Origin of the sequence: Natronorubrum marinum (assembly GCF_052040125.1) — an archaeon.
Classification (GTDB): Archaea; Halobacteriota; Halobacteria; order Halobacteriales; family Natrialbaceae; genus Natronorubrum.
On sequence record NZ_JBPPFV010000002.1, the window covers coordinates 1171729 to 1225439 of the forward strand.

Genomic DNA, 53711 nt, shown 5'->3' on the forward strand with positions numbered 1-53711 from the left:
GGCTTGCCCGACGAAATCGACGACTTCACGCCGGACCGGCCGGTCGACGGGATCGGCAGCGTCGTCGCGAACAACCAATAGCCGCGCTGTCAGACGGCTCTTCGACGGGAAAACCCTCCTTCCTCGCCCCTCCTCGGCCGCGCTAGGACTCCCAGTTCTCGAGACAGTCGTCGCTACAAAAGTGTAGGTACTGCGCCTCGCCGTTCTCGAGGGTCGTGACGACGCGTTGCTCTGAAGACGATGCCACGGGGTCGCCACACGCGCGACAGTCCGGTGCGTCCTCGTCCGTCGAATCAGCCATTAGGTGTTCGAAGGGACAAGAGCCACTTGAACGAACCTATTGCGGCGGATTCGGCCATCGGCCTGTAACTCCCGGAAGAGGGCCAGTGACGGGGAACGAACGACCGCGAGGACGGCTCGGCGCGGCCGATCAGGTGTGCTCCGGATCGCCCGTGAAATCCTCGACCAGTACTCGAGTCGCGCTTCCGAGAGCAGTAGCCTTATCGCCGATTCGATCGTATCTTGGTACGTTATGGCACAGCAAGAAGTCCAACAGGAGTTGTCCGTCGACCAGTACACACTCGGACTCGTGGGCCCTGACCAAGAGTGGGCGGGGACCGTCGCGGACGGCGGGACGATCCGGACGTACACGCCGCCGGGCTGTTGGGGACCGATGATCACCCCCGAGTTCCGCGGCGGCCACGAGGTCACCCGACCGATTCGCGTCGAGGGGGCGTCCGTCGGCGACGCGGTCGCGCTCCGCATTCGGGACGTCGAGGTGACGAGCATGGCGACAAGTACGGGGTCGATGGCCGAACGGGAAGACGCCTTCGGCGACGATCCGTTCGTCGACCACCGCTGTCCCGAATGTGGCACCGAGTGGCCCGAAACGATCGTCGAAGGCACCGGAGAGGAGTCGATCAAGTGCGCCGAGTGCGGCGCGAACGCCTCCTCCTTCGGCTTCGAGTACGGTTACACCGTCGCGTTCGACGACGACCGAACCGTGGGAATCACGCTCGACGAGGACGGTTCCCACGAACTCGCGGAGAATGCCGAGGAGGTGATGGACATTCCCGAGAACTCCCGCCAGCATCCCATCCTGCTGTACGAACCCGGCGAGATGCCCGGCACGCTCGGGCGGCTTCGACCGTTCATCGGCAACGTCGGCACCACGCCGCCGGTCACGATGCCCGACTCGCACAACGCGGGCGACTTCGGCCAGTTCCTCATCGGGGCCGAACACGACTACGGCGTCGAGACCGAAGCCGACCTCGAGGATCGAACCGACGGCCACATGGACATCCCGCAGGTTCGGCCGGGCGCAACCCTGATCTGTCCCGTCAAGGTCGACGGCGCCGGCGTCTACGTCGGCGACCTCCACGCCAACCAGGGCGACGGCGAACTCTCGTTGCACACGACCGACGTCAGCGGGACGGTCACGATGGACGTCGAAGTTATCGAGGGACTCGAAATCGACGGTCCCCTCCTTCTGCCACCCGAAGCAGACCTTCCGTTCATCAGCAAACCCTACAGCGACGAGGAGCGCGAGGCCGGCCGCGAACTCGGCGCCCAACACGGCGTCGACGTCGAGGACGAAATGGGCCCGATTCAGGTGATCGGCTCCGGCGCGACGGTCAACGACGCCACGCAGAACGCCTTCGACCGCGCGACAAAACTGCTCGAGATGAGCGAGGGCGAAGTTCGTTCGCGGTGTACGTTCACCGGCGGCGTCCAGATCGGGCGGCTCCCCGGCGTCGTGCAACTCGACCTGCTCGCGCCGATGGGGGTACTCGAGGACCGCGGTATCGACCATCTCGTGCGCGAGCAATACGGGCTGTAAACACAGGACTGGAGAGGGCCCGTATCCCACTGCAGTGGCGCGCGCTGTCGGCCGTTCGAGCGATAGCGAGGGCGGCCGACACGACGTGTGAGGGATGAGTGAGCGACTAGCAGGAGCGCGTAGCACGGAACCGCAGGTTCCGCGGACCATGCGAACGGGTGCGAAGCATCCGTGAGCAGAAATCGGTTGGGGAGGTCGTGGCACTCACGGTTGCCACGCGAGTCGATCGTTCGTGTCAGTAGTCGTCCCTCAGTAGGGACACGATGGTTTGAGCACGTGTCGGTACAGATTACTATGAACCACCCTGAACGGCGGGCACCAGCGCCAGCGACGCGTCGTCCGAAACCGGGTCCTCGAGCGCCGCGCGTTCACCGTCGACCGAGACCCTGACGCTCGGCCGCAACTCGCCGTTGTCGTAGAGGTACTGCGCCGCCCGCGGATGGGTCTCGGCGAACTCGTCGATAGCCTCTGCAACGGTGTCGCCACCGAACTCGAGCGACACCGTCTTCGTTCCGGTCGCGCTTCGTAACGGCCCGTACACCGTGATCTCCATGGTCGTACGCGAGACTGGCTCCGGAAGACCATAACGTCAGTCCCTCAATTCGTGCCAATTCAGGCGAAAAGACTCGCGACTCGAGACTGATCCCACAGAGTACGAGACCCGTCCGCCAAAAACGAGACCGAACCTCAGTCGTCGCTCGGCTCGGCGCTCGGCGTAGCCGAGGACGTGCTCGTCGAACTCAGCTGCTCGGCCCACGAGTCGGAGACGACCGGGGCGAGGGCGAAGAAGACCATCGCGCAGACGATCACGGCGAGCATGACGCTCGCGACGATCGTGATACCGTACGTTGGGTCAAACGGGACGATGCTCGTGACGATTCCACTGGCAGCGAGGGACATCGGTACTCGAGCGTATGGTTGTGGGGCAGTCGATATGAGGGTTACCTTTCAGACACCGAATGTGAATGGGTAGCGAACGGCACGGGAATGAAGCGAAACCGACCGACTACGTACCGACGCGGCATCGAGTCAACGAGACGATCGTCGTGACAGCGCGTGGAGTGAACGGCGGCGGCGACGGCGAAAGTCGCGGGTCGAGACCGTCGGAACCAAGTCGAGACGAGCCCAGACGATCGAAGCGAAACGACGTCAGATGATCGAATGGCGACGAAAGAGAGGGGGCGCCGCTACAGCCGCTGGACGGCCCCGATCGCACTCGAGAGCGGCGGCGCGTCGAACAGTTCCTGGCCGGTGTAGGCGTTCGCACCGGCGCAGTACAGATCCCGCGCCGTCTCGAGGACGCCTTCCTCGAGCGGCTCCGGCGTCTCCTCACAGAGGGACTTCCAGTCCGCGACGTCCTCCTGCTTCGCTTCGGCCTTCGCGGCCTCGACGGCCTGGACCCACTCGGGCTGGGTGCGCTTGTGATATTGTCGGAGGACCTCCTTCGAAAGCTGGGTACCCTCGTAGCTGAAGCGGTTCTCGTCGAACGTACCGACGACGTCCGCGACGCGGATCTCGCCCCGGTAGTAGAGACACTCGATCTTGCCGTCCTCGTGGACCAGCCCGGCCGAGTCGGCCTGCTCGGTGACGATCCGGTTGACCTCACGAGCGACGGACTCGAGGTCGTCGATGTCAGCCCGGCCAGCGATGGTATCGGCCTCCTCACGATCGAGTTGTCGGTCGCCCTCCTCGTACTTCGTCGTGAATTCGACGATCGGTTCCGCGAGGTCGACAGCTTCCTCGGGCCAACTCTCGAACTCGAGGCCGTGATCTTCGGGCTCGGTTCGCCGACGGAGACTCGAGCCGACGGGGACGCGATTTCGGAACACGACCTCGAGCGGGATCAGGTAGTTCTCGCCGGCCGCGTCGTGGTAGTGGTCGTAGTCGTACTCCCGGCCCTCGTTGGGCAGGTCGGGGACCTGCGTGAGGTCGATGGCCATCTCCCACGGCGGGCGCGACGAATCCGTGAGGGGGACGACCTCACCGTCTTCGACGACGCCGCGGTAGTGGGTCGGGACGCCTTCGGACTCGAGCAGTTCGAAGTTGAACGCGCCCATCGCACAGAGGCTCGCGCCCTTCTCGGGGATCTGGTCGGGCATCTGTCCCCAGTCGAACACCGAGTAGGCGTCGGTGAAGACGAACGAGCCTTCGCCGAGTTCCTCGTCGGTCGCCGCCTCCTCGATGCGGAACTCTTTGACACTCGTCATACGAGACACCTCAGGACGTAGCCGCCGCCGCGGTTCATACCCCAGTTGCCGTGGCCGGACCCTAAGAAGGTTTCAGTATCCGGTGGCACCTCGAGCCGGATCGAGATTCCGCTCACGCCCCGCTCGGCCGCCGTCGGTCGACCAGCGAGACGCCGACGATCACCGACGCGGCGACGAGCAAAATAGCGACGATGACGAGGAACGCGGCGCCGACCGACACCTCGTCGATGACGACGCCCAACAGCGCCGGGCTGATCACCGCGCCCAGCGAGAGTCCGGTGAAGAAGAAGCCGAAGCTCTTGCCGGTCGAACCGGCTTCGGCGACGGTGGTCGCGAACGTATCGCGCGAGGGCAGCGCGACGCCGATCGCCAACCCGATACACGTAAAGAGGGTAACAGCGGCGGCGAAACCGGTAGACGAGGGGATGATCACGGCGAGGAAGACGCCCGAAGCAGCGGCCGCGAACGCGACGACGAGGATCGGCTGGAACGGGAGGCGGTCGGCGAGCGGCCCGCCCGCGATGACGCCGATCGCCGTCCCGACGAGGTAGGCGGTCAGCAGGTTGTTCGCGCTCGCGTCGCCGAAGCCGAGCGCGTCGACGGCGAACACCGTCGTGAACGACTGAAGCCCGACGATTGCCATCATCGAGAGCAGGTAAAAGCCGAACACGACGAGCAGCTTCGGCTGGAGCAGTTGCGAGACGGTCGCGACGAAGCCCCCATCGTCGCTCGCATCGGGTTCGGGTTCGTTCCCGGATGTAATGCGGTCGTCGGAGCTTGCGGCCACCTCCGGTTCACCCGAGCCGTCCGCGGACGCCGCTCGCTCGCGGATCTGGCACCTGTAGACTGGTGCGGCCGTCACCAGCAGTATCGCGGCGTAGACGAAGCCGAGCGAGCCGGCAGCGAGTAGCGCCGCCTGCCAGCCGTACCTGATACCGATTCCGCCAACCAGTACGGGCGCGGCGGCGAAGCCGGCGAAGCCGCCGAAGGTGTGCAGACTAAACGCCTTCCCCTGATTCTCGCTGGTTGTGACGCTCTCGAGGAGCGCGTAGTCCGCGGGGTGAAAGACCGACTGGCCGATGCCCGAGAGGAACGCGAACGCGAGCAACAGCCAGTACGACGTCGCCAGCCCGGAGAGGGCCACGCCGAGTGACGTAACGACGAGTCCGCCGACCAGGATCCGCTTGGCACCGATCCGATCGACGAGTTCGCCCAGCGGAATCTGTAAGAACAGCGTCGGGAGGTAGATCGCCGTGACGAGCAGTCCGAGCTGTGCCGTCGTAAGGTCGAACTCCGCGCCGAGCAGCGGAAACAGCGGCGGAAACGCGAGCAGGTAGACGTGGGAGAGAAAGTGTGCGGCCGAAACTGCACCGACGATGTATCTCGTCCCGCCGCGTCGAAATCGTGGATTCGCGTCGGTTCGAGAGCCCATTCGTCTACCACCGAGACGTACCCGGGGTTGATTGTTACGAATCGAAACCAGTAACGCGATCGACGCTACGCGACCGACGCCGCGCGAGCGCCAGCGGCCGAGCGTATCACTCGCTCGATTGGTCGAATCCGTCCACAATCCACATGCTTTTCTCGCTGTACTGGTATTGATATGCCGATGGAGCGACCGGTGACCGAGGCAGACCTCACGTTCGAGCACGTTCCCGAGACCGACCAGTCGTTCGAGAACGCACTCAAGAAATCGCGCGCCGGCGACCGGCTCACGGTCGACGACGCCATCGAGCTACTCACGACCGGGACGGACGTCGAGGGAATCGATCGGACGCGAAAGGAACAGGTGCTCGAGGCGGCCGATCGACGCCGCGCCGAGGTCGTCGGCGACGAGGTCACCTTCGTCGCGAATATCAACAACAACGTCACGACGGCCTGCAACGTGGGCTGTCTGTTCTGTAACTTCAAGGACGCGGCGCACACCTTCGAACGTGACAGCGAGGTCGAGACCGCGGGCTTTACGAAAACGCCCGCGGAGTCCCGCGAAATCGTTGCGGACGCCGTCGAGCGCGGCGTCTACGAGGTGACCTCGGTCTCCGGTCTCCACCCCGCGTTCGCACTCGACGAGGAACACCGCGAAATCCTCGAGGCCCACTCCGAGCCGAAGGAAGTCAACTACAAGTCCCCCGAACGGTACGCAACCGATCCCGGCACCTACGTCGAGCAGATGGCGGCGATGAGCGTCGGCGATGTCCACCTCCACTCGATGACGCCCGAGGAGGGCTACCACGCCCGACGGGGTACCGACTGGTCCTACGAGGAGGTCTACGGCCGCCTGAAGGAGGCCGGCCTCGACACGGTTCCCGGCACGGCCGCCGAAATCCTCGTCGACGAGGTCAGAGACGTCATCTGTCCCGGCAAGATCGGCACCGATGACTGGCTCGAGGCGATGGAGGCCGCCGCGAACGTCGGTCTGGGGCTGACGGCGACGATCATGTACGGCCACGTCGAAAACGAAGCCCACCGCGCGATGCACTTGAAACGGGTTCGGGACCTTCAGGACCGGGTCGACGGCGCGATCTCGGAGTTCGTACCGCTCTCCTTTATCCACCAGAACACGCCGCTGTTCGAGCACGACGTCGTCTCCGGCGGGGCGAGCATCGACGAGGACGAACTCATGATCGCCGTCGCCCGGCTCTTTCTCGACAACATCGACCACGTCCAGTCGTCGTGGGTCAAGTACGGCGACGAGCAGGGGCTGAAGATGCTCGCCTGCGGCGCCGACGACTACATGGGGACGATCCTCTCGGAAGAGATCACGACCCGCGCCGGCGGCGAACACGGCGAGTTCCGCTCGTTCGAGGATTACGTCGAGATGATCACCTCGATCGGTCGAATCCCCGTCGAACGCTCGACCGACTACGAGACGCGCCGCGTCATCGACCCCGACGATCCGCCCTTCGGCCCGCAACTCGGCCCGAAAGCCGACGGGACGCCGCTGCTCGACGCGGACGAGCGCGCGGAGCGAACGGTTCCGGCCGACGACTGAGAGCGAAGGCGAACGACGAATCGGGGACGGCTTTTTGCGGATTCCGAACGTGGCGTAGGGTGTGAACCACCTCGTTCCAATCGACGACGGCAACTGGCGACTGCCGAACCACGCCCACGTCGTCGTCTACGACCGCGAACCGAAAGACGGCGGCCTGCTGACCATCTACGGCTGCGGAGCCGCCCAGAAGCCGCCGAAAGCCCAACTGCTCGGCACCCTCGAGTCGGTCGACGCTAGCGCCGAGATCAAGTCGACGCCGACGGGCCAGGTCGTCACGCTGCACGAGTCGGCGACGCTCACGGCAACCGGCTCGAAGCGGTTCCGTATTCAGTAGTCCAAACGGTCGAGCGGTCGGCTCGAGTCCGCTCTGTGACCTCGCTTCGCTCGAACCGGCAGGCCGGTACCGCGGAGCGATGCTTTATGATGGCTCTCGAAAACGTGTACGTATGCGACTCGAAGGCAAGACAGCGTTTATCACGGGAGCCGGATCGGGATTAGGCCGCGAAGCTGCGCAACTGTTCGCCGAGGAGGGCGCGACGGTCGTCGGGGCCGATATCGACCACGAGGGTGCCGAGGAGACGATCGACCGCGTCGAGGAGGCGGGACAGGAAGGAACCGCACTCGAACTCGACGTCACCGACGCGGACGCGGTCCACGCGGCCGTCGACGAGACGGTCGCGGAGTACGGACTCGATATTATGGTGAACAACGCGGGGGTCAGCCACCAGCGCGCGAACGTCGAGGATATCGACGAGGACGAACGCGACCGAATTATCGACGTCAACGTCAAGGGCGTCTGGAACGGCTGTCACGCCGCTATCCCCCAGTTCAAAGAGCAGGGGTCGGGTGCAATCGTCAACACGGCGTCGCTCGCGGGCGTCATCGGCGCGCCCCAGCTCGGGGCCTACTCGCTGACCAAGGGAGCCGTCGTCAACTTCACGCGCACGGTCGCCGCGGAGGTCGGTCCCCACGGCGTGCGCGCGAACGCGGTCTGTCCGGGCGTAACGGATACGGCGATGCCTCGAGAGAACCGCACCGAAGAGGAGTGGGAGGCGACCAAGGCGGAGATGTCGAAGTACTACCCGCTCAAGCGACTCGGTCGTCCGGAGGACGTCGCCAACGCGATGCTGTTCCTCGCGAGCGACGAGGCCGACTGGATCACCGGCCAGGCGCTCGTCGTCGACGGCGGCTTTTCCTGTACCTAATCGTCGGCGCGAGGACAGGCGTTTCAGTGGCGGCGACGAAGAGCGATCATGTCCACTGACGAGTCCTACATCCGAGACGCGATCGACCTCGCTCGAGCAGCGGTCGACAACGGCAACACCCCGTTCGGATCGCTCCTCGTCGTCGACGACGCGGTCGTCCGGACGGCCGAGAACACGACCCGCAGCGACGATGATATCGCCGCTCATCCCGAATTCAAACTGGCACGGTGGGCCGCTCGCGAACTCGAGGCCGGCGAGCGCGAGGCGTGTACGATGTACACCAGCACGGAGCCGTGTCCGATGTGTGCGAGCGCGATCGTCTACGCGGGACTCGGGCGGGTCGTCTACAGCGTCTCCGTCGACTCGCTCGCGGCGGTTCGGGACGATGGGGTGATCGAAATCCCTTGCGAGGAAGTGATCGATCGGGGTGGTGGGTCAACGGTGGTCGAGGGGCCAGTTCTCGAGAGCGAGGGGCTTGCGGTTCACGAAGCGTTTTTCTGACGACCGGTTCGGCGTCGTTCACGAAACCCGAGGTACGGGTGGTCGAGAGGGCTACAACAGATGTTCAGTGTCGCCGATACTGCAGCGATCCGCTCGAAAACGATTTGTCGGTTGACACCAACGAACCAGTATGATAACGGAACTGTTCAGAGAGCCCGACGGATGGCGGTCGGGAGGACTGTTGATCGCCGTCGGTCTCTTTTTCCTCGGACTGTACGCGTTCTACGGTCTCGTCGGCGCGGGAGGGATATCGTCGGCACTTCACTTCGGCGTCCTGTGGCTGTTGCTGGGAATTCCGGAACTCCTGCCGAAAGAGCGCACGCAGGTCGCCGGCGGGCTTCGAGTTCTCGGACTGGTGTTTGCCCTCGCGTTGCTGATCTTCTACCTCTCGCGGCTGTCGATCTTCCAGTAGCGTCGGTGAGATGACCGTCGTCGCTCGAGACGCGGCCGTACCCCAAACCGGATGCTCGCTATCGAGAGATGGCGCTCGTCTCGCTCCGAAGCACCGACCGATACCGTTCGCCGGCATCGCTATCAGCCTCGAGCGCCCCCCGAATCGTCGGGGAGATCCACTCCCGCTCGGCGTCCGGCGATCGAGGTCCCGACGCACCGGCCGTTCCGTCCGCGGCGACGCCATCGAACCCGTCGGTCCGCAGGTCATCCGGCAGAAACCGCTCGTAGACCGGCAACCGTTCGCCGAGCGGCCGGTCCGCTGAGGCCGCAATCTTCTCGAGTTCTCGCAGGGCGGGCCACTTGTAGTCAGGGTTGATGTGGTCGTCCGTGATCGGCGACACCCCGCCGAGGTCGTCGACGCCGCAGTCGATCAGGTCGCGGGCCGGCGCGAGGTTCGGCGGCACCTGCACCGAAATCTCCTCGGGGAGCGCGACGCGAGCCATCGCCGTCACCCGGCGCATCGTCTCGAGGTCGGGCGAGCCGTCGGACCAACGCTCGTTGTTCATCACGGGCTGGATGATCACCTCCTGGATGTGGTCGTAGCGCTCGTGTAGCTCGCGAATCGCGAGCAGGCTTTCCGCGCGGTCGCGCCACGTCTCGCCGATGCCGACCAGAATGCCCGTCGTGAAGGCGACGTCGAGTTCGCCGGCGTTTGTGATCGTCCGCAGGCGCTGACCCGGCTCTTTCTTCTGGGGGCCGGCGTGAGCGCCGACCTCGGCCGTCGTCTCGAGCATCACGCCCATGCTGGCGTTGACGTCCGCCACTTCGGCCATCTGCTCGAGCGTTTGATCGCCCGGATTGGCGTGGGGGAGCAGGCCCTCCTCGAGGGCGACCTCGCAGGCCGCCCGGAGGTAGGTGTGAATGGAGTCGTGGCCCCAGTCGTCGAGTTGCTCGTGGATCTCGGTGTAGCGGTCGTCGGGGTCGTCGCCGAACGTAAAGAGGGCCTCCGTACAGCCTGCGTCGGCCCCGCGGGCGCAGATGTCGCGGACCTCATCGAGCGTGAGCAGGGAGGCCTGGCCCGGCGGATCGAAGTACGTACAGTAGGTGCAGGTGTATCGACACGCCGTCGTCAGCGGGACGAAGACGTTTCGCGCGAAGGTCAACGCCGGCGGCGCCTCGACGTCGTCGGGCGTGACTGAGAGGAGATCGTCGACCGCCGCGTCGTCGACTGCGATGTCGACGCCGTACTCGCTCGCACCGGGGAACATTACTGCAGAGTCCCGTCGCTCACCACATAAGACTTGACTTCTGTCGAACGCGCCCGCTTTGACAGCTATCTGTCTCGGTCTGCGGGCTCGCGTCTGGCGACGCCAACGCGGCCGTTCCGTCGCTCGAGTTCGAATCCAAGATCGCGGAGCGTCGCGGGGGCGCGAGCGCGTTCGTCGCCGTGGACGAGCACTTCGACGAGATCGTCGGGTTCGTCGATGTCGGTTCCCAGCCGGAGCGAATCGACCGTCTCGAGGCTCACACCCACCTCCTCGGCGATCTCGCGGTGGTCCAGATAGGAGGCCCCGTGGTAGTCGACTCGAAACGCGGGGTCCCGAACGACGAGCGCGTTCGTGCCGCCGCCGCGGCCGGGCGCGATGGCGACGGCCGTTTCGGTCGCAAAGAGGGCCTCGAGCGCATCGGTCGTCGCGAGGGCGAGATCGGCCATGACGACGGCGACGGCGTCGTCAGTATCACCGACGCCGTCTCCGCTGTCGGTCCGGCTCGGCAGGCGCGCGTTGACCGCGTCGGTGAGCGGGCGGTCGTCCACTGCGACCGACACCGACTCGAAGACGTGCGCCGGAAGATCGAGTTCGGCGGGATCGATCGGCGCAGTCGCCACCACCGTCGGCTCCCGGCCCGCTTCAACGATCGAACACAGGACGTCGGCGAGCATGGCCCGTGCGAACGCCGACCGTTCCGTGGGGGAGAGCACCGACTCGAGGCGCGTCTTCGGATCGGTCGCGGCGAACGGAACGACGACGTGCATCTATCGAAGGTAGTCCGGACGCGGGCAAAAACACGTCGAAGCCGCGACCGAGGTGTAACGAGAGACCGCCGTTCGTCGACACCAGACGCCACCGTCGTGCCCCCCGACACGAGCGCGGCCGCTGGGGTCGTCGAGTCGCGAAAGAACTGAGAGCCTAGAACAGCGGCTCGAGTTCGTCCTCGTCGTCTTCGACGAGTTCTTCGAGGTTCTCCTCGCTTTCCTGCTGGATGTCGTCCATGTTCTCCTGGGCCTCGATGGCGACCTGCTGGAGACGCTTGATTCGCGGCACGTTCGTCACGCCCGAGAGCAGGAGTGCTGCGGCCACTTCCGGCTCTTCTCGCGGGAAGTCGCCGCCGCGGACTTCCATGCTTCCCGTTTCCTCCTCGAGCCACTTCCGCCCACGCTCGATGCCTTTCCGGTTGAGATACTCCGACGGACCGGAGACGACGAGCAGCGCGCGCTCGGTGCCTTCGATCTCACACGGGAGCGTCAGTCGGCCGAGTGCGGCCTTCCGGACGAGGCTCGTGATGCGGTTGGTCGTGTTCGCGGCGTCCAAGTCGTCGGTGCTGCCGCCACCGTCGCCGGTAAAGCGCGAGAGCAGACCGCCGCTCGTGTTCAGGTCGACTTCCTCGCTGGCGAAGCCGACGGTCGAGACGCCGCCGCCCGAGAGCGTGTTGATAATTTCCGACGAGTCGACGACGCTCTCGGCGACTTCCTGTCCGTCGCCAACCTCACCCGCACCGAAGAGAATGCCGAACCGTCGGACGATCTCCTCGTTGATCTGATCGTAGCCGCCTTCGACGGACTCGCCGGTCTGTCGCCAGGAGTCGTTGTCGAAGACCATCAGATTGTCCACTTCGCGGACGAAGGTCTGGAACGATCTGGCCGCGTTGAGGGTGTAGATTCCACCCTCATCGGTGCCCGGGAGCACGCCGAGACCGTAGACAGGAATCGTGTAAATTCGTTTCAGATGTTTGGCGAGGACGGGTGCACCGCCGGATCCGGTGCCGCCGCCCATACCGGCGACGACCAGGAACGCGTCGACCTCGTGGGTCGGAATCGCGTCGATGGCGTTTTGCACCTCGTCGATGTCCTCCTCGGCGACTTCCGCGCCGAGTTCGTTGTCTGCACCCACGCCGTGGCCCTTTACGCGGGCCTGGCCGATGAGTACGCGGTTCTCCTCCGGAATATTCTCGAGACCGATGAGGTCCGCTTTCGCGGAGTTGACGGCAATCGCCGCACGGACGATTCCGCTACCCGTCCGATCGTCGTAATCGAGGAATCGATCGACGATCTTGCCACCAGCCTGTCCGAATCCGATCATCGCCAGCTTCATAATTTGTCAGGGGGCTCCGTTGAATTGGTACAGAGTGATCAAGGGCATAAGTCTTTTGTTGAATTGAATGTCTCTTCTTCTTTTGTGTTTCGGAGAATCGGATGCAGGCGGTCGATTTCAGCTCGAAAAAACTCGCGAGAAACGAGTCGGTTTCGACGTCAGTTCTGTGCTTTATACTAAATCTTTGGGCCAATCTGTCCACCCTTGAGTTCGCCGTACGGAACCGCAAGCCGTCGATACGGCGGTCGAACGATATCAGACCGGCATCGAGCGTGTCAGTCGTCTCGAGGTCGTGTCAGCCAGTGATTGAATACGGCAAGCAGACGCTGAACGCGTCAAGCGACCGCTGAACGTCTCAGGCGGATTCGCGCTGTGGCTCGCGAGGCTCGTGGATACCGACCTCGAGATACGCGCCGAGCGTCGTCAGTTCGTCCTCCGAGACGCCGAACGCGCTCACGTCGTTGGTGACGACGGTGTTGTTCATCTCGAGCGAGCGCGCCTGATCCGGGCCGAACGGAACGAACGGAATCGCGCCGGCCGCGGTCAGTCCGAGTTTCGCCATCGAGAGGGGGACCGAGAGGATCTTGACGGACTTTCCTTCGGCCGCGTAGGCCAGCCGCGTCGCGTCCGCGAGCGTGACGATCTGCGGGCCAGCGAGTTCGTATACTTCGCCGACGTGGCTGTGATCCTCGACGGCATCCGCGAGCATGGGGACCAGATCGCCGACCCAGATCGGCTGGAATCGCGTCTGGCCGCCGTTCGGGAGTCCCGTTACGTACGGCGTCGTAACCTGCTTGGTGAACTCGAGGAATTCCGCCCCGTCACCGAAGACGACGGAGGGGCGGAAGATCGTCCACGCGAGGTGTGAGTCTCGGACGACGTCCTCGGCTTTCCCCTTCGCTCGAAGGAAGTCGGTCGGTGCGTCCGGATCCGCGCCGAGTCCGCTCATTTGAATGAATCGATCGACGCCGCCCGCTTCGGCGGCTCGAACGAGGTTCGCCGTGCCACCGAGGTGGACGGTCTCGTGGTCGAGGTCGCCCGGCGGCTTGTACAGCGGCGAGAGCGAGACGAGATTGACGACAGCGTCGTGGCCCGCGACGGTGTCGACGATAGAGTCGTACGCGCTGACGTCGCCCATCGCGCGGTCGACCCCCGCAGGGAGATCGCCGTCGCTGGGATCGCGAGACAGCGCCGTCACGTCGTGGCCGCGGTCGTCGAGTTCCGTACAGAGAGTCGTCCCGATGAACCCAGTACCGCCGGCAACGAGCACCTTCATACACCGAATTTCTCCACGCAGCGATAAATAGCTGGTCGCCTCCGTGGTTTGGGTTCCGACGCTCAATAGCGGCTACTAAATAGTTCTCGCCACGAGGTGCGAGCATGCTGGTCACGCTCGAGGGATTGGACGGCAGCGGCAAGACGACGGTCTGGGAGGCCCTACAGGAGTCCTACCCCGATGCGACGTTCACTCGCGAACCGACGAGCGACTCCTGGTACGGCGACGCCGTCTACCGGTCGATCGAAGACGACAACGCCGACTCGCTCGCGGAACTGTTTCTCTACACCGCCGACCACGCCGACCACCTCTCGCGCGTGATCGAACCCGCGCTCGAGCGCAACGACCTCGTGGTCTCTGATCGCTACTCCGACTCCCGATACGCCTACCAGGGGGCGACTCTCGAGTCGTACGATCGTCTCGAGACCGACCCCCTCGAGTACGTCGTCGACGTCCACGAGCCGTTCACTATCGATCCCGACCTAACGATCTACCTCGATCTCGACCCCGAGACGGCCGCGGAGCGCGCCGGCGCGACGAACAAGTTCGAGCACGCGGACTACCTCGAGTCAGTGCGCGCGAACTACGAGCGAGTGCTCGAGCGCGACCCGGACCGGTTCGTTCGGGTGGATGCGATGCAGGAACCGGAACGCGTGCTCGAGGAGGTCGAGGACGTACTGGCCGATGTCGCTGGTGACGAGTAACGGAACAGTTCTCGATAGAGAATGGGTTTGCTATCGACCGATACGTATAGGGCATTTCGTGAGCAGCGAGCGTCACAGGTTTCAATTAAAACAGCAGTCGGTACAACGACCGTCATCAATTATGAAATGGGGTGCTGCATGAGTCATATCTTATCTTTTTCTCGGTATTGCTGGATGTTCCACTTCCAAATATACCACGTAGGAATCCCGATTATGAGGAGAGCCATGATAGTGTAAACGGCCATTGCAAGGGTTTCTACCATTATATCACTACTCCCGTCAACACTCCATTGATTTTTCTGATTGGCTTTTCAGCTTGTATCCCACAGTAACACGACACTCTAACGTACCCGGCAGGGAACGCCGGTCAGTATGCAGTTGTAGTGAATGACTCTTCGATCTCTGAATCGACTCTATGGCCGGAAGCGCGACTCGAGCACCGCGAGAGGCGCGCGACCCGGGGAAAGGCAGGCTGTTGCCCAGAAAATTACCGCGAGCGACCGCAGGGAGCGAGCGGGCCGACGACTGACTCGGAGCGAGTGAACTGAGCACAGAGGAAGGAGGAGTGCTTTTAATCGAATTTTTGCCGGGGGCGCGGCAGAGCCGCGCCCGCAGCGCAAAACTTCGTTCTTAGTCCATCGCGATGTACGTCTGCGTATCCTCGATGCCGTTGATGCCCTGAATCTGGGTCGCCGCGATCTCTTTGACCGCGGCGGGCGTCTCGACGCTGGCTTTCGCGATGATGTCGACGTCGCCGGCGACGATGTGGGCCGACTGGACGCCGTCGATCGATTCGATGCTGTCTCGGAGCCGATCCGCCTCGCCGGTGTTCGCCTTGACCATAATGAATGCTGTAACCATCAGTTGACACCTCCAGTACCCGACGTCGCGTCCGAACCCGTGTTCGCGGCCGCGCGTGCTTCCGACTCGCCGACGAGCAGTTGGCGAACCTCGCTCAGCACGTCGTAGTCCGCAAGGACGACGAGTCGATCGCCGTCCTCGAGCGAAATGTCTTCGTCCGGCAGTCCGAGGTCCTGGTCGCGCTTGCCGAAGGCGAGTACGGTCGCGTTGGCGGGCAGTTGCAGTTCGCTGATCGTGTAGCCGTTGACCGGGGCATCGTTCGTGATCGTGAGTTCGACGACCTGCAGGTGCGGCGCGATGTCCGCGATGGCGCGGATGGTGCCGCCGAGCAGGGCGTTTTTCGCGCCGATCGCGCCGAGGCGTTCGGGGTAGATCACTTCGTCGACCTCGTCGGCGTACTTGCGGTAGATCCCCTCGCGGTAGGCCTCGTCGATGCGCATGATCGTCCGACAGCCGTAGTGGTTAGCGATCATACACGCCGTAAAGTTGACGTTCAGATCGCCGGTCAGCGCGCCCAGCGCGTCGGCGTCGGCGATGCCGGCCTCCTCGAGGACGTCCTCGTGGGAGCCGTCACCCTCGACGACGGTGAACTCCTGGTTGCGGGCCCGACGAATCATCGCCTCGTCTCGTTCGATTACCGACACCTCGTGGCCCTCTTCTCGAAGAACGCGCGCCGTGCGCAGGCCAACCCGTCCTGCCCCGATGATCACGAACCGCATGCACTGGGGTACGCTTCCCCCCGGCAATAAGCTTGCGCCGAATTACCATGCCAAACAGTCGAACAGTGTCGGAAATCGGGCAAAGGTTTTAGTCATGCGAAGATGTACCACACCGTCGAGAATGGTTCACGCGTTTATTATGATCAAGACGGCTGCCGGGAAGTCCGAGGGGCTTCTCGAGTCGATTCGGGATGTCGAGTCGGTCTCCGATGCGCACATCGTCGCAGGCACGTACGACATTATCGCGGAGATCGACGCCCCCGAGGTGTACAACGTCCTCGAGGCCGTCTCCTCGGGCGTACAGGCGCTCGAGGGCGTAACGGATACGAAAACGTACATCGCGATGGACTAAGAACGAAGTTTTGCGCTGCGGGCGCGGCTCTGCCGCGCCCTCGGCAAAAATTCGATTAAAAGCACTCCTCCTTCCTCTGTGCTCGGTTCACTCGCTCCGAGTCAGTCGTCGGCCCGCTCGCTCCCTGCGGTCGCTCGCGGTGATTTTCTGGGCAATAGCCTGCCTTTCCCCGGGTCGAACGCTCGCCGTTTTACGGCGAGCGTTGTCCCGGCCAGTAAAGTCTGTTCTAACTGCGTCGCATTACATCGGCATCCCGCCGCTCTCGCCCTCGTTGGCCCGTTGGCCGCGGCTCTGGGCGTTCTCGAGCAGCGTCGCTGCCGCTCCCTGATACTCGTAGCCGGGGATGATCCCCTGTGCGTAGGTGCCTTCGACGTATTCGATCAGGGCTTTGGCGTCGTCGACCCCTTCGCCGGCGTTCCAGGCGACGTACTCGAGGGACACGGTGACGTCGGTCGCGTCGCGTTCGACCGTCGGTTCGTCGTGCGTGCTCGTGTGGGCGACGGTGAAGACATCCTCGAGGCGGCGCTCGAGCGTCTCGAACCAGCCGTCTTCGACGACGGGGGCGACGGCTTCGCCCGCGACGGCGGCGTCGAGCGTCGGGAGCGTGACGGTCACGGAAAACGCGCCGTCTCGCTTCCCCGCTGCATCGCTGGCGGTGACAGTCGCGTCGAAGACGGTCGTCGTCAGTTTGTAGCTGTCGTCCGTAGTCGGTTCGAACGCGTCGTGTGACTCGAGTTCGCGGGCGACGGGATCCGGAAGGGCGGTCATTATCGAACGCACGGGCGTCACGAAAAAGGGTGTTGCGTTCCGACCGCAGATCGCGCGACCGTTTCATCCTATTACGCGATTAAAACGGGAAAACCGCCAGACTGTATCGGGATCGTTTCAGCATCGTAGCCGACTGTTTCTGCGCAAAATGGACTACATAACTACAACGGATATTGCCGTTTTTTGTCGGCATGAGTCTCGATAGACACGCCGCCGAACGACGCCGGTTCGCCCGCCTCCTCGGTATCGATGGCGAACTCGGGAGTGGGCTGCCGATCGGCAGCCACTCGAGTGGAACCGTCGAGAAGGGACACGACCGCAATCATCGCGATGACACGGATCGCGCCCGATCGGCCGACCAGCTCGAGCGTTAGTCGAGGGCCCGTTCGCTGAGAAACGAGTTGAGCGCCGTCGCAACTTCTTCGAAGTCCTTGAGCGTGAGTCCGTCCGTCGTGACGAGGACACCCTCGCTCTCGTTGGTCACGCGGATCAAAAAGCCGTTGTCAAAGACGCGAATCGTGTAGTTGTAGTCGCCGAGTTCGGAGTTCTCGTAGGCCGTCTGTGCGGTCGTAAACCCACGCCACTCGTGACCGATGAACGTCGAGAGATCGGCATCGCGCTCTAAGTCCTCCCGAAGATACAGCTGTTCGTAATCGTCGCGAGTGAAGTAGGTCGCCGATCGGAAGCTATCGCCGACGGCTGTCCGGCAGGTCGTGACGATCTGCTCCGCCGCCTCGTCGGTAAGTAACCCTGTCGCCATACCCAGTGGATCGAACCCGCGACACCTTAATAGCGAGGGAAGAGGGGACGTGAGAACGGAGTTACCGGTAGGGCCAGTCAAACAACGCTCCGTCCCAAACGCTGTTCTCGACGAGATTTCCGTGCTCCGACGAGATAGCCACCGCACCGAGACGGTCTCGGAGTTCGTTTCGGAGCGTGAGCTCGAGCCGGTAGTTACGCCGACGCGAGTGCCTGCTCTAGATCCGCGATGATGTCGTCGACGTCCTCGATGCCGACGGAGAGGCGCACGAGATCGTCCGTCGTGCCGCTTGCGAGTTTCTCCTCCTCGGTGAGTTGTTGGTGGGTTGTGCTCGCGGGGTGGATAATCAGCGACTTCGCGTCGCCGACGTTGGCCAGGAGGCTGAACAGTTCGACCTCGTTACAAACCGTTTCCGCGGCGTCGTAGCCGCCCTCGGGCCCGAACGTGATCATACCGCCGTAGCCACCTTCGAGGTACTCGCTCGCGTTTTCGTGGGTCTCGTGACTCTCGAGGCCGGGATAGTTCACCCAGTCGACCGCGTCGTGGTCCTCGAGGAACTCGGCGACGGCCATCGCATTCTCGCAGTGTTTTTCCATCCGCAGGGGCAGCGACTCGAGTTTCTGCAGCGTCGTCCAGGCGTCGAAGGGCGACTGCTGGTTGCCCAGGTCTCGCAGGCCGCGGGTTCGCGCGACGATGGAGAAGGCCTGCTCGCCGAAGGTTTCGGAGAAGTTGACGCCGTGGTAGGCCGGGTTCGGCTCCGATATCTCGGGATAGTCGCCCTCGTCCCACGGGAACGAGCCGCCGTCGACCAGCACGCCGCCGACCGTCGTCCCCGCGCCGTGGATCCACTTCGTCGTCGAGTTCCAGACGAGGTCCGCGCCGTGCTCGAGCGGCCGGCACAGATGCGGCGTCGCGAACGTGTTGTCGACGAACAGCGGTACGTTGTGCTCGTGTGCGATGTCCGCAATGCGTTCGATGTCGGGCGTGACAAGCGCCGGGTTACCGATCGTCTCGAGGTGGACGAATGCGGTGTCGTCGTCGATCGCCTCCGCGTAGGCGTCGTAATCGAGGGTATCGACGAATTTCGTCTCGATGCCGCGTTTCGCGACGGTGTGGGTGAGGTAGGTATAGGTTCCGCCGTAGAGCGAGGAGGCGCTCACGATGTTGTCGCCGACGTCCGCGAGGATGAACGTCGCCAGATCGAACGCGGCCATTCCCGACGCCGTCGCGAGCGCGCCGACGCCGCCCTCGAGCGTCGCGATTCGCTCCTCTAACATCGCGTTCGTCGGGTTCATGATCCGCGAGTAGATGTTGCCGAACTCCTCTAAGCCGAACAGCGCCGCGGCGTGATCGGTGTCGTCGAACTCGTAGGACGTGGTCTGATAAATCGGCGGCGCTCGAGCCCCCGTCGTCGGATCGGGTTCCTGGCCGGCGTGGATGCTGTTCGTGGCGAACTGGTGATCGTCTGGATCTTCGCTCATACACCCCCGTTGTCGCGCCCCACAATAAACTCACCAGCCGAACATGATCACAGAGCGGACCGAAGCCGCCGGCAGCGTCATCCGGCGAGCACCGCCGTTCGTCACTGTCGGCTGACTGCAGGCTGCTCGCCGGAGCGAGCGGTGTTCGAGTCGGCCACGCCCGGCAGCCGAACCGTAACGGTCGTGCCGCGCGCGTCGGTCTCGAAGGAGAGTTCGCCACCGATCGTTCGCACACACCAGCTGACGATCCACAGACCAAGTCCGCTGCCGTGTTCGAGAGCCGTCTCTTCGCCACGGTCGAGGACCGCGAGTTCGTGGGCGGGAATCCCGGGGCCGTCGTCTCGGACGGTGACGATCGCGATATCGTCCTCGACCCGCTCGAGCGAAATCGAAACGGACGGCCGGTCGGCGTTGCTGTGTTCGAGTCCGTTTTCCACGAGGTTCGCGAAGAGCTGCGTGATAACCGCCCGATTCGTCGTCAAGACGAGATCGGCTGGAACGGTGATCTCGACCTCCCCCGACCTCGAGTCCTCGAGATCGGCGACGTTCGAGAGGAGCGCGCGAAGTTCGACGGCCGATGGGGACGCCGTCGTCGAGTCGATTGCGCGTTCGAACGCCCAGGCCTTTTCGCCCATGCTGATTACCGCCTCGACATCGGTTCGTGCGTCCTCGAGCATTTCCCTTAGCTCGTCGTCATCGACTCGATCGACGGCGATACCGAGGTAGCCGTCGGCGACGTTCAGATCGTTTCTGAGGTTGTGTCGAAGCACTCGGTTCAGGATTTCGAGGCGCTGTTTCCGCCGTCGGCGATCGGTAACGTCCTGAAAGAGCAGCGTATAGCCGACGAGCGCCGACGTGGGATCGCGCAGTTCCGCCGTCGAGACGGTGAACTCGCGGTACTCGCCGTCGACGCTGGCCGCGACCACCTGATCGTCCGCGGTGACGTCGAGGTCGACGGCGATTACCGATGGGAACGGGTCACCGAGGACTGCCGACGTCGTTACCCCGAACGTGGTCGCCGCCGCCGGATTCAGGTCGACGATTCGTTCGTCCGTATTGACGACGACGAACGGGTTCTCGAGTGCTTCGATCGCCGACTGATCGGCCGTCCGTCGCGTAGCCGGGTTGAACCGAAACATTCCGCTGCCCACGAAGGCGTAGGCGTCGAGCAGGACGTGCGGCAGAAACAGTGCCGCCGACAGGTTGAGCTGTGGAACCGGCCCGAGCCCGAACAACCAGATCAACAGGGCGATTCCGGGCGGGAGCGTGCTGATACCGACCGCGAGCGCTTCCGTCCGGTACAGCGGGCCGTAGCTAGCGACCGTATCGAACAGCAAGAGCGTTCCCGACGCGGCGAACACGGTCCCGACCATGATCGCGACGTAGGCCCACGCGTTGAACTCGTAGGAGACCGTCGCCGCGCCGAAGACCGGATCCAGATGAAACCCCCGCCAGACGAGTTCGTGGACCGGGTTCGTGACGACCAGAAGCGTCGTGATCACCGGAAGGAGGACGAGCAGGCCGAACCACGGTGTGCGAATGAGGCCCCCACGACCCGTATAGTTGAGACCGAACGCGAGAAACGGGACACCGGTCCACGTAATGGCGATCCAGGTCACCACCTCGAACGCCCACCGGAGCGTCGGATCGAACACGAGCAACGAGACGCCATAGGAGACACACCACAGCGCCTGCGCGACGAGCGCCAACAGGAACCAATTCGCCCCCGGTTTCCGCCGATGCTGCCAGAGGTAAGCGATCAGAAACACCGTTCCGAGACCGGACAGCAACGAGAAAAACACCGGCCACGGGAGCGGAAGCATATCGAGGACTGACCGCACACTCACTTCCCTATTGTGGCCCCGACAGCGGACGTACCGTCAGGGCCTCCAGCGAGGGGACGGCCGGCGACAGAACCGAGAACTGAGTCCGGAGAACGGTGTGACTACTCGAGCAGCGGCTCGCCGGTCATCTCCGGCGGCTGATCGAGGCCGATCAACTCGAGCATCGTCGGTGCGATGTCGGCGAGCGTCCCGCCCTCGCGGACCGTCCGGCCACCACCAGTTCCATCTGAGGCACCGTAGACGAACGGGACGAGGTTGTACGTGTGTGCCGTGTGGGGATCCTCTTCGGTCCCCATATCGTCCGCGTTGCCGTGATCCGCCGTGACGAGGACGTGCGAGCCGGCGGCCTGAAGTGCATCCGTGAGCCGACCGAGTTCCGTATCGACGGCTTCGACGGCCTCGATGGCGGCCTCGTAGTCACCAGTATGCCCGACCATGTCGGGGTTGGCGTAGTTGAGCACGAGCACGTCCGGGTCGTCCGATTCGATAGCGGAAATCGCGGTGTCGGTGACCTCGGGGGCGCTCATCTCGGGCTGCAGGTCGTAGGTCGGTACGTCGGGACTCTCCACGATTTTCCGGATCTCGCCGTCGAACTCGACTTCGCGACCGCCGTTCAAGAAGTAGGTGACGTGGGCGTACTTCTCGGATTCGGCGATCCGAAGTTGGGTCTTGCCCGCATCGGCGAGCACCTCGCCGAGCACCTGTTCGGGCTGGTTCGGCGGGTAGGCGACCGGAAGGTCGAACGTCTTGTCGTACTGGGTCAGCATGACGACCTCCGTCTCCGGCGGATCGGTCGCGAACTCGTTGGCCCAGTCTTCCGGTCGGATGTCCGCGAGCAGTCGCGTGAGTTGGCGAGCGCGGTCCGAGCGGAAGTTAAACCAGACGACCGAGTTGCCGTCCTCGAGCGCCGGCTGACCCGATATCACGGTCGGCTCGACGAACTCGTCCATCTCGTCGCGGTCGTAGGACGCCTCGACGGCTTCGACGGCCGATCCGGCGGTCCACTCGGCCTCGCGTTCGACGATGGCGTCGTAGGCGCGCTTCGTTCGGTCCCAGTTCTGGTCGCGGTCCATCGCGTAGTATCGGCCCGAAACGGTGGCCACGTCGCCCGTCCCGTGTTCGTCGACCACCGACTCGAGCGTCTCGAGATACTCCCGACCCCCCGTCGGCGACGTGTCCCGACCGTCGGTGAAGGCGTGGGTGACGGCCTCGACGTCGCGGTCGGCCGCCAGCTCGATCAGCGCGTGGAGGTGCTCCTGATCGGCGTGGACCCCGCCGTCGCTGACGAGACCGAGGAAGTGGACTCGGCCGCCATTTTCGCGCGCGTGATCGAAGGCCGTATTGATCGCGTCGTTCTCCCGGAAGGAGCCGTCCGCGATCGAGTCCGAGATGCGCGTGTACTCCTGGTGGACCACGCGCCCGGCCCCGATGTTCAGGTGGCCGACCTCGCTGTTGCCCATCTGGCCGTCGGGGAGGCCGACCCGTCGACCCGCGACCTCGAGCGAGCCGTACGCGCCCTCGTCTGCCAGTCGGTCGAAATTCGGCGTTGCGGCCGCCTCGACCGCGTCCCTGCTCGTTCCGTCGCCGAGTCCCCAGCCGTCGAGGATGATCAGCGCTGCGTCCATGTGCGACGGGTCACCTGCGGTCCGTAATTAGCTGTCGTTGTCGCGCGAACGGGCGCGGTGAGACGACCGAACCCACCCCCGGCTCGAATCGGGCCAACCGGAACGCTGAATTGTCGCTCCCCCCAACCGTCTCGTATCCGATGGGCACAGACATCCCGGAGGACGACCCGATTATCCTCTTCGACGGCGTCTGCAACCTCTGTCACGGCTTCGTGCAGTTTCTCGTCCCTCGAGACACGGAGGGGCAGTTCCACTTCGCGTCCCTGCAGTCCGACGTCGGCCAGCAGTTGCTCGCCGACCACGGACTCGAGGGCCACGACCTCGACTCCGTCGTCCTGATCGAGGGCGACGACGCCTACGTGAAATCCGGCGCAGTGATCCGCATCGCCCGGCGGCTGGGCGGAATCTACCGCCTGCTCGGTCCCACCCGATACCTCCCGCGGCGACTGCGCGACTGGGCCTACGACCTCGTCGCCGAACACCGTTACCGAATTTTCGGCCAGAAAGAGCAGTGCATGATGCCGACGGGGAACGTCCAGGAGCGGTTTCTCGAGTGAGTCGGTGCTGCCGGCTGGTAACGCACAACAGCCTTATTCGTCGGGCGTAATCACCGTTCTGTCCCACTCTTCTTCGGGAATGCGGGCTTCGGCCTCGATTTCGATAGCGGCATCCTCGTCGACGAGTTTCGAGACGCCGATCATCGTCGCCGCGGGGAACTCCGGCTAGTCAAACAGGTCGCGCCGAAGGTCGTGAAGTTGGTGGCGAAACGCCGACGTAAGCACGTCGTCCCGGACGTAGAAGCGGAGGAGCGTGATGTCGCTCAGGTCCCCGCCCAGGTCGTCTTCGACGATCTCGTCGATGATCTCGAAAATGTGCCGAGCCTGTTCGATCGGACTCCCGTCCGGATAGATGAGGCCGGACAGTGAGACGTCGAGTCCAGCGGCGCACTCGGTGGCAACGCCGACGGACATCGCCGGATCGGTTCCATCGTCGAGTTCACCCATCGCGGGAGCGAGTACGATCTTTTCCATACTGAAGATATCGAATCGAATACAATAATAACTTGCCACGTTCTGGACGCAGCAACCACTGCGTGTACACCTCGAGCACCCGAGCAAACAGAACGAGTTAGTCGCGCCGGTGCTCGAACGTCGCCCCGCAGTCGCCACAGATCGTGCTGTGGCCGGGTGCGGTCCGCTGGGCGAAGACGGCCCCGCAGTCGTCGCAGATCATAAAGAGCCGGTGTTCCGGCCGGACGCCGGCTTCGAACGTCATCCGGACCCAGGCGTCGGGGTTGGTCTCGTCGTAGAGCGTGACGCCGTCGCCGTTCTGTCGCCAATTGATCGGTTGGCCGTCAGTTTCGCTCGCGTGCTTTCCTCGCTTGGACATCGGGATGGAGACACCCACATCGTCGGTACACATAATTTTTCTGATGGTAATTTACACGCCCTCGAGTTAACGACGAGCGCGGCTCGAGCCACCCCCGACCGCTGACTTTTTGCGGGTGGACTGTGCGCCACAGGATATGACGCTCGATCCGGTCCACTACGACGGTATCGCGCGACTCGCGAGGCGGATCGATCACGGCGCCGACGAGCGCGACCGCCGGGCGTTCGCCGAGACGGTCTGGGCGGAGTTTCTGGATCCGCTGCTCGACGACGGCCGGACCGTCGTCGACCCGGTCGGCGAGCAGCGCCGCCGGTACGTCGACTGTGAGGACGTGGCCCTCCACGACCGGCCGTTCCCGACCGAACACGGCCTCGACGCGGGGACGATCAACCCGACGACGTTCAAGAACGGCCTCGTCATCGATATCGCGCAGGCCGCGATGAGCGCGACGCCGAGCGACCTCGACCTCCACCGCTCGCGAACCACCGTGATGACGGTCCACTCGAACGACGAGACGATGACCGTCGACGAGACCTGGGGGAAGTTCGACGAAGGCTACAGCCGGAGTCGTGCCGTGAAGATCCCGCCCCTCCCGCGGTTCGCGGAGGGCGTCGTCCACGCGCTCGCACTCTACTTAGCCGAGAGCAAACACGCCTGCGATCACGCCGAAGACGTCGAAGACCTGCTCGTGCTCGACGGTCCGCTCTACCCCCGCGGACTGCTGCGCTGGGCCGACCAGCACCCCGACCTTGCGGACTTCCTGCTCGAGGACCCGCGACCCACGACGGTGCTCGAGAACTACGTCCGATTAGTCGAGCGCTTCGTCGATAAGGACGTGCCGCTCGTAGGGTTTGTCAAGAATCCGGCGACGCGCGTCATCACGCGGACGCTGAAGTCCCGTCGGGATGTCGATATCAGCGCCCCGTGGAACGACGATTCGGCGCTGTTCACCCGACTGCTCGAGCGCGGGGAGTACGTCGACGACGTCGAGGGCGAGCGCTGGGAGCGCGACACGTCGGCGCTGACCTACACCAACTGGTTCCGCTCGCGGGGTGGCGTCGACCGGCCGCTCTCGGTCGACGGCGACGCCCTCGGAGTCGAGCGCGAACTGCCACACGAGATTTACGAGGTGACGTTCTTCGTCGTCTACGACCCGCGGGACGATCTCGTCTACCGGATCGAGGCCCCCTACGCGTTCACGCGGGATCCCGAACTGCGCGAACGGCTGACGCTCCAGTTGCTACAGAACGTCGCGGTCGCCCACGGGCCGCCGACCATCGTCCAGAAGGCCGACGAACTCGCCCGCATCAGCCGCTCGGAGAAACGGTCGCTGCGTGAGACCCTCGAGACGCAGTTCGACACGTCCCAGGCCCGAACCTACGACGATCACCGGTGGGACGAGGAGTACTAGCCGGTACGAACGAGGACGAGGAATGCTGGCTGGTACGTGTGACTACGTCGCCCATTCGGTCGTGGATGTGTAAAAAGCATCCACGGAAATGATTGGTCATAAACATATTAATGGCTGCTATCAATGAGTGTCACCATGACACGAACATCTGGCGAGATCGAGAGTCGCGAAGACGAACCCGCCGTCGACTCGAGTCGACGACGATTTCTCGGGACGACCGCCGGCGTGTCGGCCGCGGCGCTCCTGCCGACCACGGCGAGCGCGGCGGCGCAGTCCGCCGACGAGACGGTGACGCTCGTCCACGACACGCACTTTCACGGTCGATTCGAGGACGCTCAGGAGTCTGAACTGAACATCGCGCGGTATTATACGGTCGTACAGGAAGCGCTCGAGGCGGCCGAACAGTCGATGTTCGTCGGGAACGGCGACGAGATTGCTCCCTCGGTGCTCGGACTCGAGTTCGAGGGCGAGCACATGATCGAGGCGCTGAACTACACGGACATCGACGTCGTCGGCGTCGGCAACCACGAGTACGACTTCGGCGCCGACGTCGCGACCGCTCGATTCGAGGAGAGCGAGTTCCCCTGGGTCGTCGCGAACCTGCTCGACGACGAGGGCGAGCCGGTTCCGGGTACGGAACGGTGGCGGACGTTCGAGAAAGGGGACCTGACCGTCGGCGTCTTCGGCCTCGTCTCCGAGGGCTTTCACTCGCTGACCGACTATCCTGATGAGTGGGAGGTACTCGGCTACGTCGAGGGCTCACAGGAGGCCGCCGACGCGCTTCGGGACGAGGGTGCGGACGTCGTCGTCTGTGCCTCGCACGTCTCGACGGGCGTCCACTACACCCTCGCTGAGGCGGTCGACGGTCTCGACGCCATCGTGGGCTCGCACTCCGGCGTCGTCTCCGACGAACCGGAGGTCGTCGACGGGACGATCATCAGCGAGTTCGGCGACGAGTTCGACCACGTCGGCTCGATCACGCTCGACGCGAACGGCGACCTCGCCGACTGGCAGCGGACCGATCTCCTGCTCCCCGAGTGGGAGCCCTCGCCGGCGGCCGAGGAGTACGACGAGATCAGCGTTCGCTACACCGACGAGATTCCGGAGGACGAGCACCTCGCCGACCTGACCGACGAGTGGACCGGCGAACTCGAGGACGAACTCGGCCAGCCGATCGTCGAGAGCGAGGTCGAACTGAACGCCACGTTCGACAATTACGCCGTCGAGACGAACTGGGGGAACCTCATGACCGACGCGATGCGGACCGTCGGCGAGATCGGCGACATCGAGGTCGACATCGCCGCACAGAACGGCGGCGGCATCCGCGGCGGGTCGACGCTCGGTCCCGGCGAGATCACGGGCGCGGACGTGATGGACGTGCTGCCGTTCCCGAACGAGATCGAAGTCGTCGAGGTGACCGGCCGGCAGGTCGTCGACTACCTCGAGGAGGAGGTGCGCGCCCACCCGGACGACGCCTTCGGCGCGCAGCCGGCGATCCAAGTCTCGGGCGTCTCCTACGAGTGGATGGGCCACGAGGACGATGTTTGGGTCGACAACGTCTTCATCGGGGGCAAGCCCGTCGACGAGGACGAAACGTACTATCTCGCGCACAACGACTACAGCATCGGGAACTCCGCGATCCTCTCGGGGGCCGAAATCGTCCTCCAGTCCGGTCAGTTCCAGGGGCCGTTCGTCCTCGACTATCTGGAAGAGAGAGACACCATCGCACCCGAGCGCGAGAACCGAATCCTCCGCGTCGACGAGACGGTCGACGAGGCGACGGTTACTGGCGACGGCGACGAACGCACGCTGACTATCGACGTGCCCGACGGCGCCGCGGAGATCCAGCCCGACTCGTTCCGCGCGGTGATCCGCACCGGCGACGACCTCGAGGCCGAGTCGGCGACCGTCGACGGCGACGGCGTCGAGATCACGTTCGACGCGGACGACCTGCTCGCCCTCATCGAGGACGTCGACGAGCCAGCGCTGCGACTGTTCGGGGAGTACGAACCGGATCAAGCGCACTGGCCCTACGAGTTCGACGTGCCGACCTCCGACGGCTACGACTACTTCAAGCTCCGCGCGGACGTGAGCGCCGCGGCCGTCGAAGATCCGAACGACGACGATTCGGGCGTCGACGGCGATCCGGACAACCACACCGACGACGGTGACGAGTCCGACGAGGGCGACGGCATGCCCGGCTTCGGACCGCTCGGCGCGATCGCCGGCGGCGGTACCGGCGCGTACCTCTACGCGCGCAGTCGCTCGAGCGACGACGGCGCGGACCGAACGGAAACCGCCGAACGCCCGTCAGACGGCGACGACAGCTAACCGACCGATCGTGATTCCGAAACCCACCCGCCGATCGAATCTCATCCGCCAAGTGAACCCCACTCACCGATCGATCGCCGTCGGTGCCGGCACCGTACTCGTCGGGACAGCCCTCGCGGTCCTCGTCGTCGCGACGCTGGGGCTCGCCGCCGGGACGGCCGTCGCCGGCGATCAGTCGGCCGTGCTCCGGCCGTCGCCGTACGCGGTAGACGCGGATCCCGGCGAGGAGTTCACCCTCGAGATCACCATGCAGAGCCAGGGCGGTCACGGCGGGGAGGGCGTCGAATCGGTCGCGCTCGTCGCGCAGTACCACCCCGACTACCTCGAGATCACCGGTATCGAGCGGGGGCCGTGGCTCGAGCAGGGGACGGAGACCGACGTCGAGGCCGAACGAGTGCTCGCTCACGACGAGGGCACGGCCGTCCTCGAGCAGTGGCGTGACCCCGTCGAAGACGGCGCGACGGGCAACGCCGAACTCGCGACGATCACCGTCGAGGTGGCCGACGATGCACCCCCGTCCGAGGCGACGATCAGCGTCGGCGAGAGTCGCGTCGAGGTCCTTCGGCAGATGCCGCTCCCGATCTTCGATCAGGACGCCACCGTCACGATCGACGGCGGAGGGGATGCGGTACCGGCGTTCGACCACCCGGATCCACACGACCTCGAAACGGACGCCGTTGACGACGGAGAGAGCGACGGTGCATCCGGGACGAACTCGACGACAACCGATGACGGGGACCAAACGGACGACGGCGATTCGGTCCCCGGTCTCTCGGCACCGGCAACGGCGGCGATCGTCGTCGGGACGGGACTGGCGTTCGTCGGCGGACGATCGGCCGGGAACCGGTAGTACCGGCGAGACTGCACACGAAGCTGAAATGCGGTGCTCGGCGTCGGGAACGCGCGATTACGCGCCGGCGTCGTCGTCGCGTTTCTCGACCTCGAGTTCGACGTTGACTGGATCGATGCCGATCCGGGCGAACTGCGTCCGAACGTGTTCTTTAGCCCCCTCGAGGGCCTGATCTCGAGTATCGAAGCCGCGTGGCATGGGCGACTCGAACGCGAGGTTCACCTCGCGCCCGTCGACCAGCTGCGTCGACCCGCCGCTGTCGACCTCGTAGAACTCGTCACAGACCCAGACGTACGCGGCGTCTTCGTCGGGCGCGCCGCGAAACGAGGGCGCTCGTTCACCTCGTTCGTACAGCGTGCCAGTCAGTTCGGTGCCGCCGGCACGACCGCGTACCAGGATCATAGGCCGAATACGGCTCGCGACTGCAAAAAGACAGTGGCACGGGAGTCCGCTCGGTCGATCGGTCGACAGTCCCGAATCGCCGGCGACGCGCTCCGGCGAACGGCGGGGCCAGTTCCCGTCTCTCCAGTACCGAAACTGGGTAGAAATCGTTACTGTCTGCCGTATATTACCGTTTCTGATCCCCCGAACCATTGCCGCTACGCCGGAATCTCGCCCCTCTCAGGGGGTTATCCCAATCTTACGAGAGTAATCACGGATTCCGGAGCCAAATCGTTTTGGAAACGGGCTTATGCCCCCTGCAGCAGTGGGTGTTAGTAATGAGTTCGGAAGCATCCTTCGGCGGCGGAAGCAAGCGGGGCCCGTTGGCAGACGTTCCGACGGAGTGTTACGACGTCCTCCGTCATCCACGGCGTCTTCGCCTCCTCGAGGTACTCGGTACCTACCGGAGGCGGCTCACCCTCGAGGAACTCACGACGGAACTCGTCGAACGCGAGTCCCTCGACGTCTCGACGGGACAGACCCGACACGACGTCCGCGTCAGCCTCGTCCACAACCACCTCCCTCGACTGGCCGAGTACGACATCCTCGAGTGGGACGCCGAAACCGGGACCGAACTGGTCGACGAACCGCCGGTCCACCCCGCAGACCTCGCGGGACTGCTCGCGCTCTGTGAAGGCGACCGCGGACGGGAGCTGCTCGACGCGATCGTCCACCCCGTCCGGATGCCGATCGTTTCGATCCTGTCGGACCACAAACGACCGCTCTCCGTCGAACAGCTCGCATCGGAGCTCGTTGCACACGACGTCGACATCGATCCCGAGCAGGCGAGGATCTCGCTCTACCACTCGCATCTCCCGACGCTCGCCGACATCGGCGTGCTCGAGTTCGATCACGACTCCGGGCTGGTCGTTCGAGACGAAGCGGAGCTGTCGACGATTCAGTAACTGCACTCACCGGAACCCGCCATCTCCGTCCAACTGACGGAATTAGCCGGTCTCAGCCGTACCTGCTTCCGACGCGTTTCGCCGACTCCCCGATCACCCCTTTTCGCCACGCGATTGTCGTTCGATCCGAGCGTCTATCCCGGGATTACCTCCGCGAGAGAACTCGTAGTTCCGGTTTACCGGACCCTGCTCTCGAGTAGGTTCGTGTTACCCGATCGCTGTTACAGCCGGGTCGGAGGGAAACGGGTTTGAGGACCCGGGCAGATGGAGTTGATATGACCGATCTGGGTGACTTCGGTGATTTCAGCGCCGACGCTGACACCGATTCGGCCGCGTCAGACGACCTCGAAGCCGATTCGAGCGGCTCCGAGTCGGCGACCTCGAGTGCCGACGGGTCGACAGGAACGAACACGGAACCGACTGACGACTTCGAAGCGACGAGCGTCGAACCCCGCGGCGAGGACGTCGGCATCGGTGCGCTCTGTGTCTCCCAGGGACTGCGCGTCGCCGAGGACGAAGAGGAGACCTCGCTACGTGCGTACGTGACCCACGGTAACCGCTCGTCGATCCGCATCGGCAGCTACCTGCTCGCACCCTACCCCGACGGCGAAACGCTGTTCTGTCGGATCACCGGCCTCGAGTACGCCCAGCAGTACCACGCCGACGACGCGACGGAGATCCACGCCCGGCGCGCGATGCGCACCGACGAGGTGGACGAGTCGGATTACAAGTTCGTCGCCGAACTCGAGCCGGTCGCCGTCCTCTACGACGATGACGGCGAACTCAAGCGGCGGATGACCGACCGCGTCCCGAAACCGCAGACGGTGATCGCGATGGCCGACGACACCGAGCAGATCAAGACGGGACTCAAGATGCCCGAGGAGGGGGTCTTCCTGGGCCATCTTTCCGTCGGCGGCGAGAAGGTCAGGACCGCGGCGTCGCCGCCGACGATCGACTACCGGATCAAGGACGACTACGAGGCGGGCGATCCGCTGATCTTCCGGCACACCTTGATCGCCGGCGGCACGGGGTCGGGGAAGACCCACGGCGCGAAGAACATCCTCCGACAGTTCCTCGCCGAGGAGCGGAGCTATCCGATGGACGACGGCCGCGAGGTCAGCCCCGCGGTCGTCCAGTTCGATCCGCAGGACGAGTACGCCCAGATGCACGACGACAACCCGGAGCTGGACGACGAGTTCGCGCGACGGCTCGAGCGCGAGGGCGTCGCCTACGGCGGCCACGACGAGACGACGGCGTTCGTCCCGAAAGTCGGCGACGCGTCGTACGCCGCGGGCCACCACAGCGCACAGCAAGTCGAGTTCACGATTCCGTTTACGATGTGTCGAACGCGACCCTGGCTCGTCTCGGGCGGCTCGCTCAACGACAACCAGTACGGAGCGCTCACCTATCTCATCGACCGATTCTTCACCGATTACGGGGACGACGGCACCTACGCGGAGTTCAAATCCTTCCTCGACGACCCCGCGCTGCGCGAGGAACTCGACGAATCCGGTCGCGTCCACGAGGCCACCTACGACGCCGTCCGCCGGCGCGTCTTCGGCTTCGACGACGTCTTCGACCAGGACGCCCGCCCGATCACCGAACTGATCCACCAGTTCGTCCGTCCCGGCGGCCTCTCGGTCGTCCCGACCTACCACGTCAACGACACGCGGGCGACGGAGGCGGTCGTCCTCGCGCTCTCCTCGCTGCTGATCGACGAGAAGCTCTCGAACGACCCCACCTTCGACCGGATCAAGGAGACGCCGCTCGTCCTCGGGATGGACGAGGCCCACAACTTCCTCACCGACGCCGACAGCGTCCAGGCCCGGAAGGTCATCTCCAAGTTCACGGAAGCCGCCAAGCAGGGCCGCAAGGAACGACTCGGCCTCTTTCTCATCACCCAGGACCCACAGGACATCGACGACGCCGTCTTCAAACAGATCAACACCACCGTCGTCCTGAACCTCGGGGACGAGGACGCGATCAAGAGCGTCAACATCCCGAGCGCGCTCGAGTCGAAAGTGCCCTACATGGAGAAAGGCCAGATGGTCGTCTACTCGCCGGACAACTCCGAGCCGGTCGAGCTCGTCGGTCTGCCGAAGTGTCTAACCAGACACGGCCGGGATTGAGACGGTTGCGGGACGCTCGCGACCGAATCGCTCACTCGAGCAGCGTCCGCTCGAAGAAGTCGCCGACCGCGTCGGCGATGGCCGCGTTCTTACCGACGAAGAAGTGATCGCCTGAGAGCGCGAGGACCTCGTCGCCGCGCTCCCGCGCGCGCTCGACCACGGGACCCCAGTCGACGGTCGAGTCCCGCTCGCCGTAGCATATCTGGACGGGACACTCGAGTCCCCTGAGCGACGCGCAGGCATCGAGGTCGTCGGCCAACTGTGCGGTCGGCGCGAGCGCGGAGACAGCCTCGACGTCGACGTCAGCCGCGGCGAGCAGCGCCTGACTCGCGCCGAAGCTGTAGCCGAAGACGCCGACCGGGACGGCGCCGCGCTCCCGGTCGAACCGGTCGTCGTCGTGAGCCCACCGGATTGCGTTGCGCACGTCCTCTCGCTCGCCGTAGCCGTCGTCCCACGGGCCGTAATCGAATCGCAGGCAGGCGATCCCCGACTCCCGAAGGGTCTCCGCGACCGTGACGAGCCGCGAATCGGTGCGCGAGCCGCCGTGTTGTGGATGGGGCGGGCAGGCGACGACGATAGCGTTCGTCTCGCCGTCAGGTTCCTCGAGCGTCCCGCGGACGTCGCGGCCGCCGGGAACGAGCACGTCAGTCATGGATGGACCGACGACTCGCCGCCTATAGTAGTCACTGAAAGTCGGTGCACACGCGATCGCCGACGGCCGTGCGATCGGTGCGTAATCCGTTTCAGTTACGACGAGAATCAACGCGGCGAGAATCGTCCCGAATACCGTCGCTATCATCATCGTCTGTCGCTGATGTGATGTTTTTAAGGGCGACGAGCGATACGTAGGAGTATGGGCATCCTCTCTCGGACCTCCTACGTCATCCGGTCGAAAATCAACTCGGTGCTCAACCGGGCTGAGGATCCGACGCAGACGCTCGACTACTCCTACGAGCAGATGCGCGATCAACTCCAGCAGGTCAAACGGGGCATCGCAGACCTTACGACACAAAAAAAGCGACTCGAGATGCAAAAACGGCGTCTCGAGGAAAACGTGGACAAACACAACGGACAGGCCCGCACTGCGGTCCAGCAGGGGCGCGAAGATCTGGCGCGACGTGCGTTGGAGAAGAAGAAGACGAAGATGAACCAGATCGAGGATCTGGAGCGGCAGATCTCCCAGCTCCAGAGCCAGCAAGACAGCCTGATCGATCAGAAAGACGAACTCCAGAACCGCATCGAGGAGTTCCGCACGAAAAAGGAGACGATGAAAGCGCGCCACGAGGCCGCGAAGGCGAGCTCCACCGTCTCGGAAGCGATGACGGCAACAGGCGAGGAGTTTGAGGACGTCGGCCGCGCAATCGAGCGCGCCGAGGAGCAGACCGAGGATATGGAGGCACGCGCCGCCGCACTCGACGAACTCCACGAGTCTGGCGCCTTCGACGACGTGCTCTCGGACAAGGACAACATCGACCGCGAACTCGAGGCTCTCGAGACCGGCAGCGGGGTCGACGCCGAACTCGAGACGCTCAAATCCGAAATGGGCGAGGGCGAGACGGAGGCGTCCGAACCAGCCACCGACGTCGACGAGGAGGAACTCGACGACGTCGAAAGCGAGGTCGACGAAGAGGTCGAGGCCGAACTCGCGGAGTTACAGGACGAAGAGAACGCTTGATCGCGGCCAGCGGAACGTAATCGGACGGCGTAAGCGACTCGGCGATCGTTTTCATGACGATTTGCGCGGCGTGTATGCAAGAGCAACGACTACCACGGTCGACGCGAAAAGGGCCGTATGGGCACGGAACAGGCGTTCGAGACGCTGTCACTCACCAATCAGATCGTCCTTCTCGGGGTCGCCGAACTGCATCGAGACGGCGAGACACCAGTCCAGACGCACGAACTTCGACACGTATGCACAGACCAACTCGAGTACGTCGACACGGAAGTCGTCGGCACGATCACCGAGGCGGACGTCATGCGATCGCTCTACCGACTCGAGGACGAGGGGTTCGTCGAGGAGGTCGAGATCGACGGAACGTCGCCGACGGGGAAGGGGCGACCGGCGTACGCGCTCTCGCTTACGCCTGATGAAATTCGTGAGGGGGTCGACGACACTCTTCTCGAGGACGAGTAACGATCCGAGACGCGACGGTCGAATTTCTCTCGGCACGAGTTCGAACCGGTGCGCTCGCGCATCTCGCGGTTTGAACCCGAACCACTCGGCGAGCGCCGAGATGACGCGGTCGTGGAAATACCAGATGATAGCGACGGCCACGACGATGATGACGCCGTCCTCGAGACACCCCCATCAGTCCGAGCGCGACGATCAGCGACGTCCCGTAGCGACCGCGTTCTTATTCAGGTCGCCCGCCGACTCCGTCCCGTGAGTGGACGCCAACCCGACGACGACTGCTGTCGGCGAGGGCGTGTACGATTACGTCTCCGCCCCGTACGAATCGGCCGGCGCGGTCGGCAACGTCGTCGGCTGGCCGAACCCGGACGAAGAGCCGGGGCTCGACTCTCCGTTCGAGTCGTACCCGAACGCCACGAGAGACGCCCTCGAGCGGCGAAACGATCGGGTTCGAGACCTGCTCGGGGACGTCCACGAGTAAGAGCGTGTTCCCCGTCCCGAACGTGCTGCGTCGACATACCGGGAGGGCGTGGAGTTGGTGCTCACGTCGGCGTGCCGAGGGCGGTGATATCGTAGTCGGCGAGATCCTGGGGCGACTTGAGGAGTACGACCTGAAACTCCCAGGTTACGTCGGCGTCCAGATCGCCCGTCGACGCGAGGTAACGGCCGATCTGTTCGCCGTCGTCGTTGTAAACTCGGACGCGGACCTCGACGAGTTCGATCCGATCGTCGCCGGTATTTTCGACGGTTCCCTGCACCGTCGAGCCGCGGTAGTCGTCCTCGAAGACGAACTCGTGGTCCGTGAGCGAGATTGCCTCGAGCGGCGTGACACCCTCGTCGATCTCCTGTTCGGCGAGGGCCTCGGCGGCGATCAGTTCGTCCTCCGTTCGCGGCTCGCCGTCGATCTCGCCGATCTCGCCGGCTTCGTACTCCGGATCGCCGCCGATTCCGGGACCGCCGTCGCCGGTACAGCCGGCGAGTGCGGTCGCGGAGCCGACGCCGAGCGCGGCGAGCACGCGCCGACGGGTCGTCGCCGGTCGCGTCATCGATACCGACCTCGCGCGGAGGGAACCGAACGTACTCGCCGACGGCTTGCGTAACCGAGCATGGTGATATCGTCAGCCTGAACGCATTTGAGTGTAAGCCCTGAACCGGCAGCGTTCGGGTTCGGTCGTCGGATCGGCCGAACTCGTCACTGTGTACGGAACGCACGAATCGGTGTGTGCAACGCAGCCTCTTATTGTCGCCTCGAGTGAACGTGATCGTATGGGGTCGTCTGAGACGGACGAGACGCTCGAGTCCCACGGCACGGAGATCGGGAAACGAACGAACTCGTTAACCCGACTTCGAGAGTGGTTTCTGGTCGACGGGGACCGTCTGTTCGTCGCGGCACTCGTCTCCGTCGCCGTTTTCGTGCTGTTTCTCGTCATGAACGAGATCGGCTTCATCGCCTTTACAAACGGCGATTCGATCACTCGACTCGCCGGCGGGATGATCGCCGGAACCTTCTCGCTGGTTACGCTCGTCGTCTCGATCAACCAGCTGATCCTCTCACAGGAGTTTGCGTCGGCCGGCGACGCGCGTGAGCAGCTCGAGGGCGTGATGAGGTTTCGGGACGACGTCGCCGAAACGGCGAACGTGCCGGCGAGTCCGGCCTCGCCGACCCGATTACTCGAGTTGCTCGTCGAATCGATCAACCACCACGCCGCGAGGCTCGACGATGCCGTCTCGAGTTACGACGACGAGGGCAGAGCGTTGATCGACAAGTACACGAACAGCATCGAAGAGAGCACCGAGCGGATCAACGACACCTTAGAGCACACGACGTTCGGCACGTTCAGGGCGGTCTCTGCGGCGGTTGGCTATGACACCGCCTGGCAGCTCTACGTCGCCAAACACCTCCGGGGCCGGTACGGCGACTCGCTCCCCGACGACGCGGTCGACGCGCTGGACGACCTGATCGGGACGCTACAACTGTTCAACACGACCCGCGAGCACTTCAAGACGACCTACCTGCAGCGAGAGCTCACCCGATTCTCGCAGTTGACGATCTACTGTGGCGTCCCGGCGATTCTGGCGGCGATGACGATCGGCTTCATTTACGCGGATCTCGCCGGACCGACGATCAGCGCCGTCTACCTGCCATTCGTCGTGAGCGCACTCATCGCAGTCGTCATTACGCCGTTGTCCCTGCTGGTCGCCTACATCCTCCGGACGGCGACCGTCACCCGACGGACCGCCTCGGTCGGCCCGATGTTGCCACAGAAGGATCCGGATGCGGGACCGTTCAGCGTGTCGTACGACGACGAGTGAATCCGACGCGCGAGTCGGACGCTACTCCCACTCGATGTCGGAGCCGCGATCGGTCTCCCGGAGGATGAACGGGCCGATCGCGAGCGTCCACTTCGCGACGGTGACGATCCGGAGGATGTAGGAGAGAAAGATCGAGAACGGCGTCACGCCGATCGCGAAGGCCAGTCCGACCACCGCCAGTCCGTGGTCGATCCCGGCCGTCGTCCCGGCGATATCACCCGTCTCGAAAATCAGAATCATGTAGGCGGAAATCGCCAGTGCGGGCAGTGAGACGGCGACCAGCGCCCGCGAGAGGTTAATTATCTCCCACCGGAAGTACAGCGTCTTGAAGTGTTCGCGGGCCGGCCCGAAGAACTCGAGATCGCCAAGCAGGTCGTCGAACGTCTCGAGAATGTCGTCCGAAAGGTCCTCGGAATGGCGGTTCCGCACCCGGCGGCCCGTGTAGATCTTCCAGGAGTAGTTGTACTCGAGGGCCGCCGCCACGACCTCGAACGTCCCGAACTGTTGTCCCTCGAGATCGGGCGCGACGCGCTCTGCGTCCGCAACGATCCCCTCGGCGTACTCGCGGACGTCCTCCCGAGCCGCCTCGTCGAGGCCGGGTTCGGCCTCGAGACGCTCGAGAATCGTCCGTGCGTGCTCACCCGTCGTCGCGACGAGCCCGCGCAGGAACGTCGAGGGTTCGGGCGGACTGGTCTCTCGGCCGACGGCGTCCTCGACGTCCTTTCGAAACGTCATCGCCTCCGCCATCCGTTCGCGCTGGTCGCCGACGGGGCCGAGTTCCTGCGAGAGGACGAGCTGGTTGAACGTCAAGACGAGACTGACGCCCATGATGACGCCGATGATCAGCGGCGTAAACAGCGCGAAGACGGGGTCCGGCTCGAACAGTTTCCCGATCGACCCCGGGCCGAGTTCGCCGAGCGCGACGAGCAACGCGTACGCTCCCGCGAGCATCACGGCGGCGACGGCCAACCGGTTTCCCCGAACCAGAAACCACACGGCGAGTCTGCCGCCGCGAACGCGATCTTCGACCGTGTTCGCCGTCTCGTCGCTCACCCCGTCAGTCATACGGAACGAACTCACCATCGCCGTTCGTACAAGTGTTTCCGTCTGTTGCACCACGGTGGGCGATCCGCTCGAGTCGTTTCGATTCGCGACCGACGAGAGTTCGGTTCGAACGGGTGTCCGAACCGAATACCGCGAGTACGTTTTTCCGGAAGGACGAGGAGAGGGTCGGTATGAGTGCTGACGAGCGCATCGACGAGGAGGTGAGCCAGAGCGACCTAGTGCACGAACGCCTCCGCGAGTCGCCGTTCAAGCGGTGGGTCGTTCTGGGCGGGAACCGCTACGCACTCACCGGCGCGTTTTCGGTAGTCGAACGGTCGACTTCGGTCCGTTCGTTCCGCGAGTGGACTTCGAAGAATAGCGGCCTCGAGGGGCTCTGACGATCGATTACTCGAGTCTTACGCTGACTCGTCGGCCTCATCGAACGGTGCATCGGTCGCCTCGGCCTCCGGTTTGATTTCGGCGATGAGGGCGAACAGCGCGCCGAGCAGCAGGTCGTACAGCAGGTGTCCGACGAGGGTCTCGAGGGCCATATCCGGGAAGCCGGGGTCACCGGCCCCACCGACGGTCGTAAAGAGGGTGAGCGCGATGACCGGCAGAACCGCCCAGACCGCCAGTCCGTAGACGACGCCGGCGAGCGTCAGCCGCAGTCCGGGCCCCATCGCCGCGAGGAACCCGATCTCGACGTCGGCCGTGATCGTTCCGAGAATTGGCCCTCGCGTGACGAGCAGGCCGAAGCTGCTCCCGAGTATCAGCCCGTGGGCGACGTGGAACGCCCAGCCGGCGGTTCCCACCGGCTCGAGACCGTATATGCCGGGAATCGCTTCGGTGACGATCGCCGGGTCGACCAGTCACAGCACCGCGTCGAACAGCAGCGAACCGATCGCGCCACCGACCGCGCCGCCGACCAGCCAGTTCAGGCTGCCGCCATCTGTACATCAAGGTCGTCGCGCGCTCGTCGGTTCGCCGGCCGTCAGCGAACGAACGCCGTCGTATCCACGTGTGAACGGGACCCATTGCCGTCGCTTCCCGGGCCGGGTATTTTGACCGCCACCATGGTCGGGTAGAACAGTCGATGAGCGACGATGATTCGGGGGACGATTCCGGCGGGCAGGACAGGCTGGGCGGAGCCCGGTTGTGGATCCTGTTGCAGTTGAATCGCTGGGCGCTTACCGGTTCGATCCTGTTCGTCGTCTACGTGATCCTCGTCGCAGCCAGTCTGATCGATCTCACGCCGTTGCGGACGATCGTGGCGACTCACGACGGCACGTTCTGGCTCTTCTCGGCGTTTATTGGCGCGATCATTACCGGCACCTCGATCGTCGTCACGATCAATCAACTCGTGCTCTCACAGGAACTCGGCGCGATCGGCGACCAGCGCGAGCGCATGAGCGAGGCGATGGACTTCCGCCAGACCGTCGAGGACACGATTTCCGAGGACTCGAGTCCCCCCGAACCCGGTGCGTTCCTCTTCGAACTCGTCGACGGCGTCTCCGAGCGAGCAAACGAACTCGAGGAGGTGGTGGCAGACGAACGCGACGAAGCGTTGCGAGAGAAGATCGAAGACTACGTCGACGACGTCACCGGGAACGCTGAAACCGTCAAACGCAACCTCGATGGCGCCCAGTTCGGGACCTTTCAGGTCATCTGGAACGCGCTCCAATTCAACTACTCCCGGAAGATCTACGACGCCCGCAAGATCCGTGACGATCACGCGGACTCGCTTTCGGAGAACGCCGACGAGAAGATCGATCACGTGATCGACACGCTGAAGCTCTTCGGGCCGGCCCGCGAACACTTCAAGACGCTGTACTTCCAGTGGGAGCTGATCAACCTCTCGCGGGCGCTGCTCTACATCTCGGTGCCCGCGCTGACGATCATGGCGATTATGATCATGTACATCGACGCCAACACCCTGCTCGGCACGACGTTGGGTATCGACAACCTCGTCTGGGTGACCAGCGCCGGCTTCGTTGCCGGGATTTCGCCGTTCGTCGTCTTCATCACGTACATTCTCCGGATCGCAACCGTCGCGAAGCGGACGCTGGCGATGGGACCGTTCATCCTCCGAGAGTCCGAACGGGACGAGGATCTGGGGTAGTCCGCGGTCCGGGCTACCGCGCTCGGCTGCGTCCCGTCGCTGACTGCAGTGTTTCCGTAGCTATTTCCGCCCCATCGTGGTAGCTCGCGAGCGATGAGCGGCGACGGCTCACAGCCGAGCGACACGATGGCCGAGCGGAGTACGGATCCAACCTGGAAACACCAGCTTCTGCTGAACGCGAACCGGTGGCTCGTTACGGCCGGATTCATGGCCTTCGTCTTCGTCGGCCTGCTCGCCGTCGGGGAACTCAGCCCCGTCTCGCTGCGGGCGCTGATGGGCGAGAAAGCGCCCGTCAACACGCTCTTTCAGGCCCTCGTCACTGCGTTGATCACCGGCGTCACGCTGGTCGTGACGATCAACTCGCTGGTGCTCTCACAGGAACTCGGGGCCGTCGAGGACCAGCGCGGCCGTCTCGACGGGGCCCTCGAGTTCCGCGAGGACGTCGAGAGCTCGATCGACGCGCCGATCAGCCCGCCCGAACCCGCGTCGTTCGTCCAGGCGATCATCGCCGCCTCAGAGGAGCGCGCGACCGACTTTCGCGACGCCGTCTCCGACAGTCGGGACGACGAACTCATCGAGCGCGTCGACGACTTCGTCGACAACCTGACGACCCACGCCGACTCGATCCGGGATGAACTCGAGGACGCCCAGTTCGGCACCTACGACGTCGTCAAGGCCGCGCTGGACTACAACTACTCCTGGAAAATTTTCAGAGCGCGGCGGATCAAAAACGCCCACGTCGACTCCTTCGACGAGGAAGCCGAGGAGGCCTACGACGAACTGCTCGAGTCGCTGAAGCTGTTCGGCCTCGCCCGGGAGCACTTCAAGACGCTGTACTTCCAGTGGGAGCTGATCAACCTCTCGCGGGCGATGATGTACGTCGCCGTACCCGCGTTGGTCGTGGCGATTTCGATGCTGCTCTTTTTCGACGCCGACGCCGTGACCGGAACGATACTGGGAATCGACGCCATCGTCTGGATCGTCATCGCCACCTCGACCGTCGCCGTCACCCCCTTCCTCCTCTTGATCGCCTTCATCCTCCGAATCGCGACGATGGCCAAACGGACGCTGGCGATCGGACCGTTCATCCTGCGGGACTCGAGTCGCGGCGAGGAGATCAACTGGGAGTCAGAGTAACCGCGATCGACCGAGAAGTGCCGAAGTCGACGCTGCCCAGAGCTACTTGTCGCTCGGCGACGACTAGTGACGCATGGCCAGTACCGCTTCCGACACCGTCCGCGTCTGGTTGGTCGAACGAACGTACTCGGACGACGAACAAAATTTGATCATCCTCACCTACGCGACCACCGGCGGGGACCGATACTTCCGCAAGGAGCGGGCGCTGACGTCGTTCACGGACGCTCGAGACACGACTGCGGCGATCGACGCCGATCCCGGCAACCTCGGTGCCGTCGACGATGACGACCTGCAGGAGCAGTACGCCGCCGAAGCCCGGCGGATGGCTGACGTTCACGACCCCGACGACGTGATCTGACTACCGCTACCGACCAGAATCGATCGGACCACGTGCGGTGGCGCGCACTTGGTCGCGGCGAGCGAACGGCGAGTCGCGGCCCGTAGTTGCGCGAGGGACGCAATGAGCGACTGAAAGGAGCGAGTGAGTCGGCTGGGGAGGGCGCGGAAATCCTCGCCGCCAGCGTGAGCAGGATTTTCGTCTTCACTCCCACTGGCCTCCACTCTCGCTATTTCTACTCCCACTGGCCTCCACTCGTCCCTATCGACTGTCAGCGCTATCAAAGGTCAGCGCTATCAAAGCGGCCCTATCGACTGTCAGCGCTATCAAAGGTCAGCGCTATCAAAGCGGCCCTATCGACTGTCAGCGCTATCAAAGCGGCGCGCCGACAAGCACGAGTTTGACGCGCTCGTCACCACGATTGAAGATCTGGCGGGACTCCTCGGAATCGAGACGGATCAGCTCGTCCGCCTCGAGCGTCACCGTCTCGCCCCGGTCGGTCAACTCGATCTCGGCGGTTCCCTCGACCACGTAATAGATCTCCTCCTGATCCGTATGGGTCTCGTCGTGTTCTTTCCCCTTCCCGCCGGGCTCGAGTTCGAGGATCGAGAAGCCGACGTGGTCGGACTCGAGTGCCTCCTTGAGGAACCACATGCCGCCGAACTCCTCGGGGACGACTGACTCCGGATCGGTCTTGGACGCGGTATCGTAGCCCATACTCGGCTACTCGGAGGGAACGGCTAAATCGGTGGGGGAAGCGGAAATCGCGCTGGTCGGTGCGGATGAGACGAACGATCGGACGACAATCGGCGTTCGATCGCTGCATTCGATCACGCCGTCACGACCGTCGCTCACTCCCCTCCAAAAGCCATGTCTGTTGAATGACTCACACGGCCCTGGTTACGTTGACTCGTGTTATCACGATTCTCGCAAATCGTTTACTTGAGCCGCTAATAGTCACTCCATCAACTTCGAACCAGCCACACACTACGAGAATATGATATGAGTGATGCGAAAGACGTACTGTTGTTCGGTGCGCTCGCACTCGTCTGGGGAACGGCCTTTACGGCGATCGAAATCGGCCTCGAAACCCTGCCGCCGCTCCTGTTCGCGGCGGCCCGGTTAGACATCGCTGCGGTCGTCTTCGCCGGCGTCGTCCTCCTCCGCCGCCTCGAGTGGCGACCCCGGACGAAAGCGGATCTGGCGCTCGTGCTCTCGAACGGACTCCTCGTCATCGGCGCGCACTTCGCGTTCTCCTTCGTCGGCCAGAGTTACGTCTCGAGCAGCGTCGCCGCGATCGTGCTCAGTTTCACGCCGATCATCACCCCCCTTATCGCGATCCACCTCCTCCCGACGGAACGGATCGTCGTCACTGACATCGTCGGTCTGGGGGCCGGGCTCGCCGGCGTGATCGCGATCGCCGTCGCCGGGGGCACCTTCGACGGCCAACTCCTGGGCATCGGACTGCTCCTGGCGTCCGCGGTCGTCTTCGCGCTCGGCTCCGTGCTGACGGAACGCTGGACGCCGGTTCTCCCAACGATGTCGCTCCACGGGTGGTCGATGGGTATCGGCGCGGTGGTCCTCCACGCCACGGCCTACGCGCATTCGGGGGCGTCGATCCGAAGCGTGACGTGGACGCCGTCGGCAGTCGCGGCGCTCGCGTACCTCGGTATCGTCGCGACCGCGGGCGGATTCCTCCTCTATTTCGCCCTCCTGAGTCGGACCGGGGCGACGAACGTCAGCCTCATCAACTACGCGACGCCCGTCGTGGCGACCGTCTTCGGCGCGACGCTCCTCGGCGAACAGATCACCGCGGCGACCGTCGCCGGATTCGCGCTCATCGTCGTCGGCTTCGCGCTCTGCAATATCCGCCCGCTCTGGCGGCTCGCCCGGTCCACTCGGAACGCGAACGGGGGCAATCGGCCGCTCGAGCGCGGCGAGATTCGCGTCCGCGGGAACGTGTACACGACGACACGCGATTCACAGACCCACCTGCAACCGAGCGATTAACGCCGCTCGCTCGTCGCTCGAGACGCACAGGTAGCAGTACCACTTCTATCGGTGGTTGGGAGTGCGATTTTGTTAGTCGACGCTGGGCGTGAAAATCGCGTACAGTACAGTTGAAGGCGTTACTGGAGTGGCCACCTGCCTCCAAGAGAGGCGTCAGAAACGGCCTGCTGAATATAGCGGATGAATCCATCACGGCGATCCACATTATTTCGCCTAACCGATCCTGAAGTAGCCGATACAAAGACGTGCTTATTGACCGTATCTCCACCCAAACAGTACGGACGCATTCCAAGCCCCATATCGCAAATAGAGGGTCTCCTGCCCGAACTCACAACTCAATTGGTTCGTCGAGATTTGGATCGGCACCGATGATCGTGGATAGATGGGGCTGTAGCTGGTCGAACTGTTCTGTTGGTACTATGAGTTGCCGTTCGGAATAGTATTCGATGACCCCTGCAGATTCCAACTTTGGAAGGTGCGTGTGGGATAGCAAGACCCCAATTTCTGTTAGCACCTCTTTAGAAACGTCGGTAACTGGCGTGTGATGATTATAGGTGAGAATCACTGTTCGGAGGTCATTCACCGTCAGCGAACGCTGTTCTGCGGCGAGTACTGCGAGGACGATGCGACGGTGCTCATCTCTACACAGGTCGATTACCGTGTTGAAGTCAATGGTCTCTTCGGTCATTTTGCAGTCAATTTTCGTAACGTTGGGGTTCTTGGGTGTACTGCAGCCCGACGGTGAAAACTGTGACCAAACAAAAACTGTGACCAGACATGGTTACTAATTGGTTTACTGATCCAGTCGGACAAGGAGGACCATTGTTCGAACAACCCATTTAAGTAGCCTTCCGGATCAGTCGAAGTCCGCCGATGTCGAGAGCAGGGCTTCACTGAGAACCTGTTCCGTCCCCCGTCGCATTCGATTTGACATGGCTTGTTGGGAAATTCCGAGTGTATCGGCAAGGTCGTTCAGACTCGCTTTTCTCGGCGTATCGAAGTAGCCTTCACGAAGTCCGAGGATGAGTGCCTCCCGCTGTTCATGGGAGAGGCCGTATTCCTTGATACTCTCTGTCCGTTCGGTTACCGTGAACGTTCGAACGATGTGGATCGAGATGTCGCGGTCAGTACAGAAGTTATAAAATTTCGATAGTTTATCGTGATCCTGCAATCGAAGGTGAAATTCCCACTTGTCGGTGTTACTGTGTCCTTCAAGAATCGTACCCTCAGCGTCCACAATCCCTTTGGTGAGGTCGTCGTGATTTCCAACCCAGAGACCACGATAGAGAGTGCTGTTCTCTATTTTGTCGATTGCACGGAACTCGTCTACATACGGGTGATCCGCCACTTTTTCCTCAAAGGTATCGAAATCGTCCCCGGTTGCCCACAGGAACGGCATAATACCGGTTCCTGTTGGGACGATTCGCTCGAGTTCAAGAGACATTTCCGGTGGCCCTGACAATACTTGTCCGAGAGAGAACTGATCGTTTTCAACCGTGAATTCGAGGATGACGCTCATACACTTCTTCAGGGCGGCCGGGAAAGTAGGTGTTGACCTTGATAGTGTTGCTCTGATAGCTGGATGAGTGGTCGTGCGACATTCGCGCTGTGTATTCAGCGCGACTCGTTGGACGTGGCATTGAAATGATGAAAACTATAGTGGTCACTTCGCATCTGTAGTTGCCGAAGCGATTCTGAATCGAGAATCCGCAGCACTAACGACTGAAAGCCAAACTTCGAGTACCCACTACAGCCCCGGCACCAGCGCCGCGAGGTCCTCCGGGAGGTGCTGGGGCACGAGATCCTCCGGAAGCGTCTCCCAGCTCAGTTCGTCGGTACCGGGTTCGGCGTCGGTCTCGAGGTCGGCGTTCTCCGCCGGCGCTTGCTCGCGGTACTCCGGCGGCGGCGCGCCGTGGGCGTAGACGCCCTCGGGGTGGTCGACGGTCCAGACGTGCAGCATACAGGGCGTTCGGCAGGGTAGCTCGAGACTCCCGAGTCCGCCCTGGGCGAAGTCCTGCTCGTAGGCCTGCCGGTAGTACCACCACCCGAACCGACCGGGGAGGCCGGCGTGGTAGTGCCAGGGCGAACAGCGACCGGGCGCCCCGTCGTGGTCATCGTGTCCATCGTGGTCGCCCTGCACATCGTGATCCTCGCCGTACCCATCGTGATCGTCGTCGTGTTCATCGTGGCCGTCACCGTGCCCATCGTGATCGTCCCCATCCGCCGGCTCACCGTCGATCACGTCGTCCGGCGTGTCGTCGCCGCCGTTACCGTCGGCGTCACCCTCGTCACCGTCGTCGTACACCGCCGGCGGCGGATCGACGGGCTCGCCGCCTCGAGTCGCGATGAACATCACGCCGATCGAACGCCAGGAGCCGTTGTCCACCAGCACGGACTCCGGTCGATCGGGGTTCAGCATCTCGTCGTCGCCGACGTACTCGGGGTTGATCCAGTGGGACCAGCCGTCGTCGTCCCGGTCGAGCGTATCGAAGTAGGGTTTGAACCCCGCGTCGACTAACGCGGCGACGTCGGCGTACTGCTCCTCGAGCGACTCCCGAACGGCCGTCTGCAGCGCGACCGTCTCCGGATGGTCGTCGTCACAGCCGTCCATACTCGCGTCGTTGCAGTGACCCATGCTCGGCTCGATGGTCGCGTCGGGACAGGACCCGTCGAACCGGGACTGCGCCCCACCGGGGTCGCTCGCGCTCGCTTGCCCTGCACCGATTACCGAAACCGCGCTGACACCTGCGGACGCGCGCAAAAGTGTCCGACGGGATACGTTTCGACTGCCGTCATCGTCGTACATACCCGCATTTCCACACCGACGACTGACATAAACCCCCGTTGACGAAGAGAGTGACACTCGTTCCGTGAAACTACTCGCTGAGCGAACGCAGACTGTACGAGGGCCGGACCGACTCCGATTATCGCAACACGGCACCGGTTCCCGCCCGCTCGAGACCTTCAAGATCGATCCGGCCGTCGGCCATCGGGACGCCGTCGTACGGATCCTCGGCGAGCAACAGCGAGCCGTCGAGGTCGACGTAGTCGAGCAGCGGCGCGAGGTGGCAGGCCGCCGCGATCGAGGCGTTGGACTCGGTCATACAGCCGCACATGACCTCGAGACCGTGGGCGCGGGCGGTGTGGATCATCCGTTTTGCCTCCCGAAGGCCGCCACATTTCATGAGTTTGAGGTTCGCGATGTCACAGCGGTCGGCGATTCGTGGGATGTCCTCGAGCGTGATACAGGACTCGTCGGCCGCGATCGGCAGCGGCGAGCGCTCGTAGACGAACCGCAGCCCCTCGGGATCCTCCGCGGCGACGGGCTGCTCGACGAACGCGAGATTGTACTCGGTCAGCCGCTCGATCTTCGAAACGGCCTCGCGGGGCGTCCAGGCCTCGTTGGCGTCGACGAACAGCGAGACGTCGGGGGCGACCGACCGAATCGTTTCGATGATCTCGAGGTCGCGGTCCGTCCCCAGCTTGACCTTCAGCGTGCCGTGGCCGCGCTCGAGGGCCGTCTCGGTCTTCTCGCGCATCGTCTCCGTGTCGTCGAGCCCGATGGTGTAGGAGGTCTCGAGGGTCCGCTCCGGATCGAGCCCCCAGTACCGATAGAGGGGAACCTCGAGCCGTTTCGCCGCCAGATCGTGCACGGCGATGCTGACGGCACAGCGGGCTGCCGGGTTCCGGTTGACGGTCTCTCGCATCCGGCGTTCGATCCGCTCGAGCTGGTGGACGTCGCCACAGTCCTCGACGACGGCGAGCAGATCGGGGAGGATCGTCGTCACCGTGTCGACGGTCTCGCCGTAGTGGGGGGACGGTCCGGCGCCGCCGACGCCGACCGTCCCGTTCTCGTCGGCGATCCGAACCGTCACCACCTCGGCCTCGGTCTCCGTCCCGCGGGCGATGGTAAAGGGGTACTCGAGCGGCAGCGCGTGTCGCTCGACGGCGGTTTCGAGGGGCATCTTACAACAACTCCTCGAGCAGGTCGTCGCTCCCGAAGCGGATGACGTCGGAGGCCGGCAGGTCGAGCGCGCTCGCGTACTCGTCGACGGCCTCTCGCGCGGCCGCGTCGTCGTCGATGTTCGACGTGTTCAGGGCGCCGGCGACGACCTCGCTGTCCGCGACCGGCGCGGCGAGGTCCTCGTAGAGACCGACGTAGGTCGAGAGATCGGGAAGCGCGAACGATTCGTAGCCGTGGATTACCTCCCGACCGGCGTCGTGACAGAGCACGAGTTTGTCGGCCATCGCGCCGTGGAGGATGCCGCAGGTAACCGCGGAGTACGCGGGATGAACGATGCTGCCCTGGCCCTCGACAAAGAGGTAGTCGTGTTCGTCGCCCTTCTCGAGGATCATCTCCTCGACGGCGCCGGCGGTGAAGTCGGACACCACGCGGTCGATCGGGTTCCCCCAGCCCTCGATCATGATCCCCGTCTGGCCGGTCGGGATCACGGCGGCGTCGTGGCCGGCCTCGCGAGCGTCGCGGGCGAGTTCCATCGAGACGGTCATCTTGCCGACCGAGCAGTCGGTACCGACCGTGAGAATGATTTCGGCGTCGACCTCGTCGGCGATACCCTGACTCACCGTCAGGTCCTCGGGGGGCTTGCGCACGTCCCGGAGTTCGCAGTCGTTCTCGGCCGCGAGCGCCGCGAACTCCTCGTCCTCCTCGAGGAAGTAGTGCAGGCCCGAGACGATGTCGCAGCCGTACTCGAGTGCGATTCGGACGTCCTCGCGCCAGCTTTCCTCGAAGCCGCCGCCGATGGGCGCGATCCCGATCAGCAGCGCATCGACATCCTCGGCCGCGAGGTCGCTCATCCCCTCACGGATCGGGGCGTCCTGGACGTCGGGAACGAACTCGGAAACCCGTTTTCCGGCGTTGTCCCGGTCGAGAACGGCGACAACCTCGTCGTCACTGTATCGCAACACGCCGAGAGCGGTCTTGGCGCGCCCGGGGAACTCCTCGTGGGCAAGTATTGCAATTCGCATACCGGACCATGAACGAGGGTCTACTTAACGGTAGATATTCACGACATCCGCCTCGTTTCGATTACTTATCGGTGACACGGAAAATCGGGGGTCAGTGATCGACCACGGGCCGGCTTCGCTATCCTCGAGTCGAAGTGATCGCGGCTTCGAGATCGACACCGTCGATCACTCGCGAAATCGTCGATTACTCGAGAGCACACCCGGAGGAACAGAACCCGCGATCCGCCGCGTTGGAGCCGGGACGGGCCGTGAACTGTTCGTCACACTGCTCACACTCGACGAGCTAAAGTACCCGCAGATTGGTCGTCCAGAACGACCGGTGAGCGTCCTCGAGCGCCGGTTTCGGATCGCCGGTCGCGTCGACGGCGGCGGTTCCCGCGACGTCGAGCCCCGATTCCTCGACGAGCGTGTCGACGACGCCGCGCTGGCCGACGACGAACAGGCGCTCAACGTCGTAGTCGGCGAGGGCCTCCGTACAGCGCTCGAGGTGGTCGTCGATCTGGTCGTCCCGAATGCGCTCGAATCGAGCCTGTGAGAAGCCGCCTTTCGAGTGACTCCCCTTGACGTCGCTCTCGAAGCCCCGGTAGTCGACGCGCTCGTCGCGCTCGTAGACGCCGAGCGCGAAGAGATCGGTTCGGACGAGCGCGAGCGCGTACCGACCGGTCGGCAGGAGCCACTCTTCCTCGAGAGCGAACCGGTCGGCCCACGTCACGCGCGCGTCGCCGTCGCCGAGCGTCTCGTCGGCGAGGTCCACCGGCGGCTCGAGCGTGACGGCGACGAGGCCGGCGTCGTCGACGCAGAGTACGCACGGCGCGACCTCGTCGACGAGTCCGGTTCGGTCGCCGAGCACGTCCTCGAGGTTGAGATCCGCCTCGCCCCGGAGGCCGTCGACGGTGTCGTCGCTGTCGAGGACGGCCGTCAGCGCCCCCTCGGGACCGGTCCGGAACGAGGTCAGTCGATCGACCACCTCCGCGAGGCGGCTCCCGCGGAGTCGTTCGCGACGACGGACCGCGAGGCTGTCGCCGTCGTCGTCGACCTGCTCGAGTTCGCCCTCGAGTTGGGCGATACGGTCCTCGAGCCGGTTCAGTTCCTCCTCGGCGTCCTGTCTGGCCGTGGCCGCGTCCGCCCGACGCTCGGATTCGGCCTCGTAGCGGCTCTGCAGTCGCTCGTTTTCCCCCTCGAGTTCGTCGATACGGTCTTTGAGCGAGGCGCGGCCGAGCAGCTCGTCGAGCATTCGTTCGAAGGGGCGAAGCGAGAATACTTCTAGGTTCCGGCGTTTCGCACGTCGTCGCCGGGGTCGGGCCAGCCGCCGGACCAGGTGAGCAGTTGCTCGGCGTGCTCTCGTCGGGCGAGCAACACCTCCCGGAGCGACGGCGGGTTCCGAATATCACAGCCCTCGAGCATCGGTTCCGGAAGGGCGAGTGTGTTCGTCGGCACGTTCTCGTTCCCGTGAACCGGAAAGTGTCGGCTCTCGAGTTTCATGACGAGCGGCGCATCGAGGCGTTCGACGCCGTCGCCGGTCGCGTAGACCGCCTCGTTGATTCGCTCGTGTTGGTCGCTGTGCATGAGGGCGTGATCCCCGTCGGTTGGCGTCACGTAGAGTCGTCCGAGATAGTAGCTCCGCGAAAAGCGCTCGAACATGCTATGTGGTACCATTGGACGAAGAGAGATAACTATTTTCGGACAGACTTAAGTCGAAGGGCTATCAGCGAAGACATCGGCGGGTGACGAATTCCAAACTGGACGGTTTTCGAGACGGAACCGGGTCGATCGTCCGATCAGTTCACGAACGATCACCGCAGACTGTGAACGATAGTCACGGAGTGAGAGCGCAGTCTGACAGCGGCGGCCGTCAGATCGGTCGTGGCGAGTCGCGGTCGTCGCTGAACGGTCACCCATCGCCACGGTCGCGTCACACCCACGTTCAAGGACCGGTTGGACGGCTGTGAAGACGGCTCTCGCCGTTGTAAACGATCGAAACGGAACCCGGCTATCCGCGAATTCGATTGAACGGTACGAACGAAGGTCAGTCTTTTTAGTATGTTCGAGACGAATGGAGTAGTAATGAAAACCAGTCGGTCGGTCGCGTTCCTCGTACTGGTCGCCATCGTCGGACTCACGGTCGCCCCGATCGCGAGCGGTGCCGTCGTGGGGACGCTTACCGACGATTCCGGCAGCGAGGGCGAGTCGAGCGACGAGGTGGGTGCGGACGTATCGACGTTCATGCAATCCGTCGCGACCGACACCGATCGGTCGGTCGAGTCCAGAATGCACGATTCGAAGTACGAAGCCGCCGACGACGATCGCCGGGCCGAGATCGTACTGAAGCGAACGGCCGATCTCGAGGATCGACACGCCGCTCTCGAGGCCAAACGCGACGACCTCGAGGAGCGAAAAGACGAACTCCACCGGGGCGAGTACCAGGCCCGGATGGCACAGCTCACCGTCGAGATCGAGTCGCTCGAGCGTTCGATCGACCGGGCCGAACAGCAGGCCAACGAAACCGGCGTCGACGACGAGCGACTCGCCGACCTCCGGGAGAACGCCGCAACGCTATCGGGTCCGGAGGTAGCCGAGATCGCACGCGGACTCGGCGGTCCTGACGGTACTCCCGGCGGCGGCCCACCGGAACACGCAAACGCCGGCAATCAGTCGGACGGTGCTTTCGATCGGGGAAACGGTAGCCCGCCGGGCCACGCCGGTCCCGGCAACCAGTCGGACGACGAGAGTCCCGGGCAGGGAAACGCTAGCCCTCCCGGTCAGAGCGATTCCGACGATCGGACGGACGGCGATGAAGCGCAGGCTGACGACGAGAACCCGGGACAGGGAGCAAGCCCTGATCGAGGAACCGGTAGTCCGCCGGACCACGACGACTCCGATGGCCAGGCTGATGACGGAGACGCCGAACGGGACGACGAGCGTCCCTCGAACGAGGGTGACTCCGGCAACCAGGTAAACGACGGAAATCCGGGGCAAGGAAACGCTAACCTACCGGGTCACGCTGGCGCCGGCAGCTAACGAGCGATTCGAACACCGACTCGAGCGATATCCCACGCGTTCCCACGGATCGTTACCGATCCAGACCCGTACGTCCGCGTTCGCACCGAGCAGACACCCTTTTCAGCGACCACCCCTAACCCACCCACGATGGACTCCGCCGCGTTGCTGGATTTGTTGGGGAACGAAAACCGGAGGCGGATCCTCCGGCTGCTCGCCCGCAAACCCTGTTATGTCACCGAAATCTCGGAGTACCTCGGCGTGAGTCCCAAGGCAGTTATCGAACACCTCCGGAAGCTCGAGGAGGCGGGACTGATCGAGAGCCGAGTCGACGACCAGCGCCGGAAGTACTTTCATATCGCTCGCCACGTCCGCCTCGAGGTGAACGTCTCGCCCTACGGCTTCGCGAGCAAGAGCGCCTACCCCGCCAACAGCAGCTTCGACATCACGACCTGTCGGCACCTCACGCTCGACGTCTCCTGGGAGGAGGGCGGCGACCTCGACGAGCTCCTCCACGCGCTGGAGGATCTCGAGCAGCTCGAGAACGAACTCTCGCTCGCCCAGCGATGGGTACAGGGACGACTCTGTGACGTGCTCGACGGCATCTCCGAGACGGTCGGCACCGGTCCCGAGAGTCGGATCTACGCCGACCTGCTGGCGAGCATTCGCTCCGAACCGAAATCGGTCGGCGAACTCGGCGAGGACGTCGACGCGCCCCGCGAACTCGTCGCCGAACTGCTCGAGTCGATGGCCGACGAGGGGATCGTTCGCCGGACCGAGCGCGGCTGGGAGCTGACGACGGCCTGATACGGTTTGCTGTAACGGTGTACCGGTGGGACCACAGGACGGTCGCGTCCCCGCCGAAAATGACGTACAGCAGACAGTACGAGCGGGCCCGACACCGCGAGCCGGCCGCTCAGTCGAGATCACGGACGAGGCCGTCACGCAGGTCCCGACCGAAGTAGTAACCGATGAGACAGCCCACCAGCCCGGCGGCTACGCCGACCGCGACGACGGCCTGATAGGAGCCGGCGACCGCGAGCACGGTGTAGCTGGCCAGCGCGGAGAGTCCGCCGACCGTCGTCCCGGCGGCGGCCATCTCGAGGTAGCGTCGTTTCGACGTGAGCAGTCCGATCGCGAAGGCGACGCCGAACATCCCGAGGACGCGGCCGGCGAACGGAATCGTCATTCCCCCGGCCACCAGTCCAGTTCCGACCAACAGGACGAACGTGAAGAACGCTCGCGGCGAAAAGTACTGCTCGATCGAGGCTCCTGACGTGGGTCGCGAGAGTCTCGACTTGAGCCTCGAGAGTCGCGACGAACTCGAGTTGGCGTCGGATTCGGCAGCGGGGTCGAGTTGCGTGGACGACGGTTGCGAGTCTGCGTCGACCGACCGCCATGACTCACCCTCGTCCGGGGATCGTGATTCACCGGGGTCGACGCCGCCCCCAGTTCCCGAGAGCAGTTCCTCGGTCTCCGCGAGGAGATCCTCGGTGTCGCGGCTCTCGGTCACTTCTTTCGAGCGGTCGCTCATACTCGTTCGTTGCATTCGAGAGCGCATGGGTTTTTCGCCGTCCGGCCACAGGATATACGACCCCGGAATCCCCACCAGGGTCATGGAGTGGCTCGCGCCGGCGACGTTCGGACTGTTCGCGGCCGGCGCCGGCGTGCTGTGTTACGTCCTCGTCGCGAACCTCGAGCCCCAGCCGGAGTATCCAGCGGTGATGACGGACCTGATGCGACTGCTCGGGGCCGGCATCGCGCTCTGCGGGCTCGCGATCGGCGGCGTGTTTCTGTACGCGGCCGGAGGACTGTATCTCGGCTAGTCGTGGCTCGAGGCGGTGCCAGGTCGTTCGCGCCCCGTGAATTCCACTGGCAATCCCGGTGTCATCCCCGTCGTCCGGTCCCCGGCGAAGCGACGGTTCTCGAGTGCCGATAGGAGGAGGCCGTTTTTTCACCTCGGAGCCGGTATTCGTCAGCGATGAACGCCGAACTGCTCGCGTTCGGTGTCAGTGCACTCGCCCTGGGGATCGGTGCGTTGGTCGGTGCCAGACACCTCTATCCGCGACTCGAACTGGACGAGGACGCCGAGTCCTCGCTGCAGTTGCTGACCGCGATGATCGCGGGCGTGCTCCTTCTGACCGGGCTGGGGCTGGTGCTGGTCGGCTTGTTCGGCTAGCAGTGAGTAACTTTGATGCGTCCGTCTGCCACCCCACCGGCCGTATTCTCGTCCCGATTCGAGACGAACTCGAGTACGCTGCTCACACTGGCAACAGTGGTTT

Annotated in this window: 61 protein-coding genes (1 of these 61 running past the window's edge); 29 read left to right on the forward strand and 32 right to left on the reverse strand. The window is 64.0% G+C overall.

Features of this window, described 5'->3' with window-relative positions; all coding sequences use genetic code 11:
- Positions 1-81: the 3' end of a formyltetrahydrofolate deformylase gene (locus tag ACSFC5_RS15520; RefSeq protein WP_440766139.1), read on the forward strand. The gene continues 870 nt to the left of window position 1, outside the view; the window shows 81 of its 951 coding nt (coding positions 871-951); its start codon lies beyond the left edge, outside the window; the stop codon is at positions 79-81.
- A gap of 61 nt (positions 82-142) precedes the next feature.
- Here the strand turns inward: ACSFC5_RS15520 and ACSFC5_RS15525 are convergent, their stop codons facing one another.
- Positions 143-301 carry a DUF7576 family protein gene (locus tag ACSFC5_RS15525; RefSeq protein ID WP_440766140.1) on the reverse strand — a complete coding sequence of 53 codons (159 nt, stop codon included), beginning with the start codon at positions 299-301 and terminating at the stop codon, positions 143-145.
- 231 nt (positions 302-532) lie between these two features.
- On the opposite strand from ACSFC5_RS15525, the gene ACSFC5_RS15530 reads away from it, so the two are divergent.
- Complete coding sequence (locus ACSFC5_RS15530) at positions 533-1840, forward strand: acetamidase/formamidase family protein (RefSeq protein WP_440766141.1); 1308 nt, start codon at positions 533-535, stop codon at positions 1838-1840.
- Positions 1841-2132: 292 nt separating this feature from the next.
- Here the strand turns inward: ACSFC5_RS15530 and ACSFC5_RS15535 are convergent, their stop codons facing one another.
- From ACSFC5_RS15535 to ACSFC5_RS15550, 4 genes are all read right to left on the reverse strand, one after another.
- Positions 2133-2393 carry a ubiquitin-like small modifier protein 1 gene (locus tag ACSFC5_RS15535; RefSeq protein WP_440766142.1) on the reverse strand — a complete coding sequence of 87 codons (261 nt, stop codon included), beginning with the start codon at positions 2391-2393 and terminating at the stop codon, positions 2133-2135.
- A gap of 134 nt (positions 2394-2527) precedes the next feature.
- Positions 2528-2740, reverse strand: a complete 213-nt coding sequence (locus ACSFC5_RS15540; protein WP_440766143.1) for a hypothetical protein — start codon at positions 2738-2740, stop codon at positions 2528-2530.
- Positions 2741-3027: 287 nt separating this feature from the next.
- Positions 3028-4047 carry a phosphoribosylaminoimidazolesuccinocarboxamide synthase gene (locus tag ACSFC5_RS15545; protein WP_440766144.1) on the reverse strand — a complete coding sequence of 340 codons (1020 nt, stop codon included), beginning with the start codon at positions 4045-4047 and terminating at the stop codon, positions 3028-3030.
- 112 nt (positions 4048-4159) lie between these two features.
- A complete protein-coding gene (locus ACSFC5_RS15550; RefSeq protein WP_440766145.1) occupies positions 4160-5479 on the reverse strand; it encodes an MFS transporter in 1320 nt (439 codons plus the stop codon).
- Positions 5480-5656: 177 nt separating this feature from the next.
- Here ACSFC5_RS15550 and cofH point away from each other — a divergent pair, with 177 nt between their 5' ends.
- From cofH to ACSFC5_RS15575, 5 genes are all read left to right on the forward strand, one after another.
- Positions 5657-7039, forward strand: a complete 1383-nt coding sequence (gene cofH, locus ACSFC5_RS15555; RefSeq protein ID WP_440766146.1) for a 7,8-didemethyl-8-hydroxy-5-deazariboflavin synthase subunit CofH — start codon at positions 5657-5659, stop codon at positions 7037-7039.
- A 61-nt stretch (positions 7040-7100) separates the two neighbouring features.
- Entirely contained in the window at positions 7101-7373 is a 273-nt protein-coding gene (locus ACSFC5_RS15560) for a hypothetical protein (RefSeq protein WP_440766147.1), read from the forward strand.
- A 112-nt stretch (positions 7374-7485) separates the two neighbouring features.
- Positions 7486-8244 carry an SDR family NAD(P)-dependent oxidoreductase gene (locus tag ACSFC5_RS15565; protein ID WP_440766148.1) on the forward strand — a complete coding sequence of 253 codons (759 nt, stop codon included), beginning with the start codon at positions 7486-7488 and terminating at the stop codon, positions 8242-8244.
- A gap of 48 nt (positions 8245-8292) precedes the next feature.
- Complete coding sequence (locus ACSFC5_RS15570) at positions 8293-8745, forward strand: nucleoside deaminase (RefSeq protein ID WP_440766149.1); 453 nt, start codon at positions 8293-8295, stop codon at positions 8743-8745.
- 130 nt (positions 8746-8875) lie between these two features.
- Positions 8876-9157 (forward strand): DUF8011 family protein, encoded by a 282-nt coding sequence (locus tag ACSFC5_RS15575; RefSeq protein WP_440766150.1) that lies wholly within the window; start codon positions 8876-8878, stop codon positions 9155-9157.
- A gap of 58 nt (positions 9158-9215) precedes the next feature.
- Here ACSFC5_RS15575 and cofG read toward each other — a convergent pair whose 3' ends face one another.
- From cofG to ACSFC5_RS15595, 4 genes are all read right to left on the reverse strand, one after another.
- On the reverse strand, positions 9216-10406 hold the full coding sequence (cofG, locus tag ACSFC5_RS15580) for a 7,8-didemethyl-8-hydroxy-5-deazariboflavin synthase subunit CofG (protein ID WP_440766151.1): 1191 nt from the start codon (positions 10404-10406) through the stop codon (positions 9216-9218).
- A 65-nt stretch (positions 10407-10471) separates the two neighbouring features.
- Positions 10472-11173 (reverse strand): 2-phospho-L-lactate guanylyltransferase, encoded by a 702-nt coding sequence (gene cofC, locus ACSFC5_RS15585; RefSeq protein ID WP_440766152.1) that lies wholly within the window; start codon positions 11171-11173, stop codon positions 10472-10474.
- A 154-nt stretch (positions 11174-11327) separates the two neighbouring features.
- Positions 11328-12509 (reverse strand): tubulin/FtsZ family protein, encoded by a 1182-nt coding sequence (locus tag ACSFC5_RS15590; RefSeq protein WP_440766153.1) that lies wholly within the window; start codon positions 12507-12509, stop codon positions 11328-11330.
- A 355-nt stretch (positions 12510-12864) separates the two neighbouring features.
- A complete protein-coding gene (locus tag ACSFC5_RS15595) occupies positions 12865-13785 on the reverse strand; it encodes a complex I NDUFA9 subunit family protein (RefSeq protein ID WP_440766154.1) in 921 nt (306 codons plus the stop codon).
- Between the two features lie 104 nt (positions 13786-13889).
- On the opposite strand from ACSFC5_RS15595, the gene tmk reads away from it, so the two are divergent.
- Positions 13890-14489 (forward strand): dTMP kinase, encoded by a 600-nt coding sequence (gene tmk / locus ACSFC5_RS15600; protein ID WP_440766155.1) that lies wholly within the window; start codon positions 13890-13892, stop codon positions 14487-14489.
- A 630-nt stretch (positions 14490-15119) separates the two neighbouring features.
- Here tmk and ACSFC5_RS15605 read toward each other — a convergent pair.
- A complete protein-coding gene (locus tag ACSFC5_RS15605) occupies positions 15120-15350 on the reverse strand; it encodes an Lrp/AsnC family transcriptional regulator (protein ID WP_440766156.1) in 231 nt (76 codons plus the stop codon).
- Complete coding sequence (locus tag ACSFC5_RS15610) at positions 15350-16069, reverse strand: potassium channel family protein (protein ID WP_440766157.1); 720 nt, start codon at positions 16067-16069, stop codon at positions 15350-15352. Before ACSFC5_RS15610 ends, ACSFC5_RS15605 begins: the two co-directional genes overlap by 1 nt.
- 121 nt (positions 16070-16190) lie before the next feature.
- Here ACSFC5_RS15610 and ACSFC5_RS15615 point away from each other — a divergent pair, with 121 nt between their 5' ends.
- Complete coding sequence (locus tag ACSFC5_RS15615) at positions 16191-16421, forward strand: Lrp/AsnC ligand binding domain-containing protein (RefSeq protein WP_440766158.1); 231 nt, start codon at positions 16191-16193, stop codon at positions 16419-16421.
- Positions 16422-16661: 240 nt separating this feature from the next.
- Here ACSFC5_RS15615 and ACSFC5_RS15620 read toward each other — a convergent pair whose 3' ends face one another.
- On the reverse strand, positions 16662-17189 hold the full coding sequence (locus ACSFC5_RS15620; protein ID WP_440766159.1) for a DUF5813 family protein: 528 nt from the start codon (positions 17187-17189) through the stop codon (positions 16662-16664).
- A gap of 191 nt (positions 17190-17380) precedes the next feature.
- Here ACSFC5_RS15620 and ACSFC5_RS15625 point away from each other — a divergent pair, with 191 nt between their 5' ends.
- Complete coding sequence (locus ACSFC5_RS15625; RefSeq protein ID WP_440766160.1) at positions 17381-17563, forward strand: hypothetical protein; 183 nt, start codon at positions 17381-17383, stop codon at positions 17561-17563.
- Here ACSFC5_RS15625 and ACSFC5_RS15630 read toward each other — a convergent pair.
- The 4 genes from ACSFC5_RS15630 to gpmI form a co-directional block, all read right to left on the reverse strand.
- Positions 17560-17949: a DUF7522 family protein gene (locus ACSFC5_RS15630; RefSeq protein WP_440766161.1), complete on the reverse strand. Its 390-nt coding sequence runs from the start codon at positions 17947-17949 to the stop codon at positions 17560-17562. The two genes, ACSFC5_RS15625 and ACSFC5_RS15630, sit on opposite strands and share 4 nt — an antisense overlap.
- Positions 17950-18143: 194 nt before the next feature.
- On the reverse strand, positions 18144-19430 hold the full coding sequence (locus ACSFC5_RS15635; RefSeq protein WP_440766162.1) for an O-acetylhomoserine aminocarboxypropyltransferase/cysteine synthase family protein: 1287 nt from the start codon (positions 19428-19430) through the stop codon (positions 18144-18146).
- A gap of 101 nt (positions 19431-19531) precedes the next feature.
- Entirely contained in the window at positions 19532-21253 is a 1722-nt protein-coding gene (locus tag ACSFC5_RS15640; protein WP_440766163.1) for a sensor histidine kinase, read from the reverse strand.
- A 122-nt stretch (positions 21254-21375) separates the two neighbouring features.
- Complete coding sequence (gene gpmI / locus ACSFC5_RS15645; RefSeq protein ID WP_440766164.1) at positions 21376-22899, reverse strand: 2,3-bisphosphoglycerate-independent phosphoglycerate mutase; 1524 nt, start codon at positions 22897-22899, stop codon at positions 21376-21378.
- 140 nt (positions 22900-23039) lie between these two features.
- Between gpmI and ACSFC5_RS15650 the strand changes: the two genes are divergently transcribed.
- The gene (locus ACSFC5_RS15650; RefSeq protein ID WP_440766165.1) at positions 23040-23456 is read left to right on the forward strand and encodes a thiol-disulfide oxidoreductase DCC family protein; all 417 of its coding nucleotides are present in this window, start codon (positions 23040-23042) and stop codon (positions 23454-23456) included.
- Positions 23457-23621: 165 nt separating this feature from the next.
- On the opposite strand, the gene ACSFC5_RS15655 is transcribed toward ACSFC5_RS15650, so the two are convergent.
- Both ACSFC5_RS15655 and ACSFC5_RS15660 read right to left on the reverse strand, forming a co-directional pair.
- Positions 23622-23930 carry a RidA family protein gene (locus ACSFC5_RS15655; protein WP_440766166.1) on the reverse strand — a complete coding sequence of 103 codons (309 nt, stop codon included), beginning with the start codon at positions 23928-23930 and terminating at the stop codon, positions 23622-23624.
- Positions 23931-24027: 97 nt separating this feature from the next.
- Positions 24028-24288, reverse strand: coding sequence for a hypothetical protein (locus ACSFC5_RS15660; RefSeq protein ID WP_440766167.1), 261 nt, complete (start codon positions 24286-24288; stop codon positions 24028-24030).
- A 136-nt stretch (positions 24289-24424) separates the two neighbouring features.
- On the opposite strand from ACSFC5_RS15660, the gene ACSFC5_RS15665 reads away from it, so the two are divergent.
- From ACSFC5_RS15665 to ACSFC5_RS15675, 3 genes are all read left to right on the forward strand, one after another.
- Positions 24425-25699 (forward strand): DNA double-strand break repair nuclease NurA, encoded by a 1275-nt coding sequence (locus tag ACSFC5_RS15665; RefSeq protein WP_440766168.1) that lies wholly within the window; start codon positions 24425-24427, stop codon positions 25697-25699.
- Positions 25700-25834: 135 nt separating this feature from the next.
- A complete protein-coding gene (locus ACSFC5_RS15670; protein WP_440766169.1) occupies positions 25835-28030 on the forward strand; it encodes a bifunctional metallophosphatase/5'-nucleotidase in 2196 nt (731 codons plus the stop codon).
- A 52-nt stretch (positions 28031-28082) separates the two neighbouring features.
- The gene (locus tag ACSFC5_RS15675) at positions 28083-28880 is read left to right on the forward strand and encodes a hypothetical protein (protein ID WP_440766170.1); all 798 of its coding nucleotides are present in this window, start codon (positions 28083-28085) and stop codon (positions 28878-28880) included.
- Between the two features lie 57 nt (positions 28881-28937).
- Here ACSFC5_RS15675 and ACSFC5_RS15680 read toward each other — a convergent pair whose 3' ends face one another.
- Entirely contained in the window at positions 28938-29282 is a 345-nt protein-coding gene (locus ACSFC5_RS15680) for a DUF7113 family protein (protein WP_440766171.1), read from the reverse strand.
- A gap of 317 nt (positions 29283-29599) precedes the next feature.
- Between ACSFC5_RS15680 and ACSFC5_RS15685 the strand changes: the two genes are divergently transcribed.
- Both ACSFC5_RS15685 and ACSFC5_RS15690 read left to right on the forward strand, forming a co-directional pair.
- Positions 29600-30226: a DUF7344 domain-containing protein gene (locus ACSFC5_RS15685; protein WP_440766172.1), complete on the forward strand. Its 627-nt coding sequence runs from the start codon at positions 29600-29602 to the stop codon at positions 30224-30226.
- Between the two features lie 275 nt (positions 30227-30501).
- A complete protein-coding gene (locus ACSFC5_RS15690) occupies positions 30502-32355 on the forward strand; it encodes an ATP-binding protein (RefSeq protein WP_440766173.1) in 1854 nt (617 codons plus the stop codon).
- A 31-nt stretch (positions 32356-32386) separates the two neighbouring features.
- Here ACSFC5_RS15690 and ACSFC5_RS15695 read toward each other — a convergent pair whose 3' ends face one another.
- Positions 32387-33007, reverse strand: coding sequence for an alpha/beta hydrolase (locus ACSFC5_RS15695; RefSeq protein ID WP_440766174.1), 621 nt, complete (start codon positions 33005-33007; stop codon positions 32387-32389).
- Positions 33008-33208: 201 nt separating this feature from the next.
- On the opposite strand from ACSFC5_RS15695, the gene ACSFC5_RS15700 reads away from it, so the two are divergent.
- The 3 genes from ACSFC5_RS15700 (at position 33209) to ACSFC5_RS15710 (ending at position 34967) form a co-directional block, all read left to right on the forward strand.
- Positions 33209-34030, forward strand: coding sequence for a PspA/IM30 family protein (locus ACSFC5_RS15700; protein WP_440766175.1), 822 nt, complete (start codon positions 33209-33211; stop codon positions 34028-34030).
- A 117-nt stretch (positions 34031-34147) separates the two neighbouring features.
- Positions 34148-34489 (forward strand): hypothetical protein, encoded by a 342-nt coding sequence (locus tag ACSFC5_RS15705; protein ID WP_440766176.1) that lies wholly within the window; start codon positions 34148-34150, stop codon positions 34487-34489.
- A 253-nt stretch (positions 34490-34742) separates the two neighbouring features.
- Positions 34743-34967 carry a hypothetical protein gene (locus tag ACSFC5_RS15710; protein WP_440766177.1) on the forward strand — a complete coding sequence of 75 codons (225 nt, stop codon included), beginning with the start codon at positions 34743-34745 and terminating at the stop codon, positions 34965-34967.
- 61 nt (positions 34968-35028) lie between these two features.
- Here ACSFC5_RS15710 and ACSFC5_RS15715 read toward each other — a convergent pair whose 3' ends face one another.
- A complete protein-coding gene (locus tag ACSFC5_RS15715) occupies positions 35029-35532 on the reverse strand; it encodes an FxLYD domain-containing protein (protein ID WP_440766178.1) in 504 nt (167 codons plus the stop codon).
- Between the two features lie 220 nt (positions 35533-35752).
- Between ACSFC5_RS15715 and ACSFC5_RS15720 the strand changes: the two genes are divergently transcribed.
- On the forward strand, positions 35753-36799 hold the full coding sequence (locus ACSFC5_RS15720) for a DUF7972 family membrane protein (RefSeq protein ID WP_440766179.1): 1047 nt from the start codon (positions 35753-35755) through the stop codon (positions 36797-36799).
- A 21-nt stretch (positions 36800-36820) separates the two neighbouring features.
- Here ACSFC5_RS15720 and ACSFC5_RS15725 read toward each other — a convergent pair whose 3' ends face one another.
- Positions 36821-37864 carry a DUF7972 family membrane protein gene (locus ACSFC5_RS15725; protein ID WP_440766180.1) on the reverse strand — a complete coding sequence of 348 codons (1044 nt, stop codon included), beginning with the start codon at positions 37862-37864 and terminating at the stop codon, positions 36821-36823.
- A gap of 170 nt (positions 37865-38034) precedes the next feature.
- Between ACSFC5_RS15725 and ACSFC5_RS15730 the strand changes: the two genes are divergently transcribed.
- Positions 38035-38241 carry a hypothetical protein gene (locus ACSFC5_RS15730; RefSeq protein WP_440766181.1) on the forward strand — a complete coding sequence of 69 codons (207 nt, stop codon included), beginning with the start codon at positions 38035-38037 and terminating at the stop codon, positions 38239-38241.
- Between the two features lie 18 nt (positions 38242-38259).
- On the opposite strand, the gene ACSFC5_RS15735 is transcribed toward ACSFC5_RS15730, so the two are convergent.
- The gene (locus ACSFC5_RS15735; protein WP_440766182.1) at positions 38260-38655 is read right to left on the reverse strand and encodes a hypothetical protein; all 396 of its coding nucleotides are present in this window, start codon (positions 38653-38655) and stop codon (positions 38260-38262) included.
- Positions 38656-38936: 281 nt separating this feature from the next.
- Here ACSFC5_RS15735 and ACSFC5_RS15740 point away from each other — a divergent pair, with 281 nt between their 5' ends.
- From ACSFC5_RS15740 to ACSFC5_RS15750, 3 genes are all read left to right on the forward strand, one after another.
- Positions 38937-39962, forward strand: coding sequence for a DUF7972 family membrane protein (locus ACSFC5_RS15740; protein ID WP_440766183.1), 1026 nt, complete (start codon positions 38937-38939; stop codon positions 39960-39962).
- A 93-nt stretch (positions 39963-40055) separates the two neighbouring features.
- Positions 40056-41099, forward strand: coding sequence for a DUF7972 family membrane protein (locus ACSFC5_RS15745; protein ID WP_440766184.1), 1044 nt, complete (start codon positions 40056-40058; stop codon positions 41097-41099).
- Positions 41100-41172: 73 nt separating this feature from the next.
- Positions 41173-41457: a DUF7967 family protein gene (locus tag ACSFC5_RS15750; RefSeq protein ID WP_440766185.1), complete on the forward strand. Its 285-nt coding sequence runs from the start codon at positions 41173-41175 to the stop codon at positions 41455-41457.
- A gap of 351 nt (positions 41458-41808) precedes the next feature.
- Here the strand turns inward: ACSFC5_RS15750 and ACSFC5_RS15755 are convergent, their stop codons facing one another.
- Positions 41809-42153 (reverse strand): cupin domain-containing protein, encoded by a 345-nt coding sequence (locus ACSFC5_RS15755; RefSeq protein WP_440766186.1) that lies wholly within the window; start codon positions 42151-42153, stop codon positions 41809-41811.
- A 285-nt stretch (positions 42154-42438) separates the two neighbouring features.
- Here ACSFC5_RS15755 and ACSFC5_RS15760 point away from each other — a divergent pair, with 285 nt between their 5' ends.
- The gene (locus ACSFC5_RS15760; protein WP_440766187.1) at positions 42439-43446 is read left to right on the forward strand and encodes a DMT family transporter; all 1008 of its coding nucleotides are present in this window, start codon (positions 42439-42441) and stop codon (positions 43444-43446) included.
- Positions 43447-43774: 328 nt separating this feature from the next.
- Here the strand turns inward: ACSFC5_RS15760 and ACSFC5_RS15765 are convergent, their stop codons facing one another.
- From ACSFC5_RS15765 to ACSFC5_RS15795, 7 genes are all read right to left on the reverse strand, one after another.
- On the reverse strand, positions 43775-44134 hold the full coding sequence (locus ACSFC5_RS15765; RefSeq protein ID WP_440766188.1) for a DUF7344 domain-containing protein: 360 nt from the start codon (positions 44132-44134) through the stop codon (positions 43775-43777).
- A gap of 168 nt (positions 44135-44302) precedes the next feature.
- Complete coding sequence (locus tag ACSFC5_RS15770) at positions 44303-44965, reverse strand: helix-turn-helix domain-containing protein (protein WP_440766189.1); 663 nt, start codon at positions 44963-44965, stop codon at positions 44303-44305.
- A gap of 228 nt (positions 44966-45193) precedes the next feature.
- Positions 45194-46252, reverse strand: a complete 1059-nt coding sequence (locus tag ACSFC5_RS15775) for a hypothetical protein (RefSeq protein WP_440766190.1) — start codon at positions 46250-46252, stop codon at positions 45194-45196.
- A 118-nt stretch (positions 46253-46370) separates the two neighbouring features.
- Positions 46371-47411: a dipeptide epimerase gene (locus ACSFC5_RS15780; protein WP_440766191.1), complete on the reverse strand. Its 1041-nt coding sequence runs from the start codon at positions 47409-47411 to the stop codon at positions 46371-46373.
- 1 nt (position 47412) lies between these two features.
- Complete coding sequence (locus tag ACSFC5_RS15785; protein ID WP_440766192.1) at positions 47413-48432, reverse strand: N-acetyltransferase DgcN family protein; 1020 nt, start codon at positions 48430-48432, stop codon at positions 47413-47415.
- A 283-nt stretch (positions 48433-48715) separates the two neighbouring features.
- Positions 48716-49666, reverse strand: coding sequence for a Vms1/Ankzf1 family peptidyl-tRNA hydrolase (locus tag ACSFC5_RS15790; RefSeq protein ID WP_440766193.1), 951 nt, complete (start codon positions 49664-49666; stop codon positions 48716-48718).
- 29 nt (positions 49667-49695) lie between these two features.
- Positions 49696-50073, reverse strand: a complete 378-nt coding sequence (locus ACSFC5_RS15795) for a DUF5802 family protein (protein WP_440766194.1) — start codon at positions 50071-50073, stop codon at positions 49696-49698.
- Positions 50074-50496: 423 nt separating this feature from the next.
- On the opposite strand from ACSFC5_RS15795, the gene ACSFC5_RS15800 reads away from it, so the two are divergent.
- Complete coding sequence (locus tag ACSFC5_RS15800) at positions 50497-51450, forward strand: hypothetical protein (RefSeq protein ID WP_440766195.1); 954 nt, start codon at positions 50497-50499, stop codon at positions 51448-51450.
- A 129-nt stretch (positions 51451-51579) separates the two neighbouring features.
- Positions 51580-52236, forward strand: coding sequence for a metalloregulator ArsR/SmtB family transcription factor (locus ACSFC5_RS15805; protein ID WP_440766196.1), 657 nt, complete (start codon positions 51580-51582; stop codon positions 52234-52236).
- Between the two features lie 109 nt (positions 52237-52345).
- Here ACSFC5_RS15805 and ACSFC5_RS15810 read toward each other — a convergent pair whose 3' ends face one another.
- The gene (locus ACSFC5_RS15810) at positions 52346-52963 is read right to left on the reverse strand and encodes a DUF8526 domain-containing protein (protein WP_440766197.1); all 618 of its coding nucleotides are present in this window, start codon (positions 52961-52963) and stop codon (positions 52346-52348) included.
- Positions 52964-53045: 82 nt separating this feature from the next.
- Here ACSFC5_RS15810 and ACSFC5_RS15815 point away from each other — a divergent pair, with 82 nt between their 5' ends.
- A complete protein-coding gene (locus tag ACSFC5_RS15815) occupies positions 53046-53255 on the forward strand; it encodes a hypothetical protein (RefSeq protein WP_440766198.1) in 210 nt (69 codons plus the stop codon).
- A gap of 155 nt (positions 53256-53410) precedes the next feature.
- Positions 53411-53608: a hypothetical protein gene (locus ACSFC5_RS15820; protein ID WP_440766199.1), complete on the forward strand. Its 198-nt coding sequence runs from the start codon at positions 53411-53413 to the stop codon at positions 53606-53608.
- The last annotated feature ends 103 nt before the right edge of the window (positions 53609-53711 follow it).

What these genes read in the sequence shown, in the direction of transcription:
- ACSFC5_RS15525 (WP_440766140.1), bottom strand. Translation starts at nt 301, where the DNA reads ATGGCTGATTCGACGGACGAGGACGCACCGGACTGTCGCGCGTGTGGC.
- ACSFC5_RS15530 (WP_440766141.1), top strand. Translation starts at nt 533, where the DNA reads ATGGCACAGCAAGAAGTCCAACAGGAGTTGTCCGTCGACCAGTACACA.
- ACSFC5_RS15535 (WP_440766142.1), bottom strand. Translation starts at nt 2,393, where the DNA reads ATGGAGATCACGGTGTACGGGCCGTTACGAAGCGCGACCGGAACGAAG.
- ACSFC5_RS15540 (WP_440766143.1), bottom strand. Translation starts at nt 2,740, where the DNA reads ATGTCCCTCGCTGCCAGTGGAATCGTCACGAGCATCGTCCCGTTTGAC.
- ACSFC5_RS15545 (WP_440766144.1), bottom strand. Translation starts at nt 4,047, where the DNA reads ATGACGAGTGTCAAAGAGTTCCGCATCGAGGAGGCGGCGACCGACGAG.
- ACSFC5_RS15550 (WP_440766145.1), bottom strand. Translation starts at nt 5,479, where the DNA reads ATGGGCTCTCGAACCGACGCGAATCCACGATTTCGACGCGGCGGGACG.
- cofH (WP_440766146.1), top strand. Translation starts at nt 5,657, where the DNA reads ATGGAGCGACCGGTGACCGAGGCAGACCTCACGTTCGAGCACGTTCCC.
- ACSFC5_RS15565 (WP_440766148.1), top strand. Translation starts at nt 7,486, where the DNA reads ATGCGACTCGAAGGCAAGACAGCGTTTATCACGGGAGCCGGATCGGGA.
- ACSFC5_RS15570 (WP_440766149.1), top strand. Translation starts at nt 8,293, where the DNA reads ATGTCCACTGACGAGTCCTACATCCGAGACGCGATCGACCTCGCTCGA.
- ACSFC5_RS15575 (WP_440766150.1), top strand. Translation starts at nt 8,876, where the DNA reads ATGATAACGGAACTGTTCAGAGAGCCCGACGGATGGCGGTCGGGAGGA.
- cofG (WP_440766151.1), bottom strand. Translation starts at nt 10,406, where the DNA reads ATGTTCCCCGGTGCGAGCGAGTACGGCGTCGACATCGCAGTCGACGAC.
- cofC (WP_440766152.1), bottom strand. Translation starts at nt 11,173, where the DNA reads ATGCACGTCGTCGTTCCGTTCGCCGCGACCGATCCGAAGACGCGCCTC.
- ACSFC5_RS15590 (WP_440766153.1), bottom strand. Translation starts at nt 12,509, where the DNA reads ATGAAGCTGGCGATGATCGGATTCGGACAGGCTGGTGGCAAGATCGTC.
- ACSFC5_RS15595 (WP_440766154.1), bottom strand. Translation starts at nt 13,785, where the DNA reads ATGAAGGTGCTCGTTGCCGGCGGTACTGGGTTCATCGGGACGACTCTC.
- tmk (WP_440766155.1), top strand. Translation starts at nt 13,890, where the DNA reads ATGCTGGTCACGCTCGAGGGATTGGACGGCAGCGGCAAGACGACGGTC.
- ACSFC5_RS15605 (WP_440766156.1), bottom strand. Translation starts at nt 15,350, where the DNA reads ATGGTTACAGCATTCATTATGGTCAAGGCGAACACCGGCGAGGCGGAT.
- ACSFC5_RS15610 (WP_440766157.1), bottom strand. Translation starts at nt 16,069, where the DNA reads ATGCGGTTCGTGATCATCGGGGCAGGACGGGTTGGCCTGCGCACGGCG.
- ACSFC5_RS15615 (WP_440766158.1), top strand. Translation starts at nt 16,191, where the DNA reads ATGGTTCACGCGTTTATTATGATCAAGACGGCTGCCGGGAAGTCCGAG.
- ACSFC5_RS15620 (WP_440766159.1), bottom strand. Translation starts at nt 17,189, where the DNA reads ATGACCGCCCTTCCGGATCCCGTCGCCCGCGAACTCGAGTCACACGAC.
- ACSFC5_RS15625 (WP_440766160.1), top strand. Translation starts at nt 17,381, where the DNA reads ATGAGTCTCGATAGACACGCCGCCGAACGACGCCGGTTCGCCCGCCTC.
- ACSFC5_RS15630 (WP_440766161.1), bottom strand. Translation starts at nt 17,949, where the DNA reads ATGGCGACAGGGTTACTTACCGACGAGGCGGCGGAGCAGATCGTCACG.
- ACSFC5_RS15635 (WP_440766162.1), bottom strand. Translation starts at nt 19,430, where the DNA reads ATGAGCGAAGATCCAGACGATCACCAGTTCGCCACGAACAGCATCCAC.
- ACSFC5_RS15640 (WP_440766163.1), bottom strand. Translation starts at nt 21,253, where the DNA reads ATGCTTCCGCTCCCGTGGCCGGTGTTTTTCTCGTTGCTGTCCGGTCTC.
- gpmI (WP_440766164.1), bottom strand. Translation starts at nt 22,899, where the DNA reads ATGGACGCAGCGCTGATCATCCTCGACGGCTGGGGACTCGGCGACGGA.
- ACSFC5_RS15650 (WP_440766165.1), top strand. Translation starts at nt 23,040, where the DNA reads ATGGGCACAGACATCCCGGAGGACGACCCGATTATCCTCTTCGACGGC.
- ACSFC5_RS15655 (WP_440766166.1), bottom strand. Translation starts at nt 23,930, where the DNA reads ATGGAAAAGATCGTACTCGCTCCCGCGATGGGTGAACTCGACGATGGA.
- ACSFC5_RS15660 (WP_440766167.1), bottom strand. Translation starts at nt 24,288, where the DNA reads ATGTCCAAGCGAGGAAAGCACGCGAGCGAAACTGACGGCCAACCGATC.
- ACSFC5_RS15665 (WP_440766168.1), top strand. Translation starts at nt 24,425, where the DNA reads ATGACGCTCGATCCGGTCCACTACGACGGTATCGCGCGACTCGCGAGG.
- ACSFC5_RS15670 (WP_440766169.1), top strand. Translation starts at nt 25,835, where the DNA reads ATGACACGAACATCTGGCGAGATCGAGAGTCGCGAAGACGAACCCGCC.
- ACSFC5_RS15680 (WP_440766171.1), bottom strand. Translation starts at nt 29,282, where the DNA reads ATGATCCTGGTACGCGGTCGTGCCGGCGGCACCGAACTGACTGGCACG.
- ACSFC5_RS15685 (WP_440766172.1), top strand. Translation starts at nt 29,600, where the DNA reads ATGAGTTCGGAAGCATCCTTCGGCGGCGGAAGCAAGCGGGGCCCGTTG.
- ACSFC5_RS15690 (WP_440766173.1), top strand. Translation starts at nt 30,502, where the DNA reads ATGACCGATCTGGGTGACTTCGGTGATTTCAGCGCCGACGCTGACACC.
- ACSFC5_RS15695 (WP_440766174.1), bottom strand. Translation starts at nt 33,007, where the DNA reads ATGACTGACGTGCTCGTTCCCGGCGGCCGCGACGTCCGCGGGACGCTC.
- ACSFC5_RS15700 (WP_440766175.1), top strand. Translation starts at nt 33,209, where the DNA reads ATGGGCATCCTCTCTCGGACCTCCTACGTCATCCGGTCGAAAATCAAC.
- ACSFC5_RS15705 (WP_440766176.1), top strand. Translation starts at nt 34,148, where the DNA reads ATGGGCACGGAACAGGCGTTCGAGACGCTGTCACTCACCAATCAGATC.
- ACSFC5_RS15715 (WP_440766178.1), bottom strand. Translation starts at nt 35,532, where the DNA reads ATGACGCGACCGGCGACGACCCGTCGGCGCGTGCTCGCCGCGCTCGGC.
- ACSFC5_RS15720 (WP_440766179.1), top strand. Translation starts at nt 35,753, where the DNA reads ATGGGGTCGTCTGAGACGGACGAGACGCTCGAGTCCCACGGCACGGAG.
- ACSFC5_RS15725 (WP_440766180.1), bottom strand. Translation starts at nt 37,864, where the DNA reads ATGACTGACGGGGTGAGCGACGAGACGGCGAACACGGTCGAAGATCGC.
- ACSFC5_RS15730 (WP_440766181.1), top strand. Translation starts at nt 38,035, where the DNA reads ATGAGTGCTGACGAGCGCATCGACGAGGAGGTGAGCCAGAGCGACCTA.
- ACSFC5_RS15740 (WP_440766183.1), top strand. Translation starts at nt 38,937, where the DNA reads ATGAGCGACGATGATTCGGGGGACGATTCCGGCGGGCAGGACAGGCTG.
- ACSFC5_RS15745 (WP_440766184.1), top strand. Translation starts at nt 40,056, where the DNA reads ATGAGCGGCGACGGCTCACAGCCGAGCGACACGATGGCCGAGCGGAGT.
- ACSFC5_RS15750 (WP_440766185.1), top strand. Translation starts at nt 41,173, where the DNA reads ATGGCCAGTACCGCTTCCGACACCGTCCGCGTCTGGTTGGTCGAACGA.
- ACSFC5_RS15755 (WP_440766186.1), bottom strand. Translation starts at nt 42,153, where the DNA reads ATGGGCTACGATACCGCGTCCAAGACCGATCCGGAGTCAGTCGTCCCC.
- ACSFC5_RS15760 (WP_440766187.1), top strand. Translation starts at nt 42,439, where the DNA reads ATGAGTGATGCGAAAGACGTACTGTTGTTCGGTGCGCTCGCACTCGTC.
- ACSFC5_RS15765 (WP_440766188.1), bottom strand. Translation starts at nt 44,134, where the DNA reads ATGACCGAAGAGACCATTGACTTCAACACGGTAATCGACCTGTGTAGA.
- ACSFC5_RS15770 (WP_440766189.1), bottom strand. Translation starts at nt 44,965, where the DNA reads ATGAGCGTCATCCTCGAATTCACGGTTGAAAACGATCAGTTCTCTCTC.
- ACSFC5_RS15775 (WP_440766190.1), bottom strand. Translation starts at nt 46,252, where the DNA reads ATGTACGACGATGACGGCAGTCGAAACGTATCCCGTCGGACACTTTTG.
- ACSFC5_RS15780 (WP_440766191.1), bottom strand. Translation starts at nt 47,411, where the DNA reads ATGCCCCTCGAAACCGCCGTCGAGCGACACGCGCTGCCGCTCGAGTAC.
- ACSFC5_RS15785 (WP_440766192.1), bottom strand. Translation starts at nt 48,432, where the DNA reads ATGCGAATTGCAATACTTGCCCACGAGGAGTTCCCCGGGCGCGCCAAG.
- ACSFC5_RS15790 (WP_440766193.1), bottom strand. Translation starts at nt 49,666, where the DNA reads ATGCTCGACGAGCTGCTCGGCCGCGCCTCGCTCAAAGACCGTATCGAC.
- ACSFC5_RS15795 (WP_440766194.1), bottom strand. Translation starts at nt 50,073, where the DNA reads ATGTTCGAGCGCTTTTCGCGGAGCTACTATCTCGGACGACTCTACGTG.
- ACSFC5_RS15800 (WP_440766195.1), top strand. Translation starts at nt 50,497, where the DNA reads ATGAAAACCAGTCGGTCGGTCGCGTTCCTCGTACTGGTCGCCATCGTC.
- ACSFC5_RS15805 (WP_440766196.1), top strand. Translation starts at nt 51,580, where the DNA reads ATGGACTCCGCCGCGTTGCTGGATTTGTTGGGGAACGAAAACCGGAGG.
- ACSFC5_RS15810 (WP_440766197.1), bottom strand. Translation starts at nt 52,963, where the DNA reads ATGAGCGACCGCTCGAAAGAAGTGACCGAGAGCCGCGACACCGAGGAT.
- ACSFC5_RS15815 (WP_440766198.1), top strand. Translation starts at nt 53,046, where the DNA reads ATGGAGTGGCTCGCGCCGGCGACGTTCGGACTGTTCGCGGCCGGCGCC.
- ACSFC5_RS15820 (WP_440766199.1), top strand. Translation starts at nt 53,411, where the DNA reads ATGAACGCCGAACTGCTCGCGTTCGGTGTCAGTGCACTCGCCCTGGGG.